We start from the raw sequence: 57,671 nt of genomic DNA, 5'->3' as shown, positions 1-57,671 counted from the left end.
TTTACTCAAAAGAAATTTTTATTGGATTATAAGCCTGTTGAAGGGGATAAGGAAAAAGGTTTTGTAAAACCAGATAAAGTTCTAATCCAATTAGGAATTATAGGATTTCTGGGGATGGCGACCGAAGGTACAATGTTTGATTGGAGTGGGGTATACTTTCATGAAATTGTAAAAGCGCCAGAAAAATGGACCACACTAGGTTATGCTGCATTTATGGTAACAATGGCAAGCGGTCGATTCGTAGGAGATCGTTTTATTGAAAGATTTGGAAAACAACGTATTCTTCAATTTAGTGGTATTTTAATGGGATCAGGATTATTAATTTCCGTATTCTTTCCGTCTTTAATTGTATGTACAATGGCATTTATGTTAGTGGGACTAGGGGTGGCGTGTACAGTACCTACTGTTTATAGTGTCGCAGGGCAACATAAAACGATTAATTCTGGAGTAGCATTAGCAATGGTATCCAGCATCTCTTTTTTAGGTTTTCTAATGGGACCTCCTTTAATTGGATATATTGCGGAATTGTTCGATTTACGCTATTCGTATGCACTTTTTGCAATATTTGGGTTTATTTTAAGTGCAATGGTGGGGCATATGAAAATTTTTAAAAGTTAAATGATCCAGCTATTACTGAAAAATGAAAACTTGAAGAAATTTTGTAAAGGTTTTAAAATCAACGTAAAATATTTTTCTTCTTAAGATTTATTTTATATATTTATTCAAACACTAATGAATTATGAAATTACTAAAAGTTTTAATGGTATTATTACCAGTAGTAGCATTCTCACAAGAGAAAAAAGGAGACAATCCTAAAATTAAAAGTGAAGCAACTCAAGATTTAAAATCTTTATCTAACCAGAAAAAAGTTTCTAAAACAGATAAGAAAGAATCTGCTAAGGTGGATACACCTTTAATGAGAAAAAATGTAGCTAAACCAGCTGCAAAACCTCAAAAATAAGATTATAGATTTTTCTTCATTGAGAAATAATTAAATTTATAAAGTTCAATCCAAGAGGGTTGAACTTTTTTTATAGACCTAACCTTAGCATAATATTTGATTTATGGATTATAAATTGAATGATTATGAAGTTATTGTTGTTTTTATTAGTTCCTGTATGTGTTTTTTCTCAGGAGAAGAAAAAAGATGTCACACCCTTAAAACTAAGTTTATCACAAGAAATTAAAATGTCAAATTTAAAACTTGATAGTGCAAATAAAGTTCATATCAATGTGGAGAGTTATCAAATGGATAGCAAAAGAGAAAAGAGGAAAAAAGAATTACTAGCGGATTATAATCTAATGGATAAAGAAAATCTGAGAAATGAGTTATTAAATAATAATAAATTGAAAGGGAAATATGAATTAAAATAAAAAATCTCATCTAAATAAGATGAGATTTTTTTAATATAAACTATATAAAACCTCAGACAAGGTTAGAATTTTATTTCTTCTGTAGTCGCGATTAAATCCTGAATTGTTTCACGGCGACGAATCAAGTAATCTTTGTCATCAATTAGTAATACTTCTGCTGGTTTTAGTCGTGAATTATAGTTGGAAGCCATTGAGAAGCAGTAAGCGCCTGCATTGTGAAAACATAAAATATCTCCTTCAGCAATTTCATTTATTTTACGATTTGATCCAAATGTATCGGTTTCACAAATGTACCCAACAACTGTATAATAACGGCTTCTTCCTTCTGGATTTGATATATTTTCGATCTCATGATGTGCATTATAGAACATTGGACGAATCAGGTGATTAAAACCAGTATCAATTCCTGCAAACACAGTAGAAGTTGTTTGTTTAACTACGTTTACAGAAGCTAAAAATATTCCTGCTTCAGAAACCATATATTTTCCTGGTTCAAACATTAAAGTCAAAGGCTTTCCATATGCTTTTTCAAATGCATTGAAACGTGTCGATAATCGCTCTCCTAAATAATCAATATCTGTTTCTGCTCCGCCTGGATAATAAGGAACTTTGAAACCTGATCCAAAATCGATATATGTTAAGTTTTTAAATTCAGCAGCTACTTCAAATAAAATTTCAGCTCCTTGTAAAAATACATCAATATCCAAAATATCAGAACCTGTATGCATATGCACACCGTCTAAATGTAATCCTGTATTTTCTACTACACGTTTGATATGTGGTAATTGGTGAATTGATATACCAAATTTAGAGTCGATATGACCAACAGAAATATTTGCGTTACCACCTGCCATAATATGTGGATTAATACGAACACATACTGGATAATTCGGGTAATCTTGACCAAATGTTTCTAATATTGATAAATTATCAATATTAATGCGAACACCCAATTCAACAACCTTTTTAATTTCTGCATAAGAAACACCATTTGGTGTGTAAATAATTTCTTTAGGTTTAAATCCTGCTAATAATCCCAATTCAACTTCTTGAATGGAAACAGTATCTAATCCTGAACCAAGAGATTTAAAATATTTTAAGATATTAATATTTGTATTTGCCTTACATGCATAATTTAACTTTAAACGTTTAACAGTAGAAAAAGCATTCGTCATCTTTTCATATTGCGATTTTATTTTATTCGCATCATATACATAAAGCGGCGCATCATATTTTTGCACCAAATCTAATAGACGTTCTCTATTCAATTCCATTTTGTCTAAATTTTAATATTTAAAGTTAAATTTATCAGACTGTGAAAGTACACAATATATTCATGTTTCTGACGATAATTCATTTTAAACTTTGTTAAATTCCGTTTATCAGAATTTTAATAAATTAATTACAGTAAAAAATGAATATTATTCAAAAATTAATCATTTAAGCATTGAGACATTCTTTAAAATTTCTCATACTTTTTTATAAATGAAGTATTTCGATATGTAAATAGGTTGTAATTCATATGATTTTTGGATTTTTAAGCACTAATTTTTGCGATAAGTAACACTTGTTACATCAGTTCTATTAAAAATACAGAACTTTGTACCATAAAATATACTGATGAATTTAATCTTTGAATCTTGGCCTTGGTATGTGGGCGGACCAATTATAGCAATTGTGATGTTATTGCTTATCTATTTCGGAAAGAGTTTTGGCTTCTCCTCTAATTTCAGAAATTTATGTGCTTTATTTGGAGCTGGAAAATCGTGCGATTTTTTTTCTTTTGATTGGAGGACTCAGAAGTGGAATTTATTATTTCTTGTAGGTGCAGTTTTAGGAGGATTAATTGCAAGCACATTTTTATCAAATAATCAAACTCCAGAACTATCAGAATTAACAGTCAGAAAATTAAATGAGCTTGGTTTTGAAAGTGCAGGAAAAGCCTATTCACCAACCGAATTATTCGGGAATTTATCTCTCAAAAATATTCTTATTTTATTAATTGGTGGACTTTTCGTGGGATTTGGAACCCGATATGCTGGTGGTTGTACTTCCGGACATGCAATCTCAGGATTGAGTGATTTACAATTACCATCCTTAATTGCTGTAATAGGCTTTTTTATAGGTGGTCTAATAATGGTTCATCTTATATTCCCTTTAATTTTTTAAAAATGAGAAATATTATATACATTATACTAGGAGTGATTTTTGGAATTACAATGTACAAAGCAGAAACTGCATCATGGTTTAAAATCTACGAAATGTTCAATTTTCAATCTTTTCATATGTATGGATTTATTGGTTCTGCATTAGTGATTGGATTAGTTGGTGTACAACTTATGAAAAAAAAGAATGCGAGAGACGTTGATGGGCAGGTAATTAATATACAACCTAAAAATAAATCAATTACTCGATATTTAATTGGTGGAATTTTCTTTGGTTTAGGATGGGCGTTAGTAGGAGCATGTCCAGGTCCAATTTTTGTATTAGTAGGAGCAGGACTTTACCCGATGTTAATCGTAATTGTTGGCGCATTAGCAGGAACTTATTTATACGGTATAATCAAAGACAAATTACCTCATTAATATGTTGAAAGATTTATTACAAACAAATGCTAGCTTCGAAGAAGAATTACTAGAAGAAATTAATTCTTTAGGAAAAATAGTCGACTTTAAATCAAACGATATTTTAATTGATTTGAATGAACAAATTAAAGGCATGCCGCTTTTAATTAATGGAGCTATTAAAATTTTAAGAGAAGATTACAACGAAGGAGAGTTGTTGTTATATTTTCTTGAGAAAGGTGATGTATGCGCAATGACTATGGCTTGTTGTTTAGGAAAAAAACAGAGTAAAATACGAGCGATAGCAGAAACAGATGGACAGCTTATCATGATTCCAATTTCAAAAATGGATGAATGGTTGGCGAAATATCCTTCTTGGCGAAAATTTGTTTTTGAGAGTTATAATAATCGTTTAGATGAGATGCTATTTGCTATAGATAATTTAGCATTTAACGACATGAATCAGCGTGTAAAGAACTATTTGTTAGATGTAGCAACGATTAATAAAGGAAGAAAAATAATAAAAACACATCAAGAGATTGCGAACGAATTAAATACCTCTCGTGTGGTTATTTCTAGAATATTGAAAGCTCTAGAAAATGATAATATTTTGAAACTACACCGTAACGAAATTACTATTTTATAAACTAGCAATAAGCAAAGTCAACCATTGGTTGATTTTTTTTTTGTGTATTATTCAAATCAATTACAAAATGAAGTGTTCTTTACCTTATAACAATTTATATATTTGTTTCGATGAAAGAAAAAATGCTATTTTATGTTATAAGCTTTCTTACCTTGCTTCTTTTTGTAGGAAGTTTAAGTGTAGGTAAAGTGGATATTCCTTTCGTTGGAATACTGCATGTATTTACTGGTTCTTCAGATGAAATGACGAATAATTTAATTTTTAATTTTCGACTACCAAAAGCACTCACAGCACTTTTAGTAGGTATTGCTTTGCCAATTGCAGGATTTTTAATGCAAGAACTTTTTAAAAACCCATTGGCAGATCCGTCAGTTTTAGGAATCACTTCTATGGCAAGTCTAGGTGTAGGGTCTGTTATTTTTCTTTTTTCTATCCTTGGATTAGATGTTTTTCTTAATAATCCTTGGGTAATGATTTTAGCATCATTTATAGGATCATTAATTGCATTAATTCTTATTATATCTTTTGCCACACGTGTCAAGTCATCAAGTTCATTGATCATTTTAGGATTTATGATTTCAGGTTTATCTGGAGCCTTAATCGGAATCATGCAATATTTTTCTCCATCGGATAAAATCAAAAGTTTTTTGGTTTGGGGGTTTGGTTCTTTAAGTGGTTTATCATGGGAACAACTTTTTGTATTTATTTTGTGTATAAGTATCGGAATAATATTTTCACTTTTTACATTACGAGGAATTACGGCTTTACTTTTAGGAGATAGATATGCACAATCTTTAGGAATAAATATTAAAAAGATTAGATTACTTATCCTGATATCGACTGCTTTGTTAACTGCATCTGCTACTGCATTTACAGGGCCTATTGGATTTATTGGTTTAACAATTCCTCATATTTGTCGTACTGTTCTAAAAACTGGAGATATGCGCTTATTATTCCGCTGGATATTTTTGACAGGTATAGCGAGTATGTTATTTTTTTCTATACTTACAGAAATATTTCCCTTCGGAACATTACCAATTAACATCATTACATCTTTGTTTGGAGCTCCAATTGTAATTAGTATTTTGTTAAAAAATTCCAATGAAATAAGATGAGAGAGTCGATTTTAAAACTTCAGAATTTAACTGTTGGTTATCAAAAAGAAGGGTTGGTAAAAGGAATTAATGCCCAAATATTTGCAAGTGAGTTTATAGTGCTTTTAGGGAAAAATGGAGTTGGAAAATCTACTTTAATGCATACGATTTTAGGATTCGAAAAATCATTGGGAGGAGAGATATATTTCAATAATCAAAACTTACAACATATTTCTCCGCATGCTTTAGCACATGAAGTAGCGGTGATTTTCTCAAAACTACAACAAGTTCCTAAAATTAAAGTATATGATTTGGTAGCAATGGGAAGAATTCCATATCATCCTGTTTTAAAAAAATTAAAAAAGGAGGAAAGGGTTCAAATTGATGAGGTTTTTGAATTAATAGGAATAAATGAGCTAAAAACGAAATACGCCAACGAAATAAGTGAAGGTCAATTACAATTAGTAATGATTGCACGAGCATTGGTACAAGATACTTCTTTAATCATTTTAGATGAACCTACTTCAAATCTTGATGTAGAAAATCAATACAAGATATTTGAATTGTTACAGAATTTAAAGTTGAAAACCCATAAGTCTTTTTTAATGATAACGCACGAAGCTGATTTAGCATTACAATATGCGGATAAAGTGTGGTGGATAGAGAATGGGAAATTAACCCAAGGAATTCCAGAAGATATTGCTTTTAATCAACAAATTATACCTAAGTTATCTGGGCAGTATTTAAGTTATAATGCCTCTACAAAAGGATATTCTAAACAAAGCTTTAAGGTAAAACAGATGAAAGTTACAGGCGATACTGAAAAATGTTTTTGGGTAAAAAAAGCTTTAGAACGGCATGGTTATAACATTGTAGGAGATGCAGAAAATCATGTAGAAGTCACAGAAAATTATAGCATCTTTGAAAAACAAAAATTTGAATCGATAGATTCGTTATTGAATTATATACAACAGCATGAAGAACATTATCATCACAGGAGCAAGTAGAGGAATTGGTTATGAGTTGGCAAAGCAACATTTGGCTTTAGGTAATCGTGTATTAACAATTTCTCGAAATGTTGAAAAATTAAAGGAATTAGCAGCTTTTGCAAAGGAAGGTCAATACGATTTTTTAGGAATTGATTTAACAGATTTTAATCAGATTGATGCTGTGTTAAAAGCAATTGATTCTTGGGATCAAATTGATGTGCTATATAATAATGCAGGACTTTGTATCAATAAATCTTTTGAGGATATTACAGAAGAGGATTTATTACGTTCTTGGAAAATTAATTTTATGGCTCCGTATCGTTTAATTCAATTGTTAATGCCTAAATTCAAATCTTGCTCGCATGTAGTAAATGTTTCAACAATGGGAGCAGTTCAAGGTTCTGTAAAATTCCCAGGATTATCTGTTTATTCATCTTCAAAATCAGCTACAGTAAATTTAACTGAATTATTAGCAGAAGAATTAAAAGATCATGGACCACGCATTAATGCTGTTGCATTAGGAGCTGTACAAACAGAAATGTTAGACGAAGCATTCCCAGGATATATTGCGCCAACACAACCAGATGAAATGGCTGAATATTTAGTTGATTTTGGATTAAACGGTTGGAAATATTTTAATGGAAAAATCCAACAAGCATCTATATCTACACCATAATAGAATTTTGTTTAATAATATATTTTTCAAGCTACCTTATTAGGTAGCTTTTTTATTGAATTGAAATTTTTTCTTTCATTCGTTGATTGAAAATATACATCAAAGGAAAGCTGCGTAAAAACATCCAAATGCCAAAAGCCATCCAAATGCCATATAATTGTAGCCCAAAGTAATCTGAGATAATTAATGTAGGAATAAACCCTAAAAAAGTAGATATAATTAAATTATTGCGGAGTAACTTGGCGTCGCCCATTCCTTTAAAGAATCCATCGAAAATATATGCTATCGTATTGATGGGTTGTAGTAGCAGAACAATCCAAAACACACTTTTAAAAACTTCTAAAACTTCATTGTTTTTATTAAATAACATACCGATTGGTTGATAAAAAATAAAGGAAATAAACACTAGAATTCCTGCAATAATTACAGAATATTTAGAGATATCCTTACTTAATAAAATAAGTTGGTTATAGTTTTTTTCTCCAATTAATCTGCCTGCCATTGCGTTACCTGCACCAGCATAACCATCCATGAAAAATGAGAAGAATAACCAAATATTCATTAATATACTTTGTGCAGCAATATATTTTCCTCCGTATCCAGTAGCATAAGAATTTGCCACGAAAAATGCCACATTTAGCGTTGCAGTACGTAAAATAAAATTAAAACTAAGTGTAAGATAAGGTTTAATTAAAGGATGAATTTTTGTTCCAATATTAAAACGAAACGGAGTATGTTTTATATAATAATAAATAGCCATTATTACCATAATAGCTTGAGCAATTAAACTAGAATATGCGGCTCCTTTAAGATATAATGCTGGTATAACCCCATTAATTCCATAAATTAGAATATAGTTTAAAATAACATGTATAACAGCTGCTGTTACTCCGCAACGCATCGCCCATACTGTATTTTGTAAACCCCGAAATGTTCCAAATAATGTAAGAGAAATTAAAGTTAGTGGAAATCCAATAGCGCGTATGGAATAATAATCCACACAATATGATAATATTAGATTGGAGGCGTTATAAAGTTTAAAAATAGGAAATGCAAAATAAACTGTTGTAAATAATAACATGAACCCAATTATACAATTGATAAGTAATGCTTGTGGAACTAATGTTTTAATTTTATCAAGTTCTTTAGCTCCATAATGTTGTGAAACAAGAGAAGAAATTGATGTTTTTGTTTGCCCTAAAATCCATAGTAAACCAGACAAGAAAGATCCTACCAATCCTACTGCTGCCAGAGATTCGATGGCATGCACTTCTAAATGCCCCACCATTGCAATATCTGTTAAAGTAATAACTGATTCAGAAATTCCAGATAATATAGCAGGAATAGCCAGTTGATTAATTTGTTTAAAGGTGATTCGCTCGTGCATTTTTAGTATGGTGCATTTTCATTAACGAAAAAACGCTGAGTAAGCATAATCCGCAGTCTAAAATTACTAACATTGATTCTTGATATAATTTCATGAATAAAAAGAAAATTAATAATCCAATAATCAGGCCTATGATAGTTTCAAATATAATTCTATTATAATGAAAAGATTTGAAAGGCAAGGATAAATTAGCAATCAAAATAAAAGCTTTCCCTATAAAATATGCATTAAACATATGAATCATATCCTCTGATACCTGATCATTATACATTAAGTAGACGTAAAGATTTAGTGAAAATATAAAAAAGGTAATAAGGAAATATGACTTTCTATAGGGCATAAAAAAAGGATGATAAGTTAATGATCATCCAATATACTATATTATTTTTCTTCTTTAAAATTTAATGAAAGAGAGTTCACGCAATATCTAAGTCCGGTTTCCGTAGGGCCATCATTAAAAACGTGTCCTAAATGTCCTCCACATGAGCCACAAAGTATTTCTGTACGAATCATACCATGTGTTTCATCCTTTACTTCAACAATTTTACCTGATTCAATTTCTTGGTCAAAACTAGGCCATCCACAATGTCCGTCAAATTTAGAAGAGGATTCAAATAATTCTTCACCACAACCTGCACATGTATAAATTCCATTTTCAAAATGCATATTATATTCTCCAGTAAATGGACGCTCAGTTGCAGATTCACGTAAAACAGCAAATTGATTTGGTGTCAATTGTTGTTTCCATTCTTCTTCACTTTTTGATATTTTATAATTTTTATCCATTATAATATGTTTTTAAAAAATTAAGCTACCCAATTATTATACGATTCAAAAGCAAGTCGTATTTCGTTTTCTGTGCAAATTACATTGTAGGTACATTCCCCAATTTTGTTTACCAAACTAAAATTGATGGCATTGTTTTTATTCTTTTTATCATGGCTCATCCACTCGATTAAATGTGGAAAAAGTGTTAAATCTATTGTACTTAATGCATAAAGACTTGCAAAACCATCACAAATTTCAAAACGTTCTTCTGCATTCAATAAGCCTTTACTTTCAGCTAAGAAAGCTTCAATAATCATTCCGATAACAATTGCTTCACCATGTAATAGTGGAAATTCAGTTTCTAAAGATTCACTTTCAATTGCATGCCCTATGGTATGACCAAAGTTTAAAATTTTGCGTAAACCTTTTTCATATGGATCTTGTTCTACAACTTGACGTTTAATCTCAATAGAGTCCATAATAAAAGGGGCTAAATCATCTGCATTATGAGATAAAAGCTGAACTAAATTATCCCAATGGTCACGATCATGAATTAAACCATGTTTCAACATCTCTGCTAAACCAGATTTTATTTGGCGTTGTTCTAAGGTTTTTAAAAATTTTGGATCAATTAAAACCATTTCTGGTTCAGTAAATGTTCCAACCATATTTTTCATTCCATGTAAATCTATCCCATTTTTTCCTCCAACAGAAGCATCTACTTGAGATAGTAATGTTGTCGGAATATTAATGAATTTAATTCCTCTTTTAAAAGTTGAAGCCATAAATCCACCCATATCTGTAATAACACCTCCACCAACATTAATAACTAAAGAGTGACGATCAGCTCCCAAATCTGCTAATGCAAGCCAAAGGTTTTCAACAGTTTCTATGTTTTTATTTTGTTCACCGGTATCTACTTCTAGAATCTCGTAAGCATATAAGTTATCTAAATCAGCTAATAAAATAGGTAAACAGTGGACATGCGTGTTTTCATCTACCAAAAAAAAGATAGATGTAAATGAATTTTCTTTTAAATATTGATCTAAAATTAGAGCAATAGTTCCAAAATGTATAGGTGCAGACTTCAAAGGGAAATTATGTTACAAAAAATGGCTATAAAAGTACGTATTCCAAGTGCCATCTACCAAAAAAATATCCACTAATTTAAATGTTTGATGAAATATATCAGATTAGAGGTTATTATGATTGTATTTATATCCTATAATATTGATATAAATTTCTAAATTTGCACGATAATAAAAAAGCAAATGAATATTATTTTATTTGACGGTGAGCAAAGAGATCATTTATTGCCATTAACTTTTACAAAACCTGTAGCAGAGTTAAGAATGGGGATTTTATCTTTTGCAGAACGTTGGGGGAAACTTCTAGGAGGTACAATTTCTTACCAGACTCAAGAATACTTAAGTGGTAAGTTTAAGATGCATTTAGAAACAGAGAATATTTTTATAAACCCTGCTTTTTTTCCATCTAATTCATTAGTAGAAGCAATTCAAAATTTAGCATTAGATCAATCAATTATTTATAACAATCAAATAATTGCAGCTAATACTTCTACTTTTGATAAAATAAACTCGCTAGAAACTATTGTTTTTTCTGAAGATTTAATTCAAATTAAATATCCTTGGGACATATTTACGCATAACTTTCATGCAATCAACTTTGATTATGATTTAGTTACTGCAAATCGTATTTCTCAACCTATATCTGATACAAATCGCGTTTTAAATCCTGAAAGAATCTTTATTGAAGAAGGAGCTAAAGTGGAATTTACTATATTAAATGCTTCAGAAGGCCCTATATATATAGGCAAAGATGCAGAAATTATGGAAGGGTCTATGATAAGAGGTAGTCTAGCTTTATGTGAACATGGTAAAATTAACATGGGAACGAAAGTTTATCCTGGTTGTACAATTGGACCTTATTGTAAAGTAGGTGGTGAAGTGAACAATGCTATTTTAATGGCATATTCAAATAAAGGACACGATGGCTTTTTAGGAAATGCAGTTATAGGAGAATGGTGTAATTTAGGAGCAGATACGAATAACTCTAACTTAAAGAATAACTATTCTGAAGTGAAAGTTTGGAATTATCCAGCCAATAGATTTATCAAAACAGGTTTACAATTTTGTGGTTTAGTGATGGGTGACTATTCCAAAGCTGCAATCAACACCCAATTTAATACTGGAACAGTTATTGGAGTGAGCGCAAATCTATTCCATGCAGGTTTTCCGCCCAATATCGTAAAACATTTTAGTTGGGGTGGTCCTAGCGATGCACCAATATTTTCCTTAGATCGTGCCTACGAGGCAGCTGAGAAGATGATGGAACGTAGAAATGTTCCTTTTACAGAAGAAGATGAAAAAATATTTAAATATATTTTTAACTTAAATAATTAACTATAAATTCATTTGACAGATAGCTAAGAATAATACTTTTAAATTAGAAATAATTAAATATTGTAGTTAATCTTTTAGAGATTGGCTAAAAAATTCTTAAATTTGCCATTTGTAAGAAAAGAATATTAGTGAAATGACTGGTAAGTATAACAACGTTTTAGAACTTGTTGGAAACACTCCACTTGTGCGTTTAAACAGAATTAACCAAGACATTCCAGGCGAGGTGTATGCCAAGTTAGAGTGTTATAATCCCGGACATTCAACCAAAGATAGGATAGCATTACATATCATAGAAGAGGCTGAGAAAAAAGGTTTATTATCTCCTGGAGCTACAATTGTAGAAACTACATCTGGGAATACTGGGTTTGCAGTGGCTATGGTTAGTATTGTTAAAGGATACAAGTGTATCTTAGCAGTGTCAGATAAAACGAAGGCAGAGAAAATCGCTTATTTAAAAGCGCTAGGTGCAAAAGTATTTATTTGTCCTGCAAATGTACCTGCAGATGATCCAAGATCATATTATGAAGTAGCAAAACGAATTGCTGCAGAAACACCAAATTCAATTTATATTAATCAGTATTTTAATCTTGGAAATACTGAGGCTCATTACTTAACAACTGGACCTGAAATTTGGGCGCAGACAGAAGGTAAAATTACACACCTTATTGGTTGTACTGGTACAGGTGGTACTCTAACTGGAAGTGGACGCTTTATTAAAGAACAAAATCCAAACGTTAAAGTAATTGCTGTTGATGCATTCGGCTCAGTTTTAAAAAAATACCATGAAACAGGAGAATTAGATCCAAATGAAATCCATCCTTATCGTATAGAAGGAATGGGTAAAAATTTGATCCCTGGTGCATTGGATTTTTCTGTTGTAGATAAATTTGTAAAAGTTACAGACGAGGAAGCAGCATATACAACAAGAGAAATTGCTCTAAAGGAAGGAATGATGGTAGGTTATACTTCTGGAGCAGCAACACAAGCCCTAAAACAATTAGCGGCAACAGGTGAGTTTGATGAAAATTCGATCGTAGCTGTATTGTTTCCAGACCATGGTTCTCGATACATTACAAAAGTTTTTAGTGATGAGTGGATGGCTGAACAAGGATTTACAAACAGTAAATTAAACGGTTTAGAGTCTAGAGCAACTGTAGAATATATTAATAAATAAAATAATAAGTAGAATCTAAATACTCATTTAGGTTCTACTTTTTTAACTTAAAATACAAGATATTTACAATGGATATTTTTGAAAGATTAAAACAAAATCCTGGTCCATTAGGACAATTTGCTGATTACGGTGAAGGTTATTATGTTTTTCCACAATTAAAGGGAGAAATTGGTCCAGTAATGGAATTTCAAGGAAAAAAAGTTATTACTTGGTCTATCAATAACTATTTAGGTCTAGCAAATCACCCAGAAGTACGTAAGGCTGATGCTGATGCAGCAGCAGAGTACGGAATGGCTTACCCAATGGGAGCTCGTGCAATGTCAGGACAAACTGATTTCCACGCACAATTAGAGCAAGAATTAGCAGATTTTGTACAAAAAGAATCTTCATATTTAATGAATTTTGGATACCAAGGTATGGTATCTACAATTGATGCATTAGTGTCTAAAAATGATGTAATCGTTTATGATGCAGAATGTCACGCTTGTATTGTTGATGGAGTTCGTTTACACTTCGGTAAGCGTTTTATTTATCAACACAATAATATCGAAAGTTTTGAAAAAACAATCAAACGTGCACGTACTTTAGCTGATAAAACAGGTGGAGGAATCTTAGTTATTACTGAAGGAGTTTTCGGTATGACAGGTAAACAAGGGATTTTGAAAGAAATCGCTGCTTACAAAGATGAGTACAAATTCAGATTATTAGTAGATGATGCACATGGTTTTGGTACTCTAGGTAAAACTGGAGCTGGAGCTGGAGAAGAGCAAGGATGTCAAGATAAAATTGATATTTACTTTTCTACTTTTGCAAAATCTATGGCTGGTTTTGGTGCATTTATCGCTGGAAATAAAGATATTATCCGTATCTTAAAATACAACTTACGTTCTCAGATTTTCGCAAAATCGTTAACAATGCCAATGGTTATTGGTGGGTTAAAGCGTTTAGAATTATTGAGAAATTCACCAGAATTAAAAGACAAATTATGGTATAATGTTGAAAAAATCCAAACTGGATTAAAAGAACGCGGATTTGATATCGGTGGTTCAGATACATGTGTTACACCGATTGTCTTACAAGGTTCTCCAATCGAAGCTACAGTATTGGCTAAAGAAATGCGTGAGGAATACGGAATTTTCGTATCAGTAGTTGTATATCCAGTAATTCCAAAAGGAATGATTATCTTCCGTATTATTCCAACAGCTGCACACGAAGATGAGCACATCGAGTATACTTTAAATTCATTTGCTGAAATTAAAGATAAATTAGCTGATGGTTATTACAAAAGAAAAGCAGAAGAATTAAATGTTGATTTCGTTCAATATTAATATCTAACAATAAAATAGATAAAGCCTTAAACATATTATTGTTTAAGGCTTTTTTTGTTAGCAATATTGTTGAAAAATTAATAAATAATTGAAAGATTTTCGTCACTTCATTTCTTATATTTGTTAATATCATATAAACACATACACAACAAACAATCAATTTTATGAAAGTGCATAATTTTAGTGCCGGACCATGTATTTTACCACAAGTCGTTTTTGAGAAAATGGCTGAAGCATGCTTAAATTTTAACAACTCAGGAACTTCAATCTTAGAAATTTCGCACCGTCGTAAAGATGCTGTAGAAGTGATAGATACAGCAAGAGCTTTAGTAAAGGAATTAATGAATGTTCCTGATTCTCATGATGTTCTTTTTATGCAAGGTGGAGCTTCATTACAATTTCCAACTGTAGCATATAATTTATTAAAAGAAGGAGGTAAAGCAGCATATTTAGATTCAGGTAAATGGGCAGCTAATGCAATCAAAGAAGCAAAACGTTTTGGAGATATAGAAGTTGTGGCTTCATCTAAAGCAGATAATTATAATCATGTGCCAAAAGGATACGAAATCCCTACTGATGTAGATTATTTTCACTGTACTTCTAATAACACGATTTTTGGTACACAAATGAAGGAATTCCCTACAGCAAATGTACCGTTAGTGTGTGACATGTCTTCGGATATTTTATCTAAACATGTAGATGTGTCTCAATTTGGAGTAATCTATGCAGGTGCACAAAAAAATATGGGACCAGCAGGTTCAGCAGTTGCAATTGTTCAAAAAGATTTATTAGGAAAAACAGGTCGTAATATTCCAGATTACTTAAATTATGCAACACATATTGCCAAGGAATCATCATTTAATACATGGCCTGTAATAGCAGTTTATGGTGTAATGGAAAACTTAAAATGGCTAAAAGAGCAAGGTGGAGTAGAGGCTATTGCTAAAATAAATACAGCAAAAGCTGAAACTATGTATGCTGAGATAGATCGTAATGGATTATTCACAGGTACAGCTAACGTAGAAGATCGCTCACAAATGAATGCGACTTTCGTATTGAATAAGGAAGAGTTAAAAGCAGAGTTTGATGCTTTATTAAAAGAAGCTGGTGTTGTTTCTTTAGCTGGTCACCGAGATGTTGGTGGTTACCGTGCATCAATGTATAATGCACTACCTTTAGAATCTGTTCAGGTTTTAGTTGAAGTAATGAAACAATTTGAACAAAAATTCGGATAAATTTATATGTATTAAGTACAATTTTTATCTGTAATACTTAATACTTTTTACAACTTACATTTTACAAAAAAAATAATGAAAATATTAGCAAACGACGGAATCTCTAAAGCAGGACAAGAAGCATTAGAAGCAAAAGGTTTCGAAGTAATTACAACACATGTTGCACAAGAACAATTAGCTAACTACATCAATGAGAAAGGTGTGGAAGTTTTATTAGTACGTTCAGCAACAAAAGTTCGTCAAGATTTAATTGATGCAACTCATTTAAAAATGATTGGGCGTGGTGGAGTAGGAATGGATAACATTGATGTTACTTATGCACGCGAAAAAGGTATTCAGGTTATCAATACACCAGCATCATCGTCACAATCAGTAGCAGAATTTGTTTATGCGCATATTTTCTCAATTGTTAGAAACTTACACAACTCTAACCGTAATATGCCATTAGAAGGTGATACAAACTTTAATGGATTAAAGAAAGCATATGCAAAAGCGTATGAACTACGTGGTAAAACAATGGGTGTTGTAGGTTTTGGACGTATTGGAGTAGAAGTGATTAAAATCGCAATTGGATTAGGAATGAATGTGATCGTATACGATAAATTCCCAGCAACACGCGAAATTGAACTGGATTTCTTTGATGGTCAAAAATTAACTTTCACAGTAGTTTCAACAGATTTTGAAGAAGTAATTACAAAAGCAGATTTCATTACATTACACGTTCCTGCACAAGATGGGTACATCATCGGAGAGAAGGAATTAGCAAAAATGAAAGACGGTGTTGTAATTGTTAATACTGCTCGTGGAGGAGTAATTGACGAAAAAGCATTAGCAGATGCAATTGAAACTGGTAAGGTTTTAGGAGCTGGTTTAGATGTGTTTGAAAAAGAACCACAACCAGAAATGGGATTATTAATGAACGAAAGTTTATCTTTGTCTCCACATATTGCTGGTTCAACTGAGGAAGCACAAAGCAGAATTGGTACTGAATTGGCTGCGCAAATAGCAGATTTTTACGGAGTATAGTTCATAAATTTTAAATCAACCAATGCCACAATTTAGACCTTTTAAAGGGATACGCCCAACGGAAGAAACTGTTCAAGATTTTGTTACTAAATCAATAGATCGTTATTCTGTGGAAGAATTACAAGAAAATATTAAGACTAGAAATCATTCATTTTTACATGTTATTGAGCCTACTTGGGATCAATCCATTGAAGATATTTCGGTTCGTTTTTCTAAAGTAAGAAATAATTTAGAGGACTATATTGATCAAAAGGTTTTGGTACAAGATAAATCATCATTTTATATTTATCAAGTCGTACAGCCCAATGGTCGAAAAACTAAAGGGTTACTAGGTTTAGTGAATATCAATGATTATAATGCAAATACAATTAAAAAACACGAAGAAACAATTGATCGTCGTGTTGAATTATTTGCAAATTATTTGAAAGGTGCACAATTTCATGCAGAGCCAGTTCTTTTAACGCATAAGCCTGCGCAAAGAGTAGATTTGTTATTAGAAGCTGAAATGAAACGTAAACCTACATTAACATTAGTTGATACGGATAATGTAGAGCATTCCCTTTGGCGAATTGATAACCGTCTAAATTTAAAACAGTTTAAGGATTCTATTGAAAAATTAGAGGAAATATATATTGCAGACGGCCATCATCGTATGGAATCTTCCTCTCAATATACTGCACAAGCTGCAGCAGATAGTGGAGAAAAAGTGTATGGAGACGAAACGTTTAACTATACCTTAGCAATGTTGGTATCGCACGATGAGTTAATAATAAATGACTATAATCGTGTCGTAAAAGATTTAAATGGTTTATCTAAAGAAGATTTTATTCAGAAAATTGAAGAATATTTTGAAGTGATTCCAAAAGGTAACGAACAATTTTTACCTACAAAAAAGCATCATATTTTAATGTATATTGATAACGAATTTTATAGTCTTTATACAAAATCATTGGATAATGAAGTAAAAGGGTTAAAAGAATTAGATACCTATATATTTGAACAACATTTACTAAAACCAATTCTTAATATTCATGATACACGAAATGATAAAAGAATAGGATTTGTACATGGTACAAAAGATTTAAAAGGAATAGAAACTTTGAAAGCAAAAGTAGATACTGGAGAATATGTTGCAGGATTTGCATTTTATCCTGTAAGTGTAGCAGATTTGCAATTGATTTCAGATTTAGGTTTAAAGATGCCTCCAAAATCCACATACATTGAGCCCAAACCATTAAGTGGATTTGCAGTATTTGACTTGAAAGATTAGAATGATGAGTATTAGAGAAAATTTAAATTATATACAAAAAACAATTCCCTCTACTGTAACATTGGTTGCAGTATCTAAAACTAAACCTGTAGCTGATTTGCAAGAAGCTTACGACGCTGGCATTCGTGATTTTGGTGAAAATAAAATCCAAGAAATGTGTGATAAATACGAAGCTTTACCTAAAGACATTCGTTGGCACATGATTGGGCATGTCCAAACCAATAAAGTGAAATATATGGCACCATTTGTACATTTAATTCACGGGGTGGATAGTTTAAAATTACTAAAAGAAATCAATAAACAAGCAGAGAAAAATAGCCGAGTAATCAATGTTTTACTACAGATTTTTATTGCTGATGAGGAAACTAAATTTGGATTAGATGCAAAAGAATTAGACGCTATTTTGTCAACTGAAATTCAACAATTACACAATGTAAAAGTGGTTGGATTAATGGGGATGGCAACTTTTACAGATGATGAAAATCAGGTACGAGAAGAATTTAAATCTTTAAAACAATTATTTAATCTACATCAACCTCATCATCAAGATTTACAGATTATTTCGATGGGAATGAGCGGAGATTACCAGATGGCAATAGAGGAAGGTAGTACTATGGTACGTATCGGAAGTTCTATTTTTGGACACCGTAATTATAACATATAAATTGTTTAATATATAATAAAAAAAAATCCTGAAGCATTGCTTCAGGATTTTTTTTTATCCTTTTCCACCCGAACCACCACTTTGTTCTTGGTTGGATTTTGAACGCTCAATATTAAATTGTTTTCCGAAATTATACGTTAATCCAATACGATAAGTTCTGAATGCTTCGCTCGTAAAGGAAGAATATATATTATTTGTATAAGAAGAATAGGTTACATTTCTATTCTCGAATAGGTTATTAATATTGAGAGATAATTGTAATTTTTTATTGAATAATAAGGCTCTAAATCCTAAATTATGTCGCATAAAATCGTCATAAGAATCCATATCTTGATCACTTCCTGATGTTTGATATGAAAAGGAGTAATTGGCAAATAACGTTTTTTTCTTGTTTAATTCTAGATTGTTTGTCAATTGGAATTCACCATTTATCCCATCTAATACATAGTTTCTTTCCGGAATTGTACCAGTAGTTTTTATGTAATAAACATCAGCACTCGCATTAATTTTCCACCATTTTAAAGGTTTTATATTAATATTTTCACTTACTCCGATACTGTAGGTTTTACCAAAATTATAAAGTTTATCAATAGTAATTTGAGTATCAGCATCACTGAACGAGATATTTGTAGTTAAATCACTTGTATGTCTGTAATAAATACTTGTAACGCTTAGGTCTTTATACGCATACTCAAATTCTAAGTTTTGTGAGTAGGACGGGACTAAATCTAAATTTCCCTGTGAATAGGTGTAATCGTTAATTTTAATCAGCATTGGATTTAGACTCCATAACATCGGGCGATCTACACGTCTGCTGTAATTTAAACTTAATGAATGATTTTCTGCCGGTTCATACATAAGATATGCCGTTGGGAAAAGACCGTCATATGTTTTTTTAAAATCAATATTTTGTTCGTTAGATTTACCATTTACATCCGCATGCTCATATCGCAAACCTAATTTAGCAGTCCATTTATCGTTAAATTGTTTTTCGATCGAATAATATAATGCATATATGTTTTCCTGGTAAGTAATCGCATATTTGTAGCTAGGGTCTTCTATGAAAGGAGTATTACCTAATCTAAATAAACGATTATTATTTGCCGTATCATTACCAAAACGTAAACGCGTCCCATAATTCATCTTCCAAGAATTAATAGGATGTTCCATATCAATACTTACATTATACCGATTAGCTTCTAAGTCTGTAATGGTTTCATTGCCTTGGTCCTTGTTGTTTATAGGAATATTATCGGCGTTAAATTCATTAGAATTTACCATATTATGGGAAAGATTTGAATTATTAGAATAATCAAAATCAAAAGTTAGCTTTTTGCCTTCTTCATTAAATTTTTGAATTATATGATAATTAAATCCTACGTAACTCCAATCCCAGCTTGTACCTTTATTATCATTAAAAATGTATCTGTCTAAATTTTTATCTGGTTGATTAAAAATATTGGTTCTATACGACGATTCGTTTGTGCCTTTACCGTTCGATAGATCAAGATTAAATCCTGTGATTAATTTTTTATTCAGTTGATAATCGATACCAATTCCACCGCCTAAATATTTATTTTTGTTTTGATTATTTACTTTTGATTCCCAGTAAGTTGTGGGATAGATAATTTCTGATCGGTTGTGGTTTTTCCATTCGCCATTCCCATTATATAAACGAGAAGTAAATGTCCATTTGTCTTTTCTAAAATTTAAATTCGCATTATGATTAAAGCTATCTGCCAATGCTCTCGAATATGAAGTGGATAAACTTCCATTAATACTCTCATCTTTTGCAGTTTTAGTTACAATATTTATCACACCACTGTTTCCTGATGCATCGTATTTTGCAGGCGGATTTGTTATAATCTCTATTTTCTCGATATCTTCAGTGCGAATGGTTTTTAGATAGTTAGCTAATTGCGTCTGATCCATTTGCATTAACCGATCATTAATCATTACAGTAACACTTCCTTTCCCAATAATTGAAACTGCATCCGTGCTTTCATCTACTTTAATACGAGGAGCAAGACGTAGTGCATCTAACGCATTTCCACCCTTAGCGCCTTCAGCCAAATCAGGATTAAATATTAATCGATCTACCTTTTTTTCAATGAGTTTTTTCTGACCAGTAACAACAGTTTCTTTCAGAGTAATGTTTTCTTGGTTAGGAAGTACAATCACACCAATTTCCTTATCACCTGCTATTAAAATTGATTGAGTGTGTAATGCAATACCACTTTCCTCAATTCGTAAGATATAATTTCCATTTTCAAGAAAAGTTTTAAAAATCCCATTTTCATCTGTAGAAACTTCATCTATAATTTTATTATCAGTTAAGAGAATAACATCTACATAAGGCGCGGGAGATTGATCTTGTTGGAGAATAATACCTTTTACTTCTTGTTGACTATAGGAATGGATAGCGAATAAAGTAAATATAGGAAATATGTATTTTTTCATCTTTTAGTGTTATTTACTAATAAGACGTATATTAATTTAAAAAGTTACATCGATTTAAGTAGATATTTTAAAAATAATTTAAATCAAATCATAAAACAGTAGAAATACTTCATATGTTTTAGATAGATTTTTAATTTTTGTTCACAGATATATTCTATAAATTTATTACCTCGAACCCACATAATAGTGTATTATAATAATTATGGAGACACTTTCTACTCAACGTATTCGTTTAGAGATTATTCAAGAACATCATTACGAACCATTAAAGAAATATGTTTTAGACGAAAACCTTTGGACTTACTCTACAATACGAATTAAAACTGAAGCAGATTTTAAAAAATATTTCAACCAAGCACTTCGTTTAACGAAACAAACTACGCAACGTGCATTTGTTGTTTTTGATACGAGTATACAAGAATATGTAGGGATGACCAGATTATATGCATTTGATTCCACGAACAAATCTACAAAAATAGGGTTTACGTGGTATGCGCCACTTGTGCAAGGAACCGGAATTAATTTGCATTGTAAATATTTGATTTTAAATTTAGCTTTTGAGGAATTAGATATTGAAAGAGTTGAACTAAATGCTGATAATAGAAATATAAGAAGCATTGCAGCAATGAAAAAAATAGGTTTTCAACAAGAAGGAATCTTACGAAAAAATATTTATTTACCAGATGGGCATAAAAGAGATACTATAGTATTTAGTATGTTGAGTAATGAATGGAAATCCCTTTATAAGAAGGAATTGGAAGCTAAAATTAAGCCTTAATATTTTAGACAGAAATTATATCTTATATTCTTTAAAATTTTAATTAAAGCATTGTAAATTTGAAGTATGAAAGCAAAATTTGAACCTTACGTTTTAAAATTTAAACGACCTGGAGGAACATCAAGAGGTGTTTTGACAGAAAAATTAACGTATTTATTGAAAATTGAAGATGATGGAACAGAATACATTGGTGAGTGCGGTTTATTTCAAGGTTTAAGCGCAGATGATCGTGCGGGATACGAAGAAAAGTTACAATGGGTTTGTGATCATATCGAACTTGGTGTACAAGAACTTTGGAATCAATTACGCGAGTGGCCATCAATTCAATTCGGAATAGAACAAGCTTTCCAAGCATTAAGTTACAATAGATACAAGGACGAATATAATGATCCTTATAATCCTGATTTATTCGAATCTGCCTTTAAAGGTGGTGAAAAAGGAATGAAAATTAATGGACTAATTTGGATGGGTGATGTTGAATTTATGCGTGAACAAATTCAAGAAAAATTAGCGCAAGGTTTTCATTGTATAAAAATTAAGATCGGATCTAATTGGGAATCTGAATATGAAATCTTAAAACAATTAAGAGAAGAATTTTCTGCTGAGCAATTAGAATTACGTGTTGATGCAAATGGTGGATTTTCATTTGAAGAAGCTAAACAAGTATTACAACAATTAGCAGAATTAAAAATTCATTCTATAGAACAGCCTATAAAAGCTGGAAATATTAATCAAATGGCTGAATTATGTGCTTCTACACCAACGCCTATTGCTTTAGACGAAGAATTAATTGGAGTTTTTGATAAACAAGATAAATTAGATTTAATTGCAAAAATAAAACCTCAATATGTAATCCTAAAACCGAGTTTGATAGGAGGGATTAGAGGTTCTTTAGAGTGGATAGAGGCTTGTGATATGAATGGAATTGATTTTTGGGTAACTTCAGCTTTAGAAAGTAATATAGGATTGAATGCAATTGCACAATGGACTGCAATATTATACCCGGAGATGCCTCAAGGTTTAGGAACGGGTGGACTTTTTACAAATAATTTCCCTACTCGTTTAGAAGTTAGAGGAGAGCATTTATTCAGAAATAAAATTTAATGAAAAATTTAATATTTATAACAGCTTTACTTTTGTTGTTTACAAGTTGTGCTACAAAAACAGTAAATCAATTATCACCGATTGAGAAATATCAAAGTGAATTGGTCGAATTTTATTCGAATCCAAAAACATCTCCTTTAAATGAAGAAGAAAAATCAATTTTTAAAGGAATTACTTTTTTCCCAATTGATGAGAAATATAAAGTAGAAGCCGAATTTACTCCTATAGACGATGGTAATGTTATTCCATTTCCTACTTCAGCTGGGAAAACTAAATATTATAAAAAATATGGTCTGGCTAGATTCTTTATAGATGGAAAAGAACAGGTGCTTACGTTGTACCAATCTAGTCCAGTAGTGGAAGAATATCTAGATCATCTATTTTTACCATTTACAGATGATACAAACGGAAATACAACTTATGGTGGTGGACGTTATATAGATTTATCTATTAAAGATATTATAAACAACAACGGAAAGGTAATTATTGACTTTAACCAAGCTTATAACCCTTACTGTGCCTATAGCAAACGTTATAATTGTCCTATCCCTCCAGGAAATAACTCGTTGGATATTGAGATTAACGCTGGCGTAACCTATCAAAAATAATATGATTGTATTAGATTTTTCACAGCCTTCTTTTTCATTAGATTCTATTTTGCCTAAAAATGATTTTGAGCAATCAATAAAAGATTTTTTAAGCAATTGGTATAATGACTCTGAGTACATGACGGCCCAAACTTCAGGATCTACAGGAACACCAAAACCTATACAATTAACCAAAGAAAACATGCGTAAAAGTGCACGTATGACGTGTAAATATTTACGTTTATCAAAAGGTGATACAGCCTTACTAGCCATGCCAGTAACATACATTGCGGGTAAATTGATGTTGATAAGAGCGATTGAGATTGGTTTGAAATTAATTTGTATTAATCCTGTAGCTCATTTAGATTGGAAGGATTTTGAACCTAAATTTAAATCCATTGCATTTGCTGCACTTACACCTATGCAAGTAGAAAAATCAATAGAATTTGTTTCGCATTGCGAGAAATTAATAATTGGTGGTGCGCCTTTATCGGAAAAGGTAAAAAAAGAATTATACGGATTAAACAATGAAGTTTATGAGACGTATGCAATGACAGAAACCATTACGCATATAGCTTTTAAACAAGTCAAAAATCAAAAATATAAACAAGTCAATCCGTATTTTGAGGCTTTTGACGAAGTTAGAATCTCTCAAGATGATAGAGATTGTTTAGTTATCCAAACGCCATATGATGGACTTGTAGTTACTACAAACGATATTGTAAAGTTAATCGATGATAGAAATTTTATTTGGTTAGGTCGAGCAGATAATGTGATTAATTCTGGTGGAATAAAATTATTTCCTGAACAGATAGAGAATATTTTAAAACCATTTATCAATGCAGATTTTTTTATTTCTTCAAAACCAGATGAGGTTTTAGGAAATAAATTGGTATTAGTTATCGAAGGACCTCATCATACAATTGACCTTACAACTGTCGGATTATCAAAATATCAAATACCCAAAGAAATTATATTTTATGATAAATTTCCTCGTACAGAGAGTGGAAAAATACAACGTAATAAAATAAGTTTTTAAAATATAGAGATTCATTATGAATCTCTATATTTTTATAAAGTAATTAAAATCTATTGCATAAAATTTACAATAATGTGTTGTTAATTTTCTACATTAACAACGTTTATGAAAAATAAGACGATTATGGTCTGGACGGATATTAATCAAAAATTTAATGATGCTTTTTTTATGATGCTGGACGACCAGAAGAAAAAACAAGCATTTCCAATTTGGAAGAATTTCACTTTCAGAAATCATCCTATTGATCAATTACATGCAGCCCACAAAAAAATTGACGAAGTTATTGCAGAAGCACCTACATTTAGTAAAGCTCTGTTCCTAAAAGCAATTGTGCAACGAAATCTAAATTACAACGAAGAATCTATTTTATATCTACACCAAGCTAAGGAAAATGATATGTTTCTGTATGCTTGTAATATATATCTGGCGGAATATTATATTTATAAATTAAAATTTGAAGAAGCTTTAAATTATTTAGAAGAAATCATTGCCATTTATCCACAGAATAAAAGAGTAAATTTACTCTTAACATTAGTGAATATGGAACTTTTTCATTTCGAAGAAGCCAAAAAATACATCAATATACTTTATCAGCTCTCAGATAATAAATTTATCATTAATCTCTTAAATCAGAATCTTAACATTACAGAAGGAATAGTAGAGAAAACGCCTAATAAATTATTGCTTAAAAATTTTAAATTAAAAAGTTTTAATTATAATCTACAATTGAAAACCAACTTAATTAATTACTTCAAAAAATATATTGAGTTAGGAATTAATTACGATACAATAGGTTGTTTTATCAATGGGCTTATACTAAAAAACATTACGGTGTATCCTACTTTTAATTCTTTTAATGATTATAATGTTAATACGATTTTAAACTATTTAAAAATAGAAGAAAATCAGGTAATTATGTTGATTGATTCTATAGATTTTGAAAATGATTTTGTTAAATCTTATGATGAATACCGAGAAGTTGAGCAATTAATGAAAGAGGATTTATAGGTTTTTATACATTTGCAAAAATTAGAGCGATGAACAAAGTATCAGATAAGGAAGAAATTTTAGATAATGTTGAGGTATTTTTAGAGGGTTTAGAATTAGGAACGGATAATGAAAAAGAAATTGGATTACAATTAATTAAAACGTCTCAAGTATTTTTAGTCATACAATCAGAAGATATCAACATATTCGTACCAAGTTCATTCATTGGCTATGTAGATCAAAATTTTGAAGTATTTGATAGTAAAATTCATACAGAAGAGACTGTAATAGATTCAATTTCACAAGCATTAGGATCTACACCAAAAATCGATAAAACAATGGACGAATTATTTTTAGACTTTTGTGATGAGTTAGCAATCAATAGAAATGATGTAGGTATATCACGTGAATATTGGATTATCAAGAGTTTTTAGTAGAATATAAAATTATAGGTGCCATTAGGCACTTTTTTTATACCTCAAAATTCACCTTTTATAACCGCATGAGCTTATTTGAATTTTAGATAAATAATGATAAATAAATAATCTTAAACTTTGTTAAAAAAAGCTCCTGATTAAGTTATACCATTACATTTGCGCAAATTTAAATATGAAAAAAATATTATTAGGATTAGGAGTTGTTGTTGCATTTGCAAGTTGTACAACAAATCAACCAACTGGTACTGTAGGAACAATTACTAAAGTTGCTCAAATTACATCAGCTATTTCTGAAATTTCTAGTTTATTGGGTGGTTTAAACTTAACTAATTCTCAAACTTCAATTGTTAAATCAGCATTAACTAATTATATTTCTAACTACAACAAAGTAGATACTACAAAAAGTGGTTACCAATCTGTTTTGGAAGGATACAAAACAAAAGCCTTAACAGATATTAAAACAGGAATTGGTGAATCTAAATACGGAGAATTCTTATCAACGTTAAAAACAGCTACTAATAAAGCACAAAATACAACTGTATCAGACGTAACATTAGGCGTTATTGCTAGTTTAGTAAAATAATTATACAATTACTGCTTATATAAATTAAAAAGCTACTTCATAAACTGGAGTAGCTTTTTTTATATTCAGAATTTTTAAGAAAATAACTTTAACATTATTTAATGAATGTTAATGAGAACAACAGCAATATTTTATGTAATTTAAAGGAACCAACTTAAAAATAAACTATGGCTGTAAAAGTAATTCGAAAAGACATCTATTTTAAACCTGATTTTACACGTGTATTGGCACGTTTTTTTAATTTAGGCGAAGAACGAAGTAGCAAGATAATAACACGAATTTTCCGTCTATCTCCTAAGGAAAGAGAAAGTACCTTAAACAGAATTTTACGTAATTATGCTGGTAGGCACCGTAGTATAGTAACCGTTTTTGAAAAGAATGCCAATCATGTCCGATCAATTATTGAAAATTTAGGATACGAGTGGAATAAAATTCAATTACATGATAAACTTCTAATTGGAGCATATTTTACCATGGAATATTCCATAGAATCAGCCGCATTCTTCAACCCATCGATTGTAGAAGATTGTGACCAAAGCTACTTAGATAGAGGACAAAAAAGAGTAATTCTTAGTTTTCGTGCTACTGGAGAAGGGCATGTGTCATCATTAGTTTTTAGAGATGGTATTATAGATGAAAATTTTGATATACATTTAGAAAAAGTGGGGGATAAGCTAGAGAAACCTCGCCACATGAAAAGCCACCGTTATAAAAAGGAAAACTTCATGAAAAAATTAAACGATTTACATGAAGTTACAGATAAATTCAAGAAAATTATTGATCAAAAATTACCTGATACTTTTCTTTTTGAAGAAATTAAACGATTTATAGAGGAAATTAAAAGTGATAATGGACTTACTCCAGAAGAAATTGTAATGCTCAATCAAATGTATTGGATTGCTTCATCTCATTACGACATTAGTTTCTCTTTAGATACTTTAATTTCAGAACGTGTAATTTTTCCTTTAGCTGATACAGAAAAAAATGGAATAGAAGATGCCAGATTTGTAAGATTCGTAGAAGATAATGGAGAGATAATTTACTACGCAACTTATACTGCATATGATGGTCGCAGTATATTACCTAAACTATTAATTACCAAAGATTTTATATCGTTTAAAACCATGCCATTGCACGGAAGTATAGCCAATAAAGGTGCTGCTTTGTTTCCCCGAAAAATAAATGGTAAATATGCTATGCTTTGTCGTGTTGATGGAGAAAATAATTTCATCGCTTTTTCAGATTCAATCAATGTTTGGAGAGATGAAGTTATTCTATTAAGAGAACCACAATTACCATGGGAATTTGTACAATTAGGGAACTGTGGCTCACCGATAGAAACGGATAAAGGATGGTTAGTTATTACGCATTCTGTAGGGCCAATGCGAGAATATGTGATTAACGCAAGTTTATTAGATTTAAATGATCCAACCAAACCAATAGGAAAATTAACCGAACCTCTTATACGCCCTAATGCGTTAGAAAGGGAAGGTTATGTACCAAATGTGGTCTATTCATGTGGCTCTATTGTACACAATGGCCATTTAATCATTCCTTACGCCATGTCAGATTATGCATCTACCTATGCGGTAGTTAACTTAGATGAATTGTTACAAGAAATCCTTACCAATCAATAGTTATCACTTAGTAGTAGAAGCATTATAAACCGTAAGATAAGCTATCCAAAAAGAAATTGTACTTTCTGCACCTTGGTTACGGTTTATTCCAAATTCTTCTAGTCCATCACAACAACCTTTAGAGTTAGGGTCGTAGATAGATATTTTCAAATCATTACGACCCAAAAACCATTCAAAGGAATGTATCATTTTTGTATAATATATATCTTCACGGGTTTGTATGTACATTTCATGGTACAATAATGTCATAGAAGATGCATCTATAGGTTGTTGACCTACATGGTTTGGTTTCTCCATTCCTTTTTTGTACCAACCTTTGTTCCCTATCAGAGATAAAAACTCATTTTTATATACTAGTTGATCTAAAAATTCAAAGGTTTTTACCCCGATTTTATACAAATATGGATCATTTAAATAATTCGAAGAATGAATTAAAGCCAGAGGCAAAAATGCATTATCATAGGTAATAATATTCTCAAACCATTGCCAATCTTCTGTTTGATGAGCCTCAAATTCATGCGCTAATTGTAAAGCTAAACCACGCAATATTTCAGTCATTTGCTCATCATTCTGGTTATTTTTTAAATAATAAGAAATTCCCATTATGGTATAAGCAATGGCACGGTTAGAAATTAAAGACTCAAAATGAGGTTTAGCTTTAAAAAACATTTCACGTGCTAATTCGTAGTGACTGATTACAGGCGACATCTGGAAAAAATAACCCAGTGACCAAATAGTGCGCCCAAATGCATCTTCAGAACCCAATTTATCAATAAATTGATTTTGAAAATTCATAAAATTCTTAAATTTCCCATCTTCATTTTGCGCATAAAAAATATAAGCCAAATACGTTGAGAAATGTAAATCTTTTATATCAAGATCAAATGTTTGATAAGCCATTAATTCTAATAAAACTGCGCGCGAATTATCATCTAAACAATATCCCTCAAAATAATTAGGTGTAGCATACTTAGCATGTTGTATAATACCTACATTATTTGTTAAACGGTTAATGTGTTGTAAACTAAACTCAGGTAAATTTTTAATTAATTTGATACCAGAGTCAGCCATAGAATCAGGATTTTCGTTTTTGAGCTGTTTAAAAAGATTAAAATACGCTATTCCTATTTTTGGCCATGTAATTTTATCTCCATATGCTTTGGCATTTTTACGGTAAAAATTTAATAAAGCACTATTTTCAAAAAGTTTGTTTAAGTTATTGCTCAACGCTTTTTTATCTCTAAAGGGAATCAGTATTCCTCTATCTTCAGCCAATAAATCTTTTGCATGCCAATACGGTGTCGAGATAACTGCTGCACCTGCACCAATAGCATAGCTCAGTGTGCCACTTGTTATCTGCGCTTCGTTAGCGTAAGGAGTAATGTAGACATCGCAAGCGGATAATAAATTTGTTAATTCATTTATCGGCATATAGTTATTGATAAATTTCACATTATTTCGCAATTCTTTTGCATCTACAAGCTCTTCAAGGTACTCGCGGTATTCTTCACCAGAATGTGCAATAACGTTGGGATGTGTTTTACCTGCAATAATATACAACACATCAGGATGTTGCTCCACAACAGCTGGTAACGATTTTATAACAAGTTCAATTCCTTTGTTACGGCCTAAAAAACCAAAAGTTAATATCACTTTTCTATCCGTCAAATTAATGGAAGCCTTTGCTTCTTCATGCGCTATACCATATTCTGGGACACCATGCGGAATACATAAAACCTTGTCTAAATTGATTTGATAAACTTTCTGAAGTAAATGTTCTGCATGAGAACTCATCACAATAATTCGCTGAGCTATGGAAGATAATTCAATGAGGATAGTATTTTCATCATTAGACGGACGCTCTAATATGGTATGAAAACTAACAACCAACGCACAGTGTATCGATTTTGCGAATGATAAAATATACATTCCACTATTCCCACCAAAAATGCCATATTCATGTTCAATTACTACAAAATCATATCCATTTTGATTGATCCATTCTGCTGCCTTATTGTAATCTTCAAGCTCATTTCGTCTGATTTTGTAGACAACTTCGGCAGGATATAAAGATTGATCATGTTCCTCAATAATGGCAATTACCTCTTGCTGTATTTCAGGATTAGCGGCAATAGCAAGTATAAGATCATGCGTATAAGTCGCAATTCCACATTGTTTCGGTGGATAAGTAGTAATGTAGGCGATTTTCATAAGGAATTGATTAATTTTTTCTAACAATAAAATTCGTAACGATATTTATAAATAATTAGATTGTATTAAGTTAATGAAAATCTACTACAAAAAATAATCCGTTTTTTGCAAAACGGATTATTAGATTAGTTGACTCTTAATTAATCTTGTTGTTGATTATGCTTTTGCTGAAGCTCATAATAATATTGTAATTTTTGTTGCGCTAAATCAAATTCTGGGTTAATTCTAAGCGCAATTTGGAAACAATCAATAGCATTTTGTAATTCCCCTCGACTTTCTAAAATTATTCCTTTACTATAATGCGTTAAGAAGTAGTTAGGATTGATTTTAAGCGATTCTTCATAATCCGCCAGCGCTTTATCCATTTCATTCATTAAAACGTATGTATTCGCTCTATTATAGTACGATAGGAAATGAGGCTTCATCTCAATTACTGTAGTATAATCTGCAATAGCTTTATCAAACTCTTTTAGTTGATCGTAGCAAAATGCACGGTTATGGTAACACGAATCATAATCTGCTTTGATAGCTAAGGCTTGATTAAATAATTCGATAGCTCCTCTATAATTTTTCAAATTCATTTGGATGTATGCCTTTTGATGCACAGCCACATAATGATCTGGTTTTAGTGCAAGAATCTGATCAAATATTTCATTGGCTTGTGTAGGATTATAACGGTTGTATAATGCCATTGCCTTATAAAATAAAAAATCTATATTTTCTGGCTCTTCCTTTAATGCCACATCAAAATCCTTGATAGCATCAGTAAATTGTTTCATATGGTATTGACATAATCCACGGTGAAAATATGAATTAGTAACCTCTAATTTTCTAGTAATTGATAAAGAAAAGTAATCTAAAGCTTTTCTAAATTGTCCCTTTTGAAGATAGTTTCTTCCCTGATCATAAAAACTCATAGTTCAATATTACAATAACAATTAATATCTATTTTAAACTTTTTGTTAAATTTATCAACAATATTAAGAAATCAAAATGAAAATAGAACATATTGGGATTGCAGTAAAAGATTTAAATTTATCAAATGATATTTTTGAACGATTGTTAGGTAAATCGATGTACAAACAAGAAGCTGTAGAGTCGGAAGGAGTAAAGACTTCCTTCTTCTCAGTGGGCGAATCAAAGATAGAATTGGTCGGTTCAGAAAAAAAAGAGAGTGCAATTGAAAAATTTTTAGAAAAAAATAGAGAGGGAATTCATCACATTGCATTTGGAGTAGATAATCTAGAGAAAGAAATAGAACGTCTTAAAAATGAGGGATTTATTTTTATAAACGAAACGCCAAAATTAGGCGCAGATAATAAACGAATTGTTTTTTTACATCCAAAAACAACCAATGGCGTATTGGTAGAGCTTTGCGAAGAAGTAAAATAATTTTGTAGTTAAAAAAATATGCATTAATATTGCAAACGAATTGTACGAATTCTTACAACAAGAACCGTTAAAATTCTGGTCCTATAACTCAGTTGGTTAGAGTAGCTGACTCATAATCAGCAAGTCCTTGGTTCGAGCCCAAGTGGGACCACAAATTGAAATATCAATTAAAAGTTTTTATAATTTTTTAATGAAAAAACTTTTAAGGTCCTATAACTCAGCTGGTTAGAGTATCTGACTCATAATCAGAAAGTCCTTGGTTCGAGCCCAAGTGGGACCACTTTTAAGCGTTTATTTTTAAAATAAACGCTTTTTTTGATTCTATTTTAACCTACAAGTACAACATTAGTACAACACATTAAACTGATTCAAAGATAGTTATAATTTTCATTTTAGTATATTCTAATTCATTTTTTAGTATATTTAAGTGTGTCAAAATTTACTGAAGCAATGGAAAGTTTACTAAATAATTATTTTACTATAATTGAAAATCTTTATAGAATAAAGTTATTCTCTAAAAATATCATTCAACGATTCTTGATGTTAATGTATTTTCCAATTATTATTTCAATATTAATATATACGAATACAGGTATGTTAACATATATAGTTATATTTTGTGTAGCTATATTTTCTCCAATTTTATTTCTTCCAGCTATTTATAATAAAATATTCTTTTTCTATAGAAATTTTAATATTTACATATCAAAGTATCAATATGAATATTGTGAAATCTTTAATCCAATTGTCATAAAATATGAACCAACTTCAGGTAAATATTATGGTAAAATATTTGAACTAAAAACATTTGATAACAATTTAATATATTATAACGCTAAAAAATATAAAACAATTAAAAAAACGGAAGAATTAAAAAGATTCTATTTAAATGAGGCTAATAAATATTTTGATATTCTTGATTATAAGTATCAATATTTTGAAGAATTAATATTTAGAAATAAAACTTTAAATTTTTGTCAACGAATTTGTCTTAATTCAGATCTTACTTTAATTGAAATAAAGAATTTATTAATAGAATTAAAGAAGATTACAAAAATTTCACAATCTGAATTATCTAAGTTGTTTTATATTATAACAAATTCAAATAAATATAAGAATTTAATAATGAATAACTTGAATTCTGCTCATTCTCAATCAAATAGAGTTTAATAATATTAATAATTATTTTAATATTTTACTTAATTTTTTATGAGTTGTTATTAAGTTAATTTACTTCACCAAGAAGCATAATTTTAATTTCGATGTAATAATTCAAACTAAATTATTATGTCAGAAATTAAACTTTTACAAGAGCTTCATGAGATGAAGACTCTTATCAAACAAAACTACATTAACGACAAACCTATTCTTACTTCAAAAGAGTTAGAATTGTATTTGAATTTTTCAGAAAGTACAATTTCTAAATTGGCAGCTTCTAAATTAATACCATTTAGTAAACCAACTAATGGTGCTAGATTCTTTATTAAAGAGAAAATTCACGAATGGATAGATAAACATTCTATCTTATGTGAAGATGATGCAGAGAAGCTGTATCAATCATATAACAAAAAAAGAAAAAGCAGGTAACCCACTTACCTGCTTAAAATAAAAGATTTTTAACCAATAGATTAAAGTGCAAATTTAATGCTTTTTTCTATTAAAAATGAATGTTATATGAATTTAGATATAGAAAATAAATTAATACCTATAAGAGAATCGGTATTGAAAATAAGATCATTTAATGATTGTGTTAAAGATGGTTCAAATCAACCAATACTTGAATATATAGTAGAAAAATTGATAGAACCTGGTATTGGGCTTTTACTGGGTAAAAGTAATGTTGGTAAGTCTATTTGTGCAGTTCAAATTGGAAATAATATATCAAGTGGAACTAAAGTTTTTGAATTGCTATCTACTACGAAGAATAGAGTAATGATTATTGATTGTGAAATGACAGATCGGCAAATTGCAAATAGATATCAATATTCAGATGGTGAATTTTATCAATTTAGTAATGATTTCTATCGTTCAAAATTGAATGTAAATATTTTAGAGAAAAACTTTCTCCAAAAATTAATTGATAGTATCAAAGAATCAATTTTTAGTTATGAAATTAAGTTTCTAATTATAGATAATTTAATGAGTATTATATATGATTTAAATAAACCTTCATTAGTTCTTGATTTTTTTGTTAATATTAAAAGATTACAAGAAGATACATTTATATCGATATTATTAATTGGACATCCAAGAAAAGGAATTGAATTATCGGAAAAAATGGATTTAGAAGATGTATATGGTAGCAGTTATATCGGAAACTTCTTAGACTATGCTATAGGACTTCGAAAATCGAAATTGAACTCATCTGAAATACTTTTAAAGCTTCTCAAAACACGTATGGATGTAAATAATTTTAATGAAGATAACATCATAGTTTTAAGCTTAGGGAACAAAATGGGAGTTCCAGTATTTGAGTTTAATAGATATGATACTGAAGTTAATCATCTAAAATCAAATACATCTATTAATATGAATACTGACGAGAAAATGGTCTCAGAATTTGATATTATTAAGAATTGTAAGCTCTTAAAACTGCCAAATACGACTATAGCTCAAATTATTGGTGTTAATGAGAAAACTATTCGTAATAGGATTAAGCTTATGGAATTCAACGATATTGAGAATCCGACCAATTCCGATTAAAGCTATTTTTCAAATATAGTTAAAACACACTAATACAGTTAAATATCCATTTGTTTTTTATTTTCGGATTCGGGCACTTCTTATTTTATTATGAAACGAGTTAATTTATTGTAGTCCGAATCCGAATTTATTAAAATAGAATTTAAAGTGCAGGAAATAAGATATGTATCTAATTTAAATTAATTAATCTAATCGAATAAATTCGGAATTTATGTATAAAAATTATAAGTATGTTCTAGAAAAATACTCAGGCTCAAAATCTCGATTTAATTGTCCTAACTGTAAGCGTAAAGAGTTTACACGTTATAAAAATATTGAGACGAATGAATATTTGCCTTATGAGTATGGAATTTGTAATCGTATGATAAAATGTGGTTATAAAAAATATCCTTCACAAAAAATCAATTCAAATTTAGAAGAAGTTAATCATAATCATTTAGAAATAATCGAGTATTTAGATAAAAAAATATTGTACAAGTTTGAGAATTCAAATTTGAAAAATCCACTTTTTATTTTTTTAAAATTATATTTTGATGAGATAAAGGTTCAGCAAATTTTTGAATTATATCAAGTTAAAACAGAAAAATATTATGAAAATTATCTAACAGTTTTCCCTCAATTGGATCAAGATTTTAATCTTAGAGCATTAAAGAAAATGAGATACAATTCACAAACAGGTAAACGAAATAAGAGTTTTTTTCAATGGTACAATCCTAATAAAAATAATTTAAAACAATGTCTTTTTGGTTTACACATTTTAAATGAACCAATTTTTTTGGAATCTAAAATTGTTATAGTAGAGTCCGAAAAGACAGCAATTTTAGGTATGCTGTATTTCGAAAATTATCTGTTTTTAGCAACTGGGGGAATGATGAATTTAACTTTAGAAAGGCTTGAACCATTACAAGGAAAAGAAATAATTTTAATGCCAGATTTATCTCCAATTAATGCAAAAAAATCTGCATTTGATTATTGGAAAAATAAAGCTGTAAGAATAGCAAAAGAGATAAGCTGTTCTATTTCAATTTCTACATTACTTGAAGAATATAGCTCTGATTTTCAGAAAGAAAATCAGTATGATTTAGGGGATTTTATTATTGAAAATCTAATAAATAGTAAGACTTAGTAATCGAGATGTGTATTTGTACCTACAAATCTTCGATTCTTGCTACCAAATACTATCTCGCTTTTTCTCCTATACAGTCGCAAAAGGTTTTAAAAATTATCTAAAAAAATCAAAAAATGAAATCAAAAAGAATATTAATAAGAGTTTCTAATACAGAATTTTATATTATAAAAAATAAGGCTAAACAAGCAGGTATAACAACCTCAGAATTTTTAAGATCTTTAGCTTTAGAGTATAATTTGTCCTACAAATTAACAGCTGAAGAAATCGAAATTTATAAAGAATTAAATAAATTTTCTGATAATTTCAGAAGAATAGGAAATTTATTTAAGCAAGGAGATACAACCAAAGTTAAAGAAGTTTCAATAGAAACTGCTCAACTTATTCGTGAACATTTAAATCGATTAAAGACATGATAGGAATGGTAAAGTCAGTTCAAGGTGGTGGAGCACTTTTTAATTATGTATGTAATCCTGAAAAAGGATATGAAGTTGATAGAAATTTAATTTCAGGAAATAATTCAAAAGAGATATTCGATGATTTTAAACTTTATATTGAACAAAACCAAAGAGCTTCAAAAAAGATCTTTTCAATGGTTTTAAGTCCTTCAATTAATGATGGTCAAAAATTAAATATTAATGATTTTAAATCTTTGACAAAGGATTTTCTAAATGAATTAGATTTAGATTATAAAAATCAGCCTTACTTATCTTTTTTACACACCGAAAAAGATCATTTTCATATCCATATATTATTTTCAAGAGTTAAAGAAGACGGAAGTTTATTAAAGGATAATCACATTGGTAAAAAAGCCCAATGGGGTGCTCATCGGGTTGCTGAAAAAAGAGGATTAACTTCTGCAAAGCAAGTAATGATTGATAAAATTAAAATGATTGAAAATGAACAGAATCAAATTAATTCAGTTCAGAAACAGATATTAAATGCTCATAAATCGATTACATCTCGAAATATTAATTATGAAGAGTATAAACTAAAAATGTTTGAGCATGGTTTTAAAATTAAGCCATTTATAAATAAACAAGAACAGTTACAAGGGCATAGAATCATTGATTTACATACAGGGATTGACTATAAAGCGAGTGATATCCATCGTTCATTAAGTTTAAGTAATATGATGAAATCAGGAATTCTTCCAGATAAGAATGTATTATTACATAAAACTTTAGAAAAACCTTATGAGGAAGGATTTAAGCAAATATTGCAATCAGAAACTCAATCTAAATTATATAATTTAAAACGTTAAGCTATGAGTTATAAAAAACAACAACCAAAATTAGCTGATACATTAGATGTTTTTATTGACCGAGTTGAATCGATAGAAAAAGCAATTATAAAAATTGATCAGTTAAACAAAGAGATTGATTTAAAAAACAAATCTTTTTATACTGAAATAGATGATAAGATTAATCATTTAAGGAAAGTTAAAATTCAGCTTGATTTAGCTAATTTAAATGAAGAAAGTACTAGGATTAACAATGAATTGAAGAATGTTTGTAATGATTCATCTAATCAAATTAAAAGCTCTATTAAAGCTTTCGATTTATCTTTGAGTAAACTTACGAAGTATAGAGTGGATTATGTCATCTATTTTCTAACATGTTTAATTGGTATTACAATTTGTTCCATATTTTTTGCAGGAAATCAATATGCTGAAAAAATAAAAGAAAGAGAACAAAAGGAACATTATATGAACTTTATTAAATCGAATGAAGATGTTTTAAAGATTTATAATAAAAGATAACAGTAAAGGCAAGGTAAAACTTGCCTTTATTTTTCCAATAAGGAAGAGGCTTATTCATTCCATTTTTTAGCGAATTTAAATCAACATCGTGAAATTCAAGAACACGTAAATGAAAAGTATTTCATTCTTGAATTTTACTGCTTTTTGATTTGAGCAATTAGCAAAAAATGTTATGAAAAATTTAGCTAAATATTCAGCGAAGAATCGCTTAGAGAAAATGAAATTAAAATATAATAATAAAATTTCATGGCAATTATTTGCGACTAAAATTCAATTTAATATTGATTTTAGAAATCAAAAATTAGCAGAACAAAAGTATATCTGCCCAATTTGTGAAGAAGAAATATTTCAACATTCAACATTACATCATATCGATTACGATCACGGATGTCAGTTATATAAATTAAAAGGTTTACAAGATTGTAAATTATGTAAATCGATCTGTCCAAATTTTCACATTGGATGCAGTAAAAGAACAGTAATGGTTCATCATAAATGTCATCAGTATTTACATAATAGTAAGTATTTAAATAGAAACAGAGAGTTTTAGGATTCTCTGTTTTTTTTGTTTTTAAATGGTTTATTTATTGATTTCTTTTTTTCCTTCAATAAACGATCAATAATAGTATTATCATTTATTTTTATTGTATCAGTTTAGACTTATTTATAGAATTATTATCTTACACTTTATTGAAATTACAAATAAATGAGTGAAGATGTTATATCAGCTAGTGGAGAAAGAGCAGCTATCGGTGGTTACTTACCGCAATTTGATGAATTTGCTTGGTTTGTGTATGTAAATTTAATTAATAAAGATTTAGAGTGGATAAGGGTTGCGGATCCTAAAGCTGAAAAACTTGATGATATTCAGTATTCTACATATTCAGAACTACATGCTTATCAAGTAAAATGGACGATTTCAGATGCAAAAATATCATTCTTAAATTTTAAAGATTTAATTCCATTTATTACAACAAGTTGGAAAAATTTAAAAACAAACAATCCGAATAAGAAAGTAATACCACATTTAATCACGAATAAGAAAGTATCCTCAAACGATAGCTTGAAAGATGGAGATACTAAAATAGGATCATTTGAAGATTTTATCACAGATGTTTGGAAAAAAATTAAATCTACTCAATCAATTGACAAAAAATGGGATCCAATTATTACAGAGCTTAAAAAAGCAACAAAACTCGATGATAATGAATTTGATGAGTTTGTTCGGGTTTTTGATTTTCAACCGAGCTATGTAAGAAAAAGATTTAGTGTTAAAAATGCTTATTATTCAAGAGAAGACAAAGATCTAATAGAACTTTCAAGATTTTTATGGGAACAAGTAGGAAGTGCAAAAAGGGTTGTTGAATTCTCAAGAGAGAAAATTATACAAAAAATTGGTTGGTCAGACAGATTTAAAACAGTATTCAATCACGAATTAATCGTTGATAGACAAAGATATCAACCAATTCAATCTACTATTGATTTACTAAATTCAAAGTTATCTGAACACAAAAGTGGGTATTTATTTTTACAAGGTGGTCCCGGTGCTGGGAAATCTACATTATTGAACCAATGGTCAAAAAGTTTAAAAGCTAGAGTTATAAGATATTTTGCTTTTGATTTTATAAACCCTTCTTCCCATTTAAATTTTAGCGAAAGAGGTAATGCAACTCATCTTTTTTTTGATTTAGTTTTTCAATTAAAAGAAGCAGGGATTTACAACAAAAATATTCTTCCTTTTAAGGATATAATCTTTTTAAAAGATGCATTCAATGAACAATTAAAATCTATCGGAGAAGATTTTGCGATAAATGGTCAGCAAACAATAATAATCATAGATGGTTTAGACCATATACCGAGAGAATATAAATTAACAACAGATAGTTTTTTACGAGCTTTACCTTTACCTGCTACCTTACCTGAAGGTGTTTTTATTGTTCTAGGAAGTCAATCTTATAATCTTGATGACATACAGCAAGAAATTAAAAGTGAATTCCAAAAAAGTGATAGAACCATTCAAATAGACCCTCTTAAAAAAGAAGAAGTTTATAAATACATATGTAATCTTAATATTTCATTTCAACTTAATGATAGTCAAAAGTTATTAATATTTGAAAAATCACAAGGGCATCCGTTATATTTATCTTATTTAATTGAAAAATTAATTGATTCTAGTTCCATTGATGAAACAATTAATTCTTTTGAAAAAATTGAAGGGAACATTGATACATATTACAAAAAAATATGGAAGCCAATTGAAAAAGAAGAAATTTTAAAACAATTTTTAGGTTTAATTGCAAGAGTTAATGGATCAATCAATATAAAATTTATTAAAGAATGGGGAATTGAAAAAACTGTTTTAAAATTATTTAGTGAAAATGCTAAATTATTGTTTAATCAAACCGAAAATTATTTATCATTTTTTCATAATTCATTCAAGCAGTTTCTTCATTATCATACTTCATTAGATTATTTAACAAATGAATTTGATCAAGCTGAAAATATTAAATATCACAAACAACTTGCAGATTATTATCAAAAAACAAAAGTTGAAAAAAATTGGAAACGAAATTTTCATCTTTTTCAAGCACAACAATATGATAAATTTGTTTCAGAAGTCACGCCAGATAAATTTACTACTCAACTATTGGAGTATAGACCTATAGAGGAACTAAAGCAAGATATTAAGTTAGGCATCGAAATTGCCCGATATACCAAAAATATCAGTACACTTGTAAGGTATCTATTTTCATTAGCAGAAATAGAAAGGCGACAATATAATATTGACCCAGCATCATTTACAGAACAATTTTTATTAATAGGAAAAATAGATGTAGCTCGAAATTATTTAAGAACAGGTAATATTCTTCATTGTAACAATGTATATGCGCTTAAGGCTTCACTTATATTCTATAAATTCGGATATAATTCAGAAGGTTCAACGTTGTATAATTTAGCTTACCCAGATTTAATCTCAGACATAGGTATTACCATTGATGATCAATATAGATATGAGGAAATTATAGAAATCTTAGAAGAGTGGATTTATACTGCACCTTATTTTGAAACAATTGAAAACCTTTTGTTTAAAATTGTGAATATAGAATTTTCTGATGATGCACGTTCAAATAGCTTTAATGAAAATGAAGCGGATTTATATTTAAGATTAATTGTAAACCTTGGTTATAACTTAATTGATCGTAATAAATGGGATGATCTAAAAATAGTATTTGAAAAAATAGACACAAATACATCTAAAGGAAAAAGTACATTATTTCAACTTTTACAATATGCAATTGAAAAATGTATTGATTTAGATGACAATATCCGTGCAAATGAATATCTATCAAAACTGACAAATAAGTTTACAAAAGAAAAAGCTAAACCAATTGGTAAAATTTATATTGCTGATTTAGTTTTTAAAGTGACACAAAATGTTGATGAAACACTTAGTTGGCTTGACGGTATTGAGCAACCTTTAGTTTTAGGTAAAGAATCGCTTGGATATGATACAACTTTGGATCACTTTATTCCATTAATTAAATTTAATAAACTTCTTAACTTATGTGGAAAAGGAGTTTCTATTATTTCTGCCATACCTTCAGTGACTAAAGGTTCTGAGGAAGAAGTATTAGTAGAATTTCAAAGAATGTTGTGTCTAATAACCCAAATATTAGCAGATGGTATATTGAAAAATCAAATAAATGGAGATTTTACAATAAGAGTTTATCCTATCATAAAATTTTACAATAAAGATCTTTCTTTCCGAAATAGTTATTGGTATATACTTACACAAGCGAAAAGTCAATATTTTGATTTTTTTATTTCTGCTGTATCATTACATAATATAGAATACATAGAGACTTTAGGTGATCTTTTATTCAAGGAATTTAATGAAAACCCCAAATATTGGAGTACTAGCGAACAACGAAAAATCATAGCGTTATTACTTAAAAATGGCTTCAATTCCGAAAAAGCAAAAAAAAAGTTGATTACCTTAGAATCCTTTATGTTAGAAGACCGTGATATAGATGGTCGTGTAACTGAATGTGTGGCTCATTCAAAGGTGTGGCTTAATTTAGGTGAATTTGAAATTGGAGAAAAATGGCTTAAAGAAGCAATTCAAGAATCTATTGGAGTGGGATATAGAAAGGATTATCAGTTTAGTTCGTGGATTAAATGGTTAAGAAAAATTAATCTAAGAAATCCTTCAAATGCTACAGAAAGAATTAAATGGTTTTTATCGCATTTACAACATATAAAGGAAACAACAGAAGGTAAAGCTTATTGGTATGCATCTGAAGAATTGCTAGATGTTTCTTTTGAGCATAATTTTAATAACGGCCTTGAGCAAATCATTTGGCAATTAGAAAATGATTTGGTTGATTTTCGAGATTCAATTACATTATTCATTAAACATTTTGTTAATCGTGTAGAAAAGGAAGATGAACTTAAAAGTATTATTCAATTTTACAATAATTTGTATTTACTTATTTCTGAAGTGGCAAATATTGAATTGTTGCGTAACATTTTAGACAAAGGGTTTGAATTGATTAGGGAAAGTTTTTTAATAAACTATTTACCATCAATTATTTCATCAATTAACATTAAAGCACTTGAGGAAAACAGAAATGATTTACTCTCTGTAATTGATAATTTCTGTATAGAAAAAGGAATTGAAATCAAGGACTATTATTTTCAATTTAAAGTTATTTCTCAAAAAAGAAAAGATAATTATTCAACATCATCTAATTCATTAACACTAAAAGAAAATTATGAAAAAATAGATGAAAGCGAGGTATTAAAACGAGTAGAAAGTTATGAGGATTTAAAACGTATTATTCAACTTGAAGATCAAGGTAATTCATATTTTGATTGGTCAAAAGTCCTTGATAAAATTGCTACTTTATTGACTTCATCACAGATTAATGAAATTACCGAGCTGATTAAAGTTAGAAGAAGAGAATCTGACTTTTTTTCTAAACTAAGCGAAATTGCTTTTGAAATTGGAGATAATGAACTAGCCGAAAATTTAGCCAATAAAAGTCTTGAATTGTCGAGTTCTTCTGGATGGAGCAAGTATTATGATGGTGGAACAAGAATAAAAGCTTTTAATGCTTTACGAAAAATAAACTCTACCCAAGCGTCTACTAAGGCATTTGATGTATTTGTACATGATATATTAAGTGATGATTATCCTAGTTCATATATTGAACATCTTGATGATATTGCTCCCCTATTAACGGATAATTATATTGAAGAAGATATATGGTCTGAATTATTTGGTTATTTACAAAGATTAATGTCAAATAGTAAGCCTGTCGTAAATCTACCTTTGCTTAAATCGATAGAAAAGCCAATTATTGAAACGTTAGTGGATTATTTATTGTATCTGTCTAAGTATCCAGTTTCATTAATTCGTGATGAATCTATATTGCTATTAACAAAATACATTAATCAAAATAATGATTATGCTTTAGCTCAATTAATCAATGGAAGTATGGATGAATACACTACTATGGATGTTATTATGACATTAAGAGAGTTAAATTCTTCAAAAATTAAAGATCTAAAGTCAATTATTCAAAATATAGCTTTATCAAAAGACTATTTATTAAGAGAATATGCAAAACAAATTTTATATGAGTTAGGAGAAAATATTCCTGTTTTCGAAATCATTAATTTTCCAAGTATATATTCGTTATACCTACAAGAACCTGAAAGATTTGAGATTAAAAGGGAAATTGATCCATATTATCCAAATGGTCATATTTCTAACCCATGGGATATGATACGACCTTTTGAGTTTCTAATTTATTTATTGTCAGAAGTATCAGGGATTAATGAATATAATCTTATTTATAGAGTTTATTCAATAATGAAAGAGATAGGAAATATCGAGGAATGGTCTGTTGATTATGAAAAGAAATTTAGAAATCATTTAGAAGAAATTTACTTAAAATATCCTTACATAAGACCTAGGGTAGTTGCTGCAAGAAGAGCAATAATGTATGTTGTTAAAGAATTAATTGATTCAAATAAGATAGATGATTTAAAAATAAAAAATATTTTAATTTCACAAGATTATTCTGTTTCTTTATTTGCAGAGATTGAGAAACCAAGCTTTATTCAAACTCTAAATGAAAGAAATATTCAAGGTATTGGGATTAATTGGATTCAAAGAATTAATGAATCCGAAAGATTAAATCAAGATTTATTAACTTATCATAATAATTTTAAAATTATTGCAGAGTATACAAAAGTTAAAAATTTAGACTGGGGTTCACCTACTGAAGAATATATGTATCAAATTTCGGGATTTGATCAATTGAATAAAACTGATGATTATATTTTTGGTTCTGTATTCCACCAATTAAGTTGTCATTATCATATTTTAAAAAGTTGTGAACATTCTATAATAGTTATAAGCAATCATAGATTCGAAAGATTTGATATAAAATCCAATTGGATTGCAATTAACCCGGACTTAGCAAGATATTTAGGTTGGAAACCTGAACCATCAAAATTATTTGCTTGGAAAAATTCAAGTGGAGAATTGATGGCCGAATCTATTTATTGGTCAAATGGAAATATTCATAAGTTTTCAAGAAATAATTCAGAAGTTGGAGAAGGTTGGTTTGTTATCGTTTCAGAGACTGCGTTTATGGAAATAAATTCAGTTGAAGAAAATTTGTATTTACATAAGAAGTTAGTCAGAACAAAACATGAAGATTCAAATTTAGAATCAAATAGAATCTTTAAAATTAAAAAAATAATTTAACGATTAAAGTGTAATGAAATTTATTGAACATTAATTTTATAAATTAATATATTTAAAATCCCCAACCAATTTTCTAATAGGTTGGGGAATATTTTTTAAAACAGCTTATTCATTGAATCGTTACTTTCCTTTATTATTCGATCAAAAATAGCTTTATCATTAATTTTTATTGTATCGTTAGGTGTTACATTTTTTCTTTTACCTAGCTTAATTTCAGCTTCTTCTTTTCGTCTAATCATTTCAGCTAAAATACGTTCATTGCGTTGTTTTTTCTTTTCAGCAGCAATAGAATCTTGAGTGTTTTGCCCAAAACAAAACATTCCAATAAATAATAAGGCGAATGTAGTTTTAATTTTCATAGATAGATGTATTACGGTTAATATGCCATTTTGAAGTAAAAAAGTTGGCGTGAAACTACATCTATCCTAAACTGAGGCTTGCGACGGCCTGACAACCAGAAAGACTTCGCCCACGCCAATATATGGCACAGGCGTAAGTCTATCGTGTGATGGTTGTCAAATGAAGGTCGCAATTTCAGTTTAACCATAACGATAGCTTACGCGTACGTAATTACTATTTTATAATGGTGTAAAGTTAAAGATTGAGTTTAATATTTCCAATTAATGTTTACGTTGAATAATGTTATTATTTCATAATTAGATTTTTAGCGACTTATTTTGACGCGATTTAAACTAATTTTGAGAATAACAAATCTAAATTTTATGGATAGAGAAACATTTGGACGAAATTTTTTTTCAGGATTATTCGCTAATTGGATAGGTAAATTATCTAATGAATTTATTATTAGGATTGATATGGATCCTGATGATGAAGAATTAATAGAACTTCATGAAGAGTTTGTTTATGAACTTAAAGATTTACTTGATAGATATTCTTTTGATGAAGGAGATAAAGATGATTTGAACAATTTAATGAACAAAATATCTCCAAACTAAATCCAATGAGCCAATTATGCGGTGATAAATAAATTAATCACCGCATAAATTGCGGAGAATATTCAAATATTTTCCGCAAAACAGTTAGAATAAGTTTTCAATTAACTTTTGATAGGAGAAAATAAATGAATATTTATAATAAATGTCCGTTATTTCAGTCATTTTAATTATATTTGTATGAAATAACGGACATTTATGAAAAAACAGATTGTTTTACCTCGTTATAAAGATGCTTTGTCACAAATGGGTGAGCAAATTAAACTTGCCCGTAAACGTCGTAAATTAACAGCGATACAAGTTGCTGAAAGAGCAGATATTTCCAGATCTACTTTAAATCTCATCGAAAAAGGAGAGCCAAGTGTAGCGATGGGGGCTTATTTCAATGTGCTTCGGGTATTAGGCTTACAAGATGATTTTTTAAAGTTAGCAGCAGACGACACACTTGGTCGTAAACTACAAGATTTAGAGATATTATAGGATGGCAGTACAGAAAACAGATATATATGTTTATGCTGATTGGCAAGATTTAGAAAGTCCAATACTAATGGGCGTATTATCGGCCCATCAAGCCAAGGGACGAAAAGCATTCAGCTTTTCGTATGATAAGCTATGGTTAAAATCTGGACATCATCATCAGTTAGATCCCAATTTACAGTTATTTGCAGGCCCACAATTTGCTAATGATAAAGAAAACTTTGGACTCTTTCTGGACAGTATGCCTGATACTTGGGGACGTACCTTAATGAAAAGACGTGAAGCTCAGCTCGCTAAAATAAAAGGTGAAAAAGCGAAAACATTATATGATATTGATTTCTTATTAGGTGTCTATGACGAAACACGTATGGGGGCGTTGCGTTTTAAACTAGATTCAAATGGTGATTTTTTGGATAATGATACCGAAAAGGCTACGCCACCATGGTCTACTGTAAGAGAACTTCAACAAGCTGTCGTTTATTACGAAAATGATACCGATAATGAAGCGATAAACAAATGGTTGCAACTATTAATAGCTCCTGGTTCTTCTTTGGGTGGTGCACGTCCAAAAGCTAATATTTTAGATGAGCATAAACATCCATGGATTGCTAAATTTCCATCTAAGAATGACACTATTGATAAAGCTAGTTGGGAATATTTAGCGTATCAATTAGCGATAAAAGCAGGGATAAATATGTCGGAATGTAAAATAGAAAAGATTAATGGTCCGTATCATACTTTTTTTACCAAACGATTTGATCGTGAAGGAAGCAATAGAATTCATTTCGCATCGGCAATGACCATGACAGGAAATAATGAAGAAACCATAAAAAATCAGCATGCCAGTTATTTAGATATTGTGGAATTTATCCAATCGAATGGAGCGAACATCAACGAGAATTTAGCCCAATTATGGCGTAGAATAATCTTTAACATTGCCATATCCAATACAGATGATCATTTACGAAATCATGGATTTATTTTAACGAAAGAAGGTTGGGTTTTATCACCTGCTTATGATTTGAATCCATCCATTGATAAAGACGGTTTAGCGCTGAATATTGATATGGATAATAATGATTTAGATTTTGAGTTAGCAAAAAGTGTTGGTGAATATTTTCGATTAACGACTAACCAAATGGATCAAATAATCGACGAAGTAACTACTGTCGTTAATAAGTGGAAGGATATCGCTAAACAAATTGGAATTTCAAGAGCTGAACAAGAACTAATGGCAAGCGCTTTTAAATATTAGTTGCAATTAGTAAAACAAACCATTAAAAAATAAGTATTAACGTCGTTTACTGGCGTCTAAACTGAGTAATATTGTAATGTTTACAATAATGAATATACAAAAGATAAATTTTATCTTTAAAAAGAAATAAAGACAATGACAAATACAGCCCAAAGAGCAGAATTACAAAATAAAATCTGGAAAATCGCCAACGAAGTACGTGGCTCAGTAGACGGATGGGACTTTAAACACTTTGTATTAGGAACTTTATTCTACCGTTTCATAAGTGAAAACTTCACCAATTATATAGAAGGCGGTGACGAAAGCGTAAACTATGCTAAACTAGCAGACGACATCATCACACCAGAAATCAAAGACGACGCCATCAAAACAAAAGGATACTTCATTTATCCAAGTCAATTGTTTGCCAATGTCGTGGCAAAAGCCAATACAAACACAAACCTTAATACAGACCTAAAAGCAATATTCACAGACATTGAGAATTCAGCGAATGGGTACGAATCTGAACAAGATATCAAAGGATTATTCGCAGATTTCGATACAACAAGTTCTCGTTTAGGAAATACCGTAGAAGATAAAAACAAACGATTAGTAGCAATCTTAAAAGGAGTTGCCGAATTAAATTTCGGTAATTTCGAAGATAGCCAAATCGACTTATTTGGGGATGCGTACGAATTTTTAATTTCCAACTATGCAGCTAATGCAGGGAAATCGGGTGGTGAATTCTTTACACCTCAAAGTGTTTCGAAATTGATTGCGCAATTAGCGATGCACAAACAAACTTCGGTGAACAAAATCTACGATCCTGCCGCTGGTTCTGGTTCATTGTTATTACAAGCCAAAAAACACTTCGATAATCACATTATCGAAGATGGATTCTTTGGACAAGAAATCAACCATACAACGTACAACTTAGCGCGTATGAATATGTTTTTGCATAATGTCAATTACGATAAATTCAACATTCAATTAGGAGATACTTTAACGGAGCCACATTTTATCGACGATAAACCTTTCGATGCCATTGTATCTAATCCTCCGTATTCAGTTAATTGGGTAGGTTCGGATGATCCAACATTAATTAACGACGATCGTTTTGCACCTGCAGGAGTTTTAGCACCAAAATCAAAAGCAGATTTTGCCTTTGTATTACATGCCTTAAATTATTTGTCAAGCAAAGGACGTGCAGCCATTGTATGTTTCCCTGGTATTTTCTACCGTGGTGGAGCAGAACAAAAAATCAGAAAATACTTAGTTGATAACAACTTTGTAGAAACGGTGATTAGCTTACCTAGTAATTTATTCTACGGAACTTCTATTGGCGTAAACATCTTAGTTTTATCGAAACACAAGTCCGAGAATACCACACAATTTATCGATGCAACAGGGGAAGACTTCTACAAAAAAGTAACCAATAACAACATGTTAGAGGATGTGCATATCGAAAAGATTATGCAGTTATTCGATTCGAAAGAAAATGTAGAGCACGTTGCTTTAACTGTTGATAATGATAAAATTGCAGAAAACGATTACAACCTTTCGGTAAGTTCGTATGTTGAAGCAGTAGATACACGCGAAGTGATAGACATTAAAGTCTTAAATACCGAGCTAGCAGAAACTGTAAACAACATTACAACGTTACGTACAGCAATTGATAACCTAATTAAAGAAATCGAAGGATGAGCAAATTAGAAGAGTTATTACAAGGGGTTGATGTGGAATGGTTACCATTGGGGGCTTGTGCTGTATATGAACAACCAAATAAATATTTAGTAAAATCAAAAGATTATAATAATGAATATAATACACCAGTATTAACTGCTGGTAAAACCTTTATATTGGGTTATACTAATGAGAAAGAGGGTATTTATAAAGCATCTTTAGCACCAGTTATAATATTTGATGATTTTACAACAGCAAATAAATGGGTAGATTTTGATTTTAAAGCGAAATCATCTGCTATGAAAATTATTAAATCGAAAGATGAATCGAAAACATTGTTAAGATATATTTACTATTGGATAAATTCATTGCCAAGTGATCTAGTTGAAGGTGATCATAAAAGACAGTGGATTAGTAATTTTTCTAAAAAATTAATCCCTATCCCATCAATAGAAATCCAACAAGAAATTGTTCGTGTTTTAGATGAATTAACTTCATTAACCAACCAATTAACAACCGAATTACAAACGGAACGCCAAAACCGTAAAAAACAATTCGAGTTCTTCCGTGAGCAGTTGTTTAGGTTTGAGGAAGGTGACGTAGAATGGAAAAAGCTAGGTGAAATTTTTAATATGAAAGCAGGAAAGCATATTTCTTCAAATAATATTTCAAAAATTTCAAATTCCGAATATAGGTTTCCATGTTTTGGAGGAAATGGAATACGAGGTTATGTTAAAAGCAAGAATGAGAGTGGAAATTATGTGTTAATTGGGCGTCAAGGAGCCTTGTGTGGTAATGTTAAACGGTACAATGGTGATTTTTATGCTACTGAGCATGCTGTAGTAGTTAAACCTATTTATAAAATTAATATTGAATTCTCGTATTATTTATTATTACTTATGAATCTTAATCAATATGCATCTAAATCAGCACAACCAGGATTAGCTGTTGGTAAATTAGAAAGTTTAAAAGTAGCTATCCCACCATTAGAAGAACAAGAACGCATTGTAAAACTCTTAGATCAGTTCGATGCAACCCATACAGCCATCGAAGAAGAAATTACAAAAGAAATTAAACTAAGAACCCAACAATACGAATATTACAGAGAAAAGTTATTAAGCTTTCCTATAAAATAATTATAATACTACTAAACTATTATGAGTCAAACACTAATTGAAATAGCAGATAAACTTATAAAAGCTACTAAAGAAGAAGGAAAGAAACTTCGTAAAACTCAATTAATTTATGCTTTTAATGGGACTGGTAAAACTCGTCTTTCTAGAGAATTCAAAGAAAAGGTAGATCCTAAACATGAAAGATCTGAGGAATCTAAAATAAAAATAATTTATTATAATGCATTTACGGAAGACCTATTTAGATGGGATAATGATTTAGAAGAGGACGAGACCAGAAAATTATTGGTTCATCCTAATAGTTTTACTGATTTAGTTTTCAATTTCTTAAAGGATGAAAATCAAGACGGAAACATTATCACTAATTTTCAGAATTATACGAACAGGTCAATTACACCAAATATAAATCAAGATTTTACTGAAATTTCATTTGATTACTTAAGTGGTGGTGATGATAGTGTAACGAATATAAAAATATCTAAAGGTGAAGAAAGTAATTTTATCTGGTGCGTATTTTATAGTTTAATTGAGCAGATTATTAAAGTTTTAAATGACTCTGAAGAAGATCGTTCAAGTGATAAATTCAATGAATTAGAATATATATTTATTGATGATCCTGTGAGTTCTTTAGATGATAATCATTTGATTGATTTAGCTGTAGATTTATCATGCTTAATAAAGGATGCAAAAAATACAAATATTAAATTTATAGTTTCTACTCATAATCCATTATTTTATAATGTTTTGTATAACGAATTGAACCGAGAGAAAAATACAGGTAGATATCGCTTACAGAAATTAAATGATGGTAGCTATTTAATGATAGATTCCAAAGATTCACCTTTTTCATATCATGTTTTCTTGTTAGAGGAGTTACAAGTAGTTGTAAATACAAGAAACATTAATAAGTATCATTTTAATATATTGCGAAATATTTTAGAAAAAACATCCACTTATTTAGGGTTTAGTCATTGGGAGGATTTAATACCAAAGTATATAAATTCTAACGAAGTAAATAAAGCTATACGATTAATTAATTTATATAGTCATAACAAACATTCAGGAAATGAAATAGCTGATGTGCAAGAGACTGAAAAAGATATTTTTATAAAAATTTATAGAGGTTTATTAGAAAAACATAGTTTTAAATTGCAAAATATTGAAGATACACTAGTAGAAGAACAAACCGTAGCTCCACAATTACAAGATGCCTAATTACAAAACAATTGCAGAATCCAATAATTATATTGTATTGGACAAATACACCAAATTCTACGAATTAAATGAGGCTCCAGTGGCTTATCAATCAGAAGCCGCCTTAGAAAAAGAATTTATCCAAGATTTAATTAATCTGGGATACGAGAATCCGACTCATCTCAAATCAACGGAAGCTATGTTAGTCAATGTGCGTACACAATTACAAGCATTGAATAATATGGTATTTACCGATAACGAATGGGCGCGTTTCCTTGTAGAATATTTAGATAAACCAAGTGATAGTTTAGTCGATAAATCGCGTAAACTTCACGATAACCACATCTACGATTTTGTATTTGATGATGGACACATTCAAAACATCTATTTAGTCGATAAAGATAATATTACACGTAATAAAGTACAGGTTATCTCACAGGTCGAACAAACAGGTTCGCATGCCAATCGTTACGATGTAACAATTCTGGTCAACGGATTACCGATGATTCAAGTAGAGCTGAAGAAACGTGGCGTAGCCATTCGCGAAGCGTTTAATCAAGTCCATCGTTATTCCAAAGAGAGCTTTAATTCAGATAATTCGCTATTCAAATACTTGCAGTTGTTTGTAATTTCGAATGGAACAGATACACGTTATTTTGCCAATACCGTTACGCGTAACAAAAACAGTTACGATTTCACGATGAATTGGGCAAAAGCAGATAATACCTTAATCAAAGATTTAAAGGATTTTACAGCCACATTTTTTCAAAAAAACACGTTATTAAATGTCTTACTAACGTATACGGTTTTAGACATCAAAGATACATTATTGGTGATGCGACCTTATCAGATAGCAGCAACCGAACGTATTTTATGGAAAATTAAAAGTGCTTATCAAACCAAAAAATGGTCATCTTTAGAAAGTGGTGGGTACATTTGGCATACTACCGGTTCAGGGAAAACCTTAACCAGTTTCAAAGCTGCTCGTTTAGCGACTAAATTAGATTTTATCGATAAAGTATTTTTCGTGGTAGACCGTAAGGATTTAGACTTTCAGACCATGAAAGAATACCAAAAATTTTCGCCTGATAGTGTCAACGGTTCAAACAGTACAGCAGGTTTAAAACGAAATATCGAAAAAGACGACAACAAAATTATTGTCACAACCATTCAGAAGTTAAACAACTTAATGAAAGGGGATCAAGAGTTGGATATTTACAATAAACAAGTTGTTTTCATATTTGATGAAGCCCACCGTTCTCAATTTGGTGAAGCCCAAAAAAACCTAAAAAAGAAATTCAAAAAATATTACCAATTCGGATTTACAGGAACACCAATTTTCCCTGAAAATGCCTTAGGTGCAGAAACCACAGCAAGTGTTTTTGGTTCAGAATTACACGCGTATGTCATTACAGATGCCATCAGAGATGAAAAGGTTTTAAAATTCAAAGTGGATTACCACAATGTTAAACCTCAATTCAAAGGGGTTGAGACAGAAATAGATGAAAAGAAATTGAATGCAGAAGATGCGAAGAAAGCCTTTCTGCATCCTGCACGTATCAGCGAAATTTCGAAATACATTTTACAAAATTACCGCATTAAAACACACCGTACAAAAGGCGGAAATAACGGTTTCAATGCGATGTTTGCCGTGAGTAGCGTAGAAGCAGCTAAACATTATTACGAAGAATTAAACCGTCAGCAAATTGACAGTGAAAAACCGTTGAAGATTGCGACGATATTTTCGTTTGCAGCCAACGAAGAACAATCATCAATTGGTGAAATCATAGACGAATCATTCGAGCCTTCTGCATTAAACAGTACGGCGAAAGAATTCTTAACGAAAGCCATCAACGATTACAATAAGATGTTCAAAACAAGTTATGGTGTAGATAGCGATGAATTCCAAAATTACTACCGCGATCTATCAGAACGAGTGAAGAACAAAGAAATCGACTTATTAATTGTTGTCGGAATGTTTTTAACTGGATTTGACGCACCAAAACTAAATACCTTATTTGTTGATAAAAACTTACGTTATCATGGGTTAATTCAGGCATTTTCGCGTACCAATCGAATTTTAGATGCAACCAAATCTTTTGGAAATATAGTCACATTCCGCGACTTGGAACAAGCAACGATTGATGCGATTACCTTATTCGGAAACAAAAACACCAAAAATGTTGTTTTAGAGAAAAGCTACAAAGAATATTTAGAAGGTTTTACCGACGCTTCAACAGGTGATGCACGTAGAGGATTTATTGAAGTGGTCAACGAATTAAATGAAAAATTTCCAAATCCAGATGCAATTGAAAAGGAGAAGGATAAAAAGGATTTTACAAAATTATTCGGTGAATACTTACGTGTTGAAAATATCTTACAAAACTATGATGAATTCACAAGTCTAAAAGCCTTACAAAACATCGATCAAAATGATGCTACTGCTGTAGAAGAATTCAAAGAAATGTACCATGTTTCGGATGATGATTTAGCAGTGATGCAAAAGATTCAGTTGTTACCACAACGAACAGAGCAGGATTATCGTTCGACATATAATGATATTCGTGATTGGTTAAGAAAAGAAAAAGAAGGGAAACAACCAGAAGATGGTGGAATCGATTGGGATGATGTGGTTTTTGAAGTTGATTTATTAAAATCACAAGAAATCAATTTGGATTACATCTTAGAATTAATCTTTGATCATAGTAAGAAAACAAAAGACAAAGCCGAATTAGTAGAAGAAGTAAGTCGTGTAATACGTGCAAGTATCGGAAATAGAGGGAAAGAATCTTTAGTTGTAGATTTTATTAACGAAACAGATTTAGATACTATTCCAGATAAAGCAACGGTTATTGATTCGTTCTTTAAATATGCACAAGTCAAACAAAAAGAAGAAGCTACTGAATTAATCGTAGAGGAAAACTTAAACGAAGAAGCGACAAAACGCTACATCGAATCTTCTTTAAAACGAGAATACGCAAGTTCTAACGGTACAGAATTAAATGCCATTTTACCAAAAATGAGTCCATTAAATCCCCAATACCTAACAAAGAAACAAACCGTATTTCAACGTATTAGTGCGTTTATAGATAAGTTTAAAGGAGTGGGTGGAAGATTGTAATGAAAAACTTAATTTAAAATAATAGTAATCCTCAACAGTGAAGTTGGGGATTTTTTTTACGAAAGATCAGATATAATCAATAAGTTATTTTAGGTATTTTTTTCAAAAATAATATCTTGTTTATTTTTTGTAAATTTGGGTTAATAAAAAATTTTATTAAATCTGTCATTATATGAGTGCTGTATAGTATTAACATATTGTTGATAAGGTTTTTAATTTTTAATTTTCTATATTTTTTTTTGCAAAATCTTGTGCTAATTTTGAGAAATACAGATGAGAAAATCATCAATTAATGAAGACATAATATAAATACAGAAGAGTATTTATTGCATAAAAAACTCGGAATAGTTTGGCGACGTCCGAGTTTGAAATTGTAATAAAGTACTTAATGTTCGAATGAACATAGAAGTTTAATATTCTTTATCAAAAATAGACATACAATTAATATTTGTATCATAAATCCCATAGAATTTTTCTATAATTTTTGATTTAACTTCTTTTCGAATACTACAAATCCAATCCTGATTTGCTTCACGTGGGATAATTATTAAATAATTATTAATAAAAATTTTAGCTAATGGCTACAAACAGAACACCGGGTGATAATCGCCGCCACGGAGCAGTTAAACAACGCTCACAAGTTTTTAACCCTAAAACAAGTCAATGGGTTAAAAGAGATATAAATACAGGGAAATTTATGGATGTTAAACAAGATGGTACACCATTCAAAGGAGTAAGAAAAGAGAAGTAATATGGAGTATAATTTTAATACAAAATCGATTTCATTTATTGATAAGAAATCGAATAATTTAATCAACTTTCAACAATTAACAAAGTTATTTAATGATTATAATGATGATTATTTAAATGATATTTTAAACAGGTTCAATCCTGATGGACTAGATTTTAATATTAATATTGGAAATGTAGATATAGCATTTGATGCAGTGAATAAGGTGTTATCAAAATATGAATTTATTAATCATTTATGTAATGGAGAAAATTTAAAAACATTTATTCTTGAAGAAGAGAATGAAGATTTAAAAGGTAAAGCTAAAGATTTTTATTTTCAATTCAATGATCATGAAGAAGCTCCAATTAATGCAAAAGCTATATATAATTCGAAGGATCAATTTTATGATGTGATAAAATTAGCTAACCATATCAATTATCTCAGAAAAAATGGAATGAATAAAGAATTGCAAGAAATCAATGCAATTTGGCTTACAAAATCAAAATTATTTAAAGAAAGAAAATTTAAATTATTAAAATCTAAAAATAGTTTATGGTTTTTAAGAGCAGTGAATTCTTCTAAATTTAAAGAGTATGGCACAGCATTTACTTTTGTTTATACTATTTTACTATTGAATGAATATGAAAATAACAACAAAGGTAATAATTTTAAAATAGAATCATTGGATCTTAATGAATCTAAAATTTCAATGGTGATTTCACAAGGAGCAATGAAAAAATTGGGTGAAATCGGGTTTTTAAAATCTTCTATAGAGATGACAAATAACGATTTAGGAAAGGAATCTTTTGTATTTACTCAAAAAATAACTTTGTACTCTAAAGACGATAGTAATATTAATTTTCCATTGAATTTTAAAAAGCAAAATGCTAAAACTGTTGCAATAAGAGTATCACACCAAACAGGTATTAAAACACTAGATGAAAAATTCAGTACTTTATTTAATGAATTTACTTCTATTGATGAGTTTGAAAAAGAGTATTTAGAATTCTTGAAGACAAAAGATCCAAAAGGTCTTTTTAGTGCTATTATTCAAAAAATTTCTAATAGTCCAACCTTAAGAAGTTGTAATGAGATTAAAGATTTATTTTTACCCAAAACTAATCTAATTGTTGATAATTTAAGTAAATTAATTAATATCTGTGGTAAGGCAGATCAATTGGATATTGATTATGACTTGAAATATAAAGTTAGAGAAATTATTTCAGAAGTATTAATAATAAAATAGAATATGAACCCACCTATTTGGTGGGTTTTAGTTTATATTATATCAAATTCTCAAAGGCTTCATCGATTTCATGGTCTTTAAAATCTTCTAAGTAGGATTCTGTTGTTTTAATTGATTGGTGACCGAGAGCTTGTTTAATTTTAGAAACATGAACACCATTTTTTAATGAAATTGTAGCAAAAGTATGGCGAGCTGTATAGAAATTGATATTAGTATCAATATTCAAAATTTCAAAAATTTGTTTTAGTTGTTTGTTATAATAACTTCTAACATTATGTTTTCTACCAGCTAATTCCTCTTCATCATATTCAAGAATATTTTTCTTTAAAATTGGAAAAATATAATTTGTAGGATAGGGGCGATACTCTTTGTAGAAATTTAATATTTCATTTGTGATTTCGTTTTCAGGTATTTTTACTCGAATGTTAATTCCTGTTTTATTTCTTTTGTAAGAAAATTTACTATGTTCAATATCATCCCATCTTAATTCAGCTAAATCAGTAAAATTCATACCTCTTGCAAAAAAACTAAATAAGTATAAATACCTCGCATTAGTAGCTGATGGAATTTGCTTTATATCAAAATCAATAAGTTTATGTAATTGTTCCTTAGTTAGTGCTTTTTTAATTTTTTGAGATTTTAAAGATGATATTTTATAATCTCGGAATGGATATAATTCTTGTTTTGCGACCTTAGATTTTATAGCAATGTTGTATGTTGAACGTATGTTTCTCATATATACACCAATACCGCCATCTTCACAACCAGTTTTTCTTAAAAAAGTTTCATAATTCAATAAGAAGCTATAATCAATATCATCGAATGAATATTTATCAATATTACTTTTAAATTTCTTTAAAGATTTCAGCGTATCATTATGCGAATCACTATAACTAATTTGTTTTGCTTCATAAAGTTGTTTAATTCTCAATTCTAAGAATTCTACAAAGTTGTTAGTCAAGTTAGAGTTTTGACAATACAGATTATCAAATTCTATTAAAGTAAATGATTTCTTATTTTCTAATAATTCATTTAAGATTAAAGAAGCATCATCTTTAATTTGATTTAAAATTCTATTCGATTGAAGATAGTTTTTATTCTTTGAGTTGAATTCTCCTTTGGCATCATTCCATTCTCTCAAATCACAACTATAGGGTGTTTTATAAAATTTTGATTTGCGATCAATAGTTACTCTTAAATAAATAGGAAACTTACCATCAGCTAAAGCGTTCTTTTTGCAAACAATTTTAATACTTGATTTCATACGTTAAATTTTATCGGTACAACATTAGTACAACAAATTGCACTACATAGGTTATTATTATGAAATCTAATATAATAATCAAATTAATTAACTGACTGATTATCAATATTTATGAATTTAAATGAAATGAATTGAAACATTTACAATGCCCACTCATAATCAGAAAGTCCTTGGTTCGAGCCCAAGTGGGACCACTGAAAACCCCGATAAACGTACTGTTTATCGGGGTTGTTTTTTTATAGGGGGTTGATAAGGGGGTAAATTTATTTTAATTAGCTATATTTCTAATAGATTGTAAACTTTTATTTGTTTCTGTAATTAACCAATCATCCCAACCATTCATATTTCCACCAGTTGCAAAATTTATCGAACCTGATGCTGACATAAACTCGACATCTTCATTTAAAATGTAATAATCTTCCTTAAAT

At 29.9% G+C, this 57,671-nt stretch carries 53 protein-coding genes and 2 tRNA genes (2 of these 55 cut by a window edge); 45 read left to right on the top strand and 10 right to left on the bottom strand.

Annotated elements, in window-relative coordinates:
- The 3 genes from IM532_RS11435 to IM532_RS11425 form a co-directional block, all read left to right on the top strand.
- Positions 1-618, top strand: the 3' portion of a protein-coding gene (locus IM532_RS11435) for an MFS transporter (RefSeq protein ID WP_228063722.1). It extends 333 nt beyond the left edge of the window; 618 of the gene's 951 nt are visible here — the last part of the coding sequence; its start codon lies off the left edge, out of view; its stop codon occupies positions 616-618.
- A 121-nt stretch (positions 619-739) separates the two neighbouring features.
- Positions 740-961 (top strand): hypothetical protein, encoded by a 222-nt coding sequence (locus tag IM532_RS11430; RefSeq protein WP_194183582.1) that lies wholly within the window; start codon positions 740-742, stop codon positions 959-961.
- 125 nt (positions 962-1,086) lie between these two features.
- Positions 1,087-1,374: a hypothetical protein gene (locus IM532_RS11425; RefSeq protein ID WP_194183581.1), complete on the top strand. Its 288-nt coding sequence runs from the start codon at positions 1,087-1,089 to the stop codon at positions 1,372-1,374.
- A 62-nt stretch (positions 1,375-1,436) separates the two neighbouring features.
- Here the strand turns inward: IM532_RS11425 and lysA are convergent, their stop codons facing one another.
- Entirely contained in the window at positions 1,437-2,648 is a 1,212-nt protein-coding gene (gene lysA, locus IM532_RS11420; protein WP_194183580.1) for a diaminopimelate decarboxylase, read from the bottom strand.
- Positions 2,649-2,994: 346 nt separating this feature from the next.
- Between lysA and IM532_RS11415 the strand changes: the two genes are divergently transcribed.
- The 6 genes from IM532_RS11415 to IM532_RS11390 all read left to right on the top strand — a co-directional run bounded on the left by IM532_RS11415 (position 2,995) and on the right by IM532_RS11390 (position 7,343).
- Complete coding sequence (locus tag IM532_RS11415) at positions 2,995-3,543, top strand: YeeE/YedE family protein (RefSeq protein WP_194183579.1); 549 nt, start codon at positions 2,995-2,997, stop codon at positions 3,541-3,543.
- 2 nt (positions 3,544-3,545) lie between these two features.
- Positions 3,546-3,959, top strand: coding sequence for a DUF6691 family protein (locus tag IM532_RS11410; RefSeq protein ID WP_194183578.1), 414 nt, complete (start codon positions 3,546-3,548; stop codon positions 3,957-3,959).
- A 1-nt stretch (position 3,960) separates the two neighbouring features.
- Positions 3,961-4,584: a Crp/Fnr family transcriptional regulator gene (locus IM532_RS11405; protein ID WP_194183577.1), complete on the top strand. Its 624-nt coding sequence runs from the start codon at positions 3,961-3,963 to the stop codon at positions 4,582-4,584.
- Positions 4,585-4,694: 110 nt separating this feature from the next.
- Complete coding sequence (locus IM532_RS11400; protein WP_194183576.1) at positions 4,695-5,699, top strand: FecCD family ABC transporter permease; 1,005 nt, start codon at positions 4,695-4,697, stop codon at positions 5,697-5,699.
- Positions 5,696-6,685, top strand: a complete 990-nt coding sequence (locus IM532_RS11395) for an ABC transporter ATP-binding protein (protein WP_194183575.1) — start codon at positions 5,696-5,698, stop codon at positions 6,683-6,685. The genes IM532_RS11400 and IM532_RS11395 overlap by 4 nt, the downstream gene beginning before the upstream one ends.
- Positions 6,654-7,343, top strand: a complete 690-nt coding sequence (locus IM532_RS11390) for an SDR family NAD(P)-dependent oxidoreductase (RefSeq protein ID WP_194183574.1) — start codon at positions 6,654-6,656, stop codon at positions 7,341-7,343. Before IM532_RS11395 ends, IM532_RS11390 begins: the two co-directional genes overlap by 32 nt.
- Positions 7,344-7,395: 52 nt before the next feature.
- On the opposite strand, the gene IM532_RS11385 is transcribed toward IM532_RS11390, so the two are convergent.
- The 3 genes from IM532_RS11385 to aroB all read right to left on the bottom strand — a co-directional run bounded on the left by IM532_RS11385 (position 7,396) and on the right by aroB (position 10,589).
- A complete protein-coding gene (locus IM532_RS11385; protein ID WP_194183573.1) occupies positions 7,396-8,730 on the bottom strand; it encodes an MATE family efflux transporter in 1,335 nt (444 codons plus the stop codon).
- 381 nt (positions 8,731-9,111) lie between these two features.
- Positions 9,112-9,516, bottom strand: a complete 405-nt coding sequence (gene msrB / locus IM532_RS11380; RefSeq protein WP_194183572.1) for a peptide-methionine (R)-S-oxide reductase MsrB — start codon at positions 9,514-9,516, stop codon at positions 9,112-9,114.
- Positions 9,517-9,536: 20 nt separating this feature from the next.
- A complete protein-coding gene (gene aroB / locus IM532_RS11375; protein WP_194183571.1) occupies positions 9,537-10,589 on the bottom strand; it encodes a 3-dehydroquinate synthase in 1,053 nt (350 codons plus the stop codon).
- A 180-nt stretch (positions 10,590-10,769) separates the two neighbouring features.
- Here aroB and IM532_RS11370 point away from each other — a divergent pair, with 180 nt between their 5' ends.
- From IM532_RS11370 to IM532_RS11340, 7 genes are all read left to right on the top strand, one after another.
- Positions 10,770-11,921, top strand: coding sequence for a GlmU family protein (locus IM532_RS11370; protein WP_194183570.1), 1,152 nt, complete (start codon positions 10,770-10,772; stop codon positions 11,919-11,921).
- A 133-nt stretch (positions 11,922-12,054) separates the two neighbouring features.
- Positions 12,055-13,095, top strand: coding sequence for a PLP-dependent cysteine synthase family protein (locus tag IM532_RS11365; protein ID WP_194183569.1), 1,041 nt, complete (start codon positions 12,055-12,057; stop codon positions 13,093-13,095).
- A gap of 68 nt (positions 13,096-13,163) precedes the next feature.
- Positions 13,164-14,423, top strand: coding sequence for an aminotransferase class I/II-fold pyridoxal phosphate-dependent enzyme (locus IM532_RS11360; protein WP_194183568.1), 1,260 nt, complete (start codon positions 13,164-13,166; stop codon positions 14,421-14,423).
- A gap of 164 nt (positions 14,424-14,587) precedes the next feature.
- Positions 14,588-15,658: a 3-phosphoserine/phosphohydroxythreonine transaminase gene (gene serC / locus IM532_RS11355; protein WP_194183567.1), complete on the top strand. Its 1,071-nt coding sequence runs from the start codon at positions 14,588-14,590 to the stop codon at positions 15,656-15,658.
- A 75-nt stretch (positions 15,659-15,733) separates the two neighbouring features.
- Positions 15,734-16,684, top strand: a complete 951-nt coding sequence (locus tag IM532_RS11350; protein WP_194183566.1) for a D-2-hydroxyacid dehydrogenase — start codon at positions 15,734-15,736, stop codon at positions 16,682-16,684.
- A gap of 22 nt (positions 16,685-16,706) precedes the next feature.
- Positions 16,707-17,954: a DUF1015 domain-containing protein gene (locus tag IM532_RS11345; protein WP_194183565.1), complete on the top strand. Its 1,248-nt coding sequence runs from the start codon at positions 16,707-16,709 to the stop codon at positions 17,952-17,954.
- 4 nt (positions 17,955-17,958) lie between these two features.
- Positions 17,959-18,618 (top strand): YggS family pyridoxal phosphate-dependent enzyme, encoded by a 660-nt coding sequence (locus IM532_RS11340; RefSeq protein ID WP_194183564.1) that lies wholly within the window; start codon positions 17,959-17,961, stop codon positions 18,616-18,618.
- Between the two features lie 54 nt (positions 18,619-18,672).
- Here IM532_RS11340 and IM532_RS11335 read toward each other — a convergent pair whose 3' ends face one another.
- The gene (locus IM532_RS11335) at positions 18,673-21,078 is read right to left on the bottom strand and encodes an outer membrane beta-barrel family protein (RefSeq protein WP_194183563.1); all 2,406 of its coding nucleotides are present in this window, start codon (positions 21,076-21,078) and stop codon (positions 18,673-18,675) included.
- Positions 21,079-21,280: 202 nt separating this feature from the next.
- On the opposite strand from IM532_RS11335, the gene IM532_RS11330 reads away from it, so the two are divergent.
- From IM532_RS11330 to IM532_RS11295, 8 genes are all read left to right on the top strand, one after another.
- On the top strand, positions 21,281-21,856 hold the full coding sequence (locus IM532_RS11330) for a GNAT family N-acetyltransferase (protein WP_194183562.1): 576 nt from the start codon (positions 21,281-21,283) through the stop codon (positions 21,854-21,856).
- Positions 21,857-21,922: 66 nt separating this feature from the next.
- A complete protein-coding gene (locus tag IM532_RS11325) occupies positions 21,923-22,960 on the top strand; it encodes an o-succinylbenzoate synthase (RefSeq protein ID WP_194183561.1) in 1,038 nt (345 codons plus the stop codon).
- Complete coding sequence (locus IM532_RS11320) at positions 22,960-23,568, top strand: DUF1684 domain-containing protein (RefSeq protein ID WP_194183560.1); 609 nt, start codon at positions 22,960-22,962, stop codon at positions 23,566-23,568. The genes IM532_RS11325 and IM532_RS11320 overlap by 1 nt, the downstream gene beginning before the upstream one ends.
- A gap of 1 nt (position 23,569) precedes the next feature.
- Entirely contained in the window at positions 23,570-24,586 is a 1,017-nt protein-coding gene (locus IM532_RS11315; protein ID WP_194183559.1) for an AMP-binding protein, read from the top strand.
- Positions 24,587-24,691: 105 nt separating this feature from the next.
- Entirely contained in the window at positions 24,692-25,594 is a 903-nt protein-coding gene (locus tag IM532_RS11310; protein ID WP_194183558.1) for a tetratricopeptide repeat protein, read from the top strand.
- A 29-nt stretch (positions 25,595-25,623) separates the two neighbouring features.
- Positions 25,624-26,007, top strand: a complete 384-nt coding sequence (locus tag IM532_RS11305; RefSeq protein ID WP_194183557.1) for a hypothetical protein — start codon at positions 25,624-25,626, stop codon at positions 26,005-26,007.
- Positions 26,008-26,182: 175 nt separating this feature from the next.
- Positions 26,183-26,593, top strand: coding sequence for a hypothetical protein (locus IM532_RS11300; protein WP_194183556.1), 411 nt, complete (start codon positions 26,183-26,185; stop codon positions 26,591-26,593).
- A gap of 167 nt (positions 26,594-26,760) precedes the next feature.
- A complete protein-coding gene (locus IM532_RS11295; protein ID WP_194183555.1) occupies positions 26,761-28,230 on the top strand; it encodes a glycoside hydrolase family 130 protein in 1,470 nt (489 codons plus the stop codon).
- Positions 28,231-28,233: 3 nt separating this feature from the next.
- On the opposite strand, the gene IM532_RS11290 is transcribed toward IM532_RS11295, so the two are convergent.
- Complete coding sequence (locus IM532_RS11290) at positions 28,234-30,441, bottom strand: glycosyltransferase family 4 protein (RefSeq protein ID WP_194183554.1); 2,208 nt, start codon at positions 30,439-30,441, stop codon at positions 28,234-28,236.
- Between the two features lie 140 nt (positions 30,442-30,581).
- Entirely contained in the window at positions 30,582-31,358 is a 777-nt protein-coding gene (locus tag IM532_RS11285) for a tetratricopeptide repeat protein (RefSeq protein ID WP_194183553.1), read from the bottom strand.
- Positions 31,359-31,434: 76 nt separating this feature from the next.
- Between IM532_RS11285 and mce the strand changes: the two genes are divergently transcribed.
- From mce to IM532_RS11225, 12 genes are all read left to right on the top strand, one after another.
- Positions 31,435-31,833: a methylmalonyl-CoA epimerase gene (gene mce / locus IM532_RS11280; protein ID WP_194183552.1), complete on the top strand. Its 399-nt coding sequence runs from the start codon at positions 31,435-31,437 to the stop codon at positions 31,831-31,833.
- 77 nt (positions 31,834-31,910) lie between these two features.
- Positions 31,911-31,984: transfer RNA gene (locus IM532_RS11275), tRNA-Ile, on the top strand.
- A gap of 55 nt (positions 31,985-32,039) precedes the next feature.
- Positions 32,040-32,113 (top strand) — tRNA-Ile (locus IM532_RS11270).
- Positions 32,114-32,283: 170 nt separating this feature from the next.
- The gene (locus IM532_RS11265) at positions 32,284-33,003 is read left to right on the top strand and encodes a hypothetical protein (RefSeq protein ID WP_194183551.1); all 720 of its coding nucleotides are present in this window, start codon (positions 32,284-32,286) and stop codon (positions 33,001-33,003) included.
- A gap of 117 nt (positions 33,004-33,120) precedes the next feature.
- Positions 33,121-33,420 (top strand): helix-turn-helix domain-containing protein, encoded by a 300-nt coding sequence (locus tag IM532_RS11260; protein WP_194183550.1) that lies wholly within the window; start codon positions 33,121-33,123, stop codon positions 33,418-33,420.
- Positions 33,421-33,507: 87 nt separating this feature from the next.
- Entirely contained in the window at positions 33,508-34,536 is a 1,029-nt protein-coding gene (locus IM532_RS11255) for an AAA family ATPase (protein ID WP_194183549.1), read from the top strand.
- Positions 34,537-34,747: 211 nt separating this feature from the next.
- The gene (locus IM532_RS11250; RefSeq protein ID WP_194183548.1) at positions 34,748-35,662 is read left to right on the top strand and encodes a DUF6371 domain-containing protein; all 915 of its coding nucleotides are present in this window, start codon (positions 34,748-34,750) and stop codon (positions 35,660-35,662) included.
- 116 nt (positions 35,663-35,778) lie between these two features.
- A complete protein-coding gene (locus IM532_RS11245; RefSeq protein WP_194183547.1) occupies positions 35,779-36,078 on the top strand; it encodes a plasmid mobilization protein in 300 nt (99 codons plus the stop codon).
- A 5-nt stretch (positions 36,079-36,083) separates the two neighbouring features.
- Complete coding sequence (locus IM532_RS11240) at positions 36,084-36,926, top strand: relaxase/mobilization nuclease domain-containing protein (protein WP_194183546.1); 843 nt, start codon at positions 36,084-36,086, stop codon at positions 36,924-36,926.
- Positions 36,927-36,929: 3 nt separating this feature from the next.
- On the top strand, positions 36,930-37,424 hold the full coding sequence (locus tag IM532_RS11235) for a hypothetical protein (protein WP_194183545.1): 495 nt from the start codon (positions 36,930-36,932) through the stop codon (positions 37,422-37,424).
- Positions 37,425-37,596: 172 nt separating this feature from the next.
- Complete coding sequence (locus IM532_RS11230; protein ID WP_194183544.1) at positions 37,597-37,974, top strand: hypothetical protein; 378 nt, start codon at positions 37,597-37,599, stop codon at positions 37,972-37,974.
- A gap of 156 nt (positions 37,975-38,130) precedes the next feature.
- Positions 38,131-44,205: an NACHT domain-containing protein gene (locus IM532_RS11225; protein ID WP_194183543.1), complete on the top strand. Its 6,075-nt coding sequence runs from the start codon at positions 38,131-38,133 to the stop codon at positions 44,203-44,205.
- Positions 44,206-44,300: 95 nt separating this feature from the next.
- Here IM532_RS11225 and IM532_RS11220 read toward each other — a convergent pair whose 3' ends face one another.
- A complete protein-coding gene (locus IM532_RS11220) occupies positions 44,301-44,564 on the bottom strand; it encodes a hypothetical protein (RefSeq protein WP_194183542.1) in 264 nt (87 codons plus the stop codon).
- Positions 44,565-44,927: 363 nt separating this feature from the next.
- On the opposite strand from IM532_RS11220, the gene IM532_RS11215 reads away from it, so the two are divergent.
- The 9 genes from IM532_RS11215 (at position 44,928) to IM532_RS11175 (ending at position 55,979) form a co-directional block, all read left to right on the top strand.
- Positions 44,928-45,161 carry a hypothetical protein gene (locus tag IM532_RS11215; protein WP_194183541.1) on the top strand — a complete coding sequence of 78 codons (234 nt, stop codon included), beginning with the start codon at positions 44,928-44,930 and terminating at the stop codon, positions 45,159-45,161.
- A gap of 195 nt (positions 45,162-45,356) precedes the next feature.
- Complete coding sequence (locus IM532_RS11210) at positions 45,357-45,638, top strand: helix-turn-helix domain-containing protein (RefSeq protein ID WP_194183540.1); 282 nt, start codon at positions 45,357-45,359, stop codon at positions 45,636-45,638.
- 1 nt (position 45,639) lies between these two features.
- Positions 45,640-46,890 (top strand): type II toxin-antitoxin system HipA family toxin, encoded by a 1,251-nt coding sequence (locus IM532_RS11205; protein WP_194183539.1) that lies wholly within the window; start codon positions 45,640-45,642, stop codon positions 46,888-46,890.
- Between the two features lie 135 nt (positions 46,891-47,025).
- Entirely contained in the window at positions 47,026-48,573 is a 1,548-nt protein-coding gene (locus IM532_RS11200) for a type I restriction-modification system subunit M (RefSeq protein ID WP_194183538.1), read from the top strand.
- Positions 48,570-49,688 carry a restriction endonuclease subunit S gene (locus IM532_RS11195; protein WP_194183537.1) on the top strand — a complete coding sequence of 373 codons (1,119 nt, stop codon included), beginning with the start codon at positions 48,570-48,572 and terminating at the stop codon, positions 49,686-49,688. Before IM532_RS11200 ends, IM532_RS11195 begins: the two co-directional genes overlap by 4 nt.
- A gap of 21 nt (positions 49,689-49,709) precedes the next feature.
- Positions 49,710-50,900: an AAA family ATPase gene (locus tag IM532_RS11190; protein ID WP_194183536.1), complete on the top strand. Its 1,191-nt coding sequence runs from the start codon at positions 49,710-49,712 to the stop codon at positions 50,898-50,900.
- The gene (locus IM532_RS11185; protein ID WP_194183535.1) at positions 50,893-54,000 is read left to right on the top strand and encodes a type I restriction endonuclease subunit R; all 3,108 of its coding nucleotides are present in this window, start codon (positions 50,893-50,895) and stop codon (positions 53,998-54,000) included. The genes IM532_RS11190 and IM532_RS11185 overlap by 8 nt, the downstream gene beginning before the upstream one ends.
- A gap of 577 nt (positions 54,001-54,577) precedes the next feature.
- Positions 54,578-54,751 (top strand): hypothetical protein, encoded by a 174-nt coding sequence (locus IM532_RS11180; RefSeq protein ID WP_194183534.1) that lies wholly within the window; start codon positions 54,578-54,580, stop codon positions 54,749-54,751.
- Position 54,752: 1 nt separating this feature from the next.
- Positions 54,753-55,979, top strand: a complete 1,227-nt coding sequence (locus IM532_RS11175; protein WP_194183533.1) for a hypothetical protein — start codon at positions 54,753-54,755, stop codon at positions 55,977-55,979.
- 37 nt (positions 55,980-56,016) lie between these two features.
- Here IM532_RS11175 and IM532_RS11170 read toward each other — a convergent pair whose 3' ends face one another.
- Positions 56,017-57,243: a site-specific integrase gene (locus tag IM532_RS11170; RefSeq protein WP_194183532.1), complete on the bottom strand. Its 1,227-nt coding sequence runs from the start codon at positions 57,241-57,243 to the stop codon at positions 56,017-56,019.
- A gap of 268 nt (positions 57,244-57,511) precedes the next feature.
- Positions 57,512-57,671, bottom strand: the final stretch of a protein-coding gene (locus IM532_RS11165; protein ID WP_194183531.1) for an AAA family ATPase. 1,979 nt of this gene lie beyond the right edge of the window; only the last 160 of its 2,139 coding nucleotides appear in the window; the start codon falls outside the window, past its right edge — the gene reads right to left on this strand; the stop codon is at positions 57,512-57,514.

This window comes from Faecalibacter rhinopitheci, from assembly GCF_015234135.1.
Classification (GTDB): Bacteria; Bacteroidota; Bacteroidia; order Flavobacteriales; family Weeksellaceae; genus Empedobacter; species Empedobacter rhinopitheci.
This window is presented reverse-complemented; position numbering and strand designations above follow the sequence as displayed.

Excerpts from the sequence above, each read along its gene's own strand:
- IM532_RS11430 (WP_194183582.1), top strand. The coding sequence starts at position 740 with ATGAAATTACTAAAAGTTTTAATGGTATTATTACCAGTAGTAGCATTC.
- IM532_RS11425 (WP_194183581.1), top strand. The coding sequence starts at position 1,087 with ATGAAGTTATTGTTGTTTTTATTAGTTCCTGTATGTGTTTTTTCTCAG.
- lysA (WP_194183580.1), bottom strand. The coding sequence starts at position 2,648 with ATGGAATTGAATAGAGAACGTCTATTAGATTTGGTGCAAAAATATGAT.
- IM532_RS11415 (WP_194183579.1), top strand. The coding sequence starts at position 2,995 with ATGAATTTAATCTTTGAATCTTGGCCTTGGTATGTGGGCGGACCAATT.
- IM532_RS11410 (WP_194183578.1), top strand. The coding sequence starts at position 3,546 with ATGAGAAATATTATATACATTATACTAGGAGTGATTTTTGGAATTACA.
- IM532_RS11405 (WP_194183577.1), top strand. The coding sequence starts at position 3,961 with ATGTTGAAAGATTTATTACAAACAAATGCTAGCTTCGAAGAAGAATTA.
- IM532_RS11400 (WP_194183576.1), top strand. The coding sequence starts at position 4,695 with ATGAAAGAAAAAATGCTATTTTATGTTATAAGCTTTCTTACCTTGCTT.
- IM532_RS11395 (WP_194183575.1), top strand. The coding sequence starts at position 5,696 with ATGAGAGAGTCGATTTTAAAACTTCAGAATTTAACTGTTGGTTATCAA.
- IM532_RS11390 (WP_194183574.1), top strand. The coding sequence starts at position 6,654 with ATGAAGAACATTATCATCACAGGAGCAAGTAGAGGAATTGGTTATGAG.
- IM532_RS11385 (WP_194183573.1), bottom strand. The coding sequence starts at position 8,730 with ATGCACGAGCGAATCACCTTTAAACAAATTAATCAACTGGCTATTCCT.
- msrB (WP_194183572.1), bottom strand. The coding sequence starts at position 9,516 with ATGGATAAAAATTATAAAATATCAAAAAGTGAAGAAGAATGGAAACAA.
- IM532_RS11370 (WP_194183570.1), top strand. The coding sequence starts at position 10,770 with ATGAATATTATTTTATTTGACGGTGAGCAAAGAGATCATTTATTGCCA.
- IM532_RS11365 (WP_194183569.1), top strand. The coding sequence starts at position 12,055 with ATGACTGGTAAGTATAACAACGTTTTAGAACTTGTTGGAAACACTCCA.
- IM532_RS11360 (WP_194183568.1), top strand. The coding sequence starts at position 13,164 with ATGGATATTTTTGAAAGATTAAAACAAAATCCTGGTCCATTAGGACAA.
- serC (WP_194183567.1), top strand. The coding sequence starts at position 14,588 with ATGAAAGTGCATAATTTTAGTGCCGGACCATGTATTTTACCACAAGTC.
- IM532_RS11350 (WP_194183566.1), top strand. The coding sequence starts at position 15,734 with ATGAAAATATTAGCAAACGACGGAATCTCTAAAGCAGGACAAGAAGCA.
- IM532_RS11345 (WP_194183565.1), top strand. The coding sequence starts at position 16,707 with ATGCCACAATTTAGACCTTTTAAAGGGATACGCCCAACGGAAGAAACT.
- IM532_RS11340 (WP_194183564.1), top strand. The coding sequence starts at position 17,959 with ATGAGTATTAGAGAAAATTTAAATTATATACAAAAAACAATTCCCTCT.
- IM532_RS11335 (WP_194183563.1), bottom strand. The coding sequence starts at position 21,078 with ATGAAAAAATACATATTTCCTATATTTACTTTATTCGCTATCCATTCC.
- IM532_RS11330 (WP_194183562.1), top strand. The coding sequence starts at position 21,281 with ATGGAGACACTTTCTACTCAACGTATTCGTTTAGAGATTATTCAAGAA.
- IM532_RS11325 (WP_194183561.1), top strand. The coding sequence starts at position 21,923 with ATGAAAGCAAAATTTGAACCTTACGTTTTAAAATTTAAACGACCTGGA.
- IM532_RS11320 (WP_194183560.1), top strand. The coding sequence starts at position 22,960 with ATGAAAAATTTAATATTTATAACAGCTTTACTTTTGTTGTTTACAAGT.
- IM532_RS11315 (WP_194183559.1), top strand. The coding sequence starts at position 23,570 with ATGATTGTATTAGATTTTTCACAGCCTTCTTTTTCATTAGATTCTATT.
- IM532_RS11310 (WP_194183558.1), top strand. The coding sequence starts at position 24,692 with ATGAAAAATAAGACGATTATGGTCTGGACGGATATTAATCAAAAATTT.
- IM532_RS11305 (WP_194183557.1), top strand. The coding sequence starts at position 25,624 with ATGAACAAAGTATCAGATAAGGAAGAAATTTTAGATAATGTTGAGGTA.
- IM532_RS11300 (WP_194183556.1), top strand. The coding sequence starts at position 26,183 with ATGAAAAAAATATTATTAGGATTAGGAGTTGTTGTTGCATTTGCAAGT.
- IM532_RS11295 (WP_194183555.1), top strand. The coding sequence starts at position 26,761 with ATGGCTGTAAAAGTAATTCGAAAAGACATCTATTTTAAACCTGATTTT.
- IM532_RS11290 (WP_194183554.1), bottom strand. The coding sequence starts at position 30,441 with ATGAAAATCGCCTACATTACTACTTATCCACCGAAACAATGTGGAATT.
- IM532_RS11285 (WP_194183553.1), bottom strand. The coding sequence starts at position 31,358 with ATGAGTTTTTATGATCAGGGAAGAAACTATCTTCAAAAGGGACAATTT.
- mce (WP_194183552.1), top strand. The coding sequence starts at position 31,435 with ATGAAAATAGAACATATTGGGATTGCAGTAAAAGATTTAAATTTATCA.
- IM532_RS11265 (WP_194183551.1), top strand. The coding sequence starts at position 32,284 with ATGGAAAGTTTACTAAATAATTATTTTACTATAATTGAAAATCTTTAT.
- IM532_RS11260 (WP_194183550.1), top strand. The coding sequence starts at position 33,121 with ATGTCAGAAATTAAACTTTTACAAGAGCTTCATGAGATGAAGACTCTT.
- IM532_RS11255 (WP_194183549.1), top strand. The coding sequence starts at position 33,508 with ATGAATTTAGATATAGAAAATAAATTAATACCTATAAGAGAATCGGTA.
- IM532_RS11250 (WP_194183548.1), top strand. The coding sequence starts at position 34,748 with ATGTATAAAAATTATAAGTATGTTCTAGAAAAATACTCAGGCTCAAAA.
- IM532_RS11245 (WP_194183547.1), top strand. The coding sequence starts at position 35,779 with ATGAAATCAAAAAGAATATTAATAAGAGTTTCTAATACAGAATTTTAT.
- IM532_RS11240 (WP_194183546.1), top strand. The coding sequence starts at position 36,084 with ATGGTAAAGTCAGTTCAAGGTGGTGGAGCACTTTTTAATTATGTATGT.
- IM532_RS11235 (WP_194183545.1), top strand. The coding sequence starts at position 36,930 with ATGAGTTATAAAAAACAACAACCAAAATTAGCTGATACATTAGATGTT.
- IM532_RS11230 (WP_194183544.1), top strand. The coding sequence starts at position 37,597 with ATGAAAAATTTAGCTAAATATTCAGCGAAGAATCGCTTAGAGAAAATG.
- IM532_RS11225 (WP_194183543.1), top strand. The coding sequence starts at position 38,131 with ATGAGTGAAGATGTTATATCAGCTAGTGGAGAAAGAGCAGCTATCGGT.
- IM532_RS11220 (WP_194183542.1), bottom strand. The coding sequence starts at position 44,564 with ATGAAAATTAAAACTACATTCGCCTTATTATTTATTGGAATGTTTTGT.
- IM532_RS11215 (WP_194183541.1), top strand. The coding sequence starts at position 44,928 with ATGGATAGAGAAACATTTGGACGAAATTTTTTTTCAGGATTATTCGCT.
- IM532_RS11210 (WP_194183540.1), top strand. The coding sequence starts at position 45,357 with ATGAAAAAACAGATTGTTTTACCTCGTTATAAAGATGCTTTGTCACAA.
- IM532_RS11205 (WP_194183539.1), top strand. The coding sequence starts at position 45,640 with ATGGCAGTACAGAAAACAGATATATATGTTTATGCTGATTGGCAAGAT.
- IM532_RS11200 (WP_194183538.1), top strand. The coding sequence starts at position 47,026 with ATGACAAATACAGCCCAAAGAGCAGAATTACAAAATAAAATCTGGAAA.
- IM532_RS11195 (WP_194183537.1), top strand. The coding sequence starts at position 48,570 with ATGAGCAAATTAGAAGAGTTATTACAAGGGGTTGATGTGGAATGGTTA.
- IM532_RS11190 (WP_194183536.1), top strand. The coding sequence starts at position 49,710 with ATGAGTCAAACACTAATTGAAATAGCAGATAAACTTATAAAAGCTACT.
- IM532_RS11185 (WP_194183535.1), top strand. The coding sequence starts at position 50,893 with ATGCCTAATTACAAAACAATTGCAGAATCCAATAATTATATTGTATTG.
- IM532_RS11180 (WP_194183534.1), top strand. The coding sequence starts at position 54,578 with ATGGCTACAAACAGAACACCGGGTGATAATCGCCGCCACGGAGCAGTT.
- IM532_RS11175 (WP_194183533.1), top strand. The coding sequence starts at position 54,753 with ATGGAGTATAATTTTAATACAAAATCGATTTCATTTATTGATAAGAAA.
- IM532_RS11170 (WP_194183532.1), bottom strand. The coding sequence starts at position 57,243 with ATGAAATCAAGTATTAAAATTGTTTGCAAAAAGAACGCTTTAGCTGAT.